Origin of the sequence: uncultured Piscinibacter sp., from assembly GCF_937952055.1 — a bacterium.
Classification (GTDB): domain Bacteria; phylum Pseudomonadota; class Gammaproteobacteria; order Burkholderiales; family Burkholderiaceae_C; genus Piscinibacter.
Window position 1 is genome coordinate 110,387 of sequence record NZ_CALFYO010000019.1, and the last position, 55,895, is coordinate 166,281.

General features: G+C 71.8%; 47 protein-coding genes, 1 pseudogene and 1 riboswitch (2 of these 49 running past the window's edge). Of the genes and pseudogenes, 24 read left to right on the forward strand and 24 right to left on the reverse strand.

All coding sequences use genetic code 11. The features are described 5' to 3' along the window. From Q0599_RS07985 to Q0599_RS08005, 5 genes are all read right to left on the reverse strand, one after another. Window positions 1-279: the 5' end (the start) of an efflux transporter outer membrane subunit gene (locus tag Q0599_RS07985; protein ID WP_298828072.1), read on the reverse strand. Its footprint begins 1,170 nt before the window's first position; the window shows 279 of its 1,449 coding nt (coding positions 1-279); the start codon lies at window positions 277-279; the stop codon falls past the left edge of the window. 12 nt (window positions 280-291) lie between these two features. Continuing rightward, window positions 292-3,447 (reverse strand): efflux RND transporter permease subunit, encoded by a 3,156-nt coding sequence (locus tag Q0599_RS07990; protein WP_298828073.1) that lies wholly within the window; start codon window positions 3,445-3,447, stop codon window positions 292-294. Between the two features lie 10 nt (window positions 3,448-3,457). Then, window positions 3,458-4,663 (reverse strand): efflux RND transporter periplasmic adaptor subunit, encoded by a 1,206-nt coding sequence (locus Q0599_RS07995; protein WP_298828074.1) that lies wholly within the window; start codon window positions 4,661-4,663, stop codon window positions 3,458-3,460. Between the two features lie 177 nt (window positions 4,664-4,840). Next, complete coding sequence (locus Q0599_RS08000) at window positions 4,841-5,587, reverse strand: hypothetical protein (protein WP_298828075.1); 747 nt, start codon at window positions 5,585-5,587, stop codon at window positions 4,841-4,843. Between the two features lie 642 nt (window positions 5,588-6,229). Continuing rightward, complete coding sequence (locus Q0599_RS08005; protein WP_298828077.1) at window positions 6,230-6,544, reverse strand: hypothetical protein; 315 nt, start codon at window positions 6,542-6,544, stop codon at window positions 6,230-6,232. A gap of 239 nt (window positions 6,545-6,783) precedes the next feature. Here Q0599_RS08005 and Q0599_RS08010 point away from each other — a divergent pair, with 239 nt between their 5' ends. Further along, the gene (locus Q0599_RS08010) at window positions 6,784-7,665 is read left to right on the forward strand and encodes a TIR domain-containing protein (RefSeq protein ID WP_298828080.1); all 882 of its coding nucleotides are present in this window, start codon (window positions 6,784-6,786) and stop codon (window positions 7,663-7,665) included. 22 nt (window positions 7,666-7,687) lie between these two features. On the opposite strand, the gene Q0599_RS08015 is transcribed toward Q0599_RS08010, so the two are convergent. Then, window positions 7,688-8,965 carry a serine hydrolase gene (locus Q0599_RS08015; protein ID WP_298828083.1) on the reverse strand — a complete coding sequence of 426 codons (1,278 nt, stop codon included), beginning with the start codon at window positions 8,963-8,965 and terminating at the stop codon, window positions 7,688-7,690. A gap of 198 nt (window positions 8,966-9,163) precedes the next feature. On the opposite strand from Q0599_RS08015, the gene Q0599_RS08020 reads away from it, so the two are divergent. Further along, window positions 9,164-10,672, forward strand: coding sequence for a YdiU family protein (locus Q0599_RS08020; RefSeq protein WP_298828085.1), 1,509 nt, complete (start codon window positions 9,164-9,166; stop codon window positions 10,670-10,672). A 67-nt stretch (window positions 10,673-10,739) separates the two neighbouring features. Beyond that, window positions 10,740-11,315, forward strand: coding sequence for a hypothetical protein (locus tag Q0599_RS08025; RefSeq protein ID WP_298828087.1), 576 nt, complete (start codon window positions 10,740-10,742; stop codon window positions 11,313-11,315). Between the two features lie 30 nt (window positions 11,316-11,345). On the opposite strand, the gene Q0599_RS08030 is transcribed toward Q0599_RS08025, so the two are convergent. Then, a complete protein-coding gene (locus Q0599_RS08030; RefSeq protein WP_298828089.1) occupies window positions 11,346-11,846 on the reverse strand; it encodes a heme-binding protein in 501 nt (166 codons plus the stop codon). Window positions 11,847-12,018: 172 nt separating this feature from the next. Between Q0599_RS08030 and Q0599_RS08035 the strand changes: the two genes are divergently transcribed. Continuing rightward, window positions 12,019-12,294, forward strand: a complete 276-nt coding sequence (locus Q0599_RS08035; RefSeq protein WP_298828091.1) for a DUF4124 domain-containing protein — start codon at window positions 12,019-12,021, stop codon at window positions 12,292-12,294. A gap of 43 nt (window positions 12,295-12,337) precedes the next feature. Here the strand turns inward: Q0599_RS08035 and Q0599_RS08040 are convergent, their stop codons facing one another. Together Q0599_RS08040 and Q0599_RS08045 are read right to left on the reverse strand one after the other, a co-directional pair. Then, window positions 12,338-13,627 carry an FGGY-family carbohydrate kinase gene (locus tag Q0599_RS08040; RefSeq protein WP_298828093.1) on the reverse strand — a complete coding sequence of 430 codons (1,290 nt, stop codon included), beginning with the start codon at window positions 13,625-13,627 and terminating at the stop codon, window positions 12,338-12,340. A gap of 20 nt (window positions 13,628-13,647) precedes the next feature. Then, a complete protein-coding gene (locus Q0599_RS08045; RefSeq protein WP_298828095.1) occupies window positions 13,648-14,307 on the reverse strand; it encodes a carbonic anhydrase in 660 nt (219 codons plus the stop codon). 303 nt (window positions 14,308-14,610) lie between these two features. Here Q0599_RS08045 and Q0599_RS08050 point away from each other — a divergent pair, with 303 nt between their 5' ends. Then, a complete protein-coding gene (locus Q0599_RS08050) occupies window positions 14,611-17,772 on the forward strand; it encodes a P-loop NTPase fold protein (protein WP_298828097.1) in 3,162 nt (1,053 codons plus the stop codon). 127 nt (window positions 17,773-17,899) lie between these two features. Here the strand turns inward: Q0599_RS08050 and Q0599_RS08055 are convergent, their stop codons facing one another. Next, window positions 17,900-19,276 (reverse strand): MFS transporter, encoded by a 1,377-nt coding sequence (locus Q0599_RS08055; RefSeq protein WP_298828099.1) that lies wholly within the window; start codon window positions 19,274-19,276, stop codon window positions 17,900-17,902. A 65-nt stretch (window positions 19,277-19,341) separates the two neighbouring features. On the opposite strand from Q0599_RS08055, the gene soxR reads away from it, so the two are divergent. Continuing rightward, window positions 19,342-19,794 (forward strand): redox-sensitive transcriptional activator SoxR, encoded by a 453-nt coding sequence (soxR, locus tag Q0599_RS08060; protein WP_298828102.1) that lies wholly within the window; start codon window positions 19,342-19,344, stop codon window positions 19,792-19,794. A 92-nt stretch (window positions 19,795-19,886) separates the two neighbouring features. Continuing rightward, entirely contained in the window at window positions 19,887-20,111 is a 225-nt protein-coding gene (locus Q0599_RS08065) for a (2Fe-2S)-binding protein (protein WP_298828104.1), read from the forward strand. Window positions 20,112-20,139: 28 nt separating this feature from the next. On the opposite strand, the gene Q0599_RS08070 is transcribed toward Q0599_RS08065, so the two are convergent. Next, complete coding sequence (locus Q0599_RS08070) at window positions 20,140-20,418, reverse strand: hypothetical protein (protein WP_298828106.1); 279 nt, start codon at window positions 20,416-20,418, stop codon at window positions 20,140-20,142. Window positions 20,419-20,455: 37 nt separating this feature from the next. Continuing rightward, complete coding sequence (locus tag Q0599_RS08075; RefSeq protein WP_298828109.1) at window positions 20,456-22,675, reverse strand: heavy metal translocating P-type ATPase; 2,220 nt, start codon at window positions 22,673-22,675, stop codon at window positions 20,456-20,458. Window positions 22,676-22,783: 108 nt separating this feature from the next. Between Q0599_RS08075 and cadR the strand changes: the two genes are divergently transcribed. After that, a complete protein-coding gene (gene cadR, locus Q0599_RS08080; protein ID WP_298828112.1) occupies window positions 22,784-23,224 on the forward strand; it encodes a Cd(II)/Pb(II)-responsive transcriptional regulator in 441 nt (146 codons plus the stop codon). A gap of 11 nt (window positions 23,225-23,235) precedes the next feature. Next, window positions 23,236-24,426: a CoA transferase gene (locus tag Q0599_RS08085; protein WP_298828115.1), complete on the forward strand. Its 1,191-nt coding sequence runs from the start codon at window positions 23,236-23,238 to the stop codon at window positions 24,424-24,426. Window positions 24,427-24,447: 21 nt separating this feature from the next. Here Q0599_RS08085 and Q0599_RS08090 read toward each other — a convergent pair whose 3' ends face one another. Then, window positions 24,448-27,237 carry an EAL domain-containing protein gene (locus tag Q0599_RS08090; protein ID WP_298828118.1) on the reverse strand — a complete coding sequence of 930 codons (2,790 nt, stop codon included), beginning with the start codon at window positions 27,235-27,237 and terminating at the stop codon, window positions 24,448-24,450. A gap of 189 nt (window positions 27,238-27,426) precedes the next feature. Here Q0599_RS08090 and Q0599_RS08095 point away from each other — a divergent pair, with 189 nt between their 5' ends. Next, entirely contained in the window at window positions 27,427-27,951 is a 525-nt protein-coding gene (locus Q0599_RS08095) for a DUF2478 domain-containing protein (protein ID WP_298828121.1), read from the forward strand. Here Q0599_RS08095 and Q0599_RS08100 read toward each other — a convergent pair. After that, window positions 27,948-28,988: a Gfo/Idh/MocA family oxidoreductase gene (locus tag Q0599_RS08100; RefSeq protein ID WP_298828124.1), complete on the reverse strand. Its 1,041-nt coding sequence runs from the start codon at window positions 28,986-28,988 to the stop codon at window positions 27,948-27,950. The two genes, Q0599_RS08095 and Q0599_RS08100, sit on opposite strands and share 4 nt — an antisense overlap. Window positions 28,989-29,048: 60 nt before the next feature. Between Q0599_RS08100 and Q0599_RS08105 the strand changes: the two genes are divergently transcribed. Further along, window positions 29,049-29,660: a LysE family transporter gene (locus tag Q0599_RS08105; protein ID WP_298828127.1), complete on the forward strand. Its 612-nt coding sequence runs from the start codon at window positions 29,049-29,051 to the stop codon at window positions 29,658-29,660. Between the two features lie 78 nt (window positions 29,661-29,738). On the opposite strand, the gene Q0599_RS08110 is transcribed toward Q0599_RS08105, so the two are convergent. Together Q0599_RS08110 and Q0599_RS08115 are read right to left on the reverse strand one after the other, a co-directional pair. Next, the gene (locus Q0599_RS08110; RefSeq protein WP_298828130.1) at window positions 29,739-32,777 is read right to left on the reverse strand and encodes an AAA family ATPase; all 3,039 of its coding nucleotides are present in this window, start codon (window positions 32,775-32,777) and stop codon (window positions 29,739-29,741) included. A gap of 37 nt (window positions 32,778-32,814) precedes the next feature. Then, a complete protein-coding gene (locus Q0599_RS08115) occupies window positions 32,815-33,060 on the reverse strand; it encodes a nickel-binding protein (RefSeq protein WP_298828133.1) in 246 nt (81 codons plus the stop codon). Window positions 33,061-33,191: 131 nt separating this feature from the next. On the opposite strand from Q0599_RS08115, the gene Q0599_RS08120 reads away from it, so the two are divergent. The 5 genes from Q0599_RS08120 to Q0599_RS08140 all read left to right on the forward strand — a co-directional run bounded on the left by Q0599_RS08120 (window position 33,192) and on the right by Q0599_RS08140 (window position 36,803). Continuing rightward, the gene (locus Q0599_RS08120; RefSeq protein ID WP_298828136.1) at window positions 33,192-33,818 is read left to right on the forward strand and encodes a hypothetical protein; all 627 of its coding nucleotides are present in this window, start codon (window positions 33,192-33,194) and stop codon (window positions 33,816-33,818) included. A 41-nt stretch (window positions 33,819-33,859) separates the two neighbouring features. Next, complete coding sequence (locus tag Q0599_RS08125; RefSeq protein ID WP_298828139.1) at window positions 33,860-34,225, forward strand: DsrE family protein; 366 nt, start codon at window positions 33,860-33,862, stop codon at window positions 34,223-34,225. Between the two features lie 35 nt (window positions 34,226-34,260). Then, window positions 34,261-34,632 (forward strand): DsrE family protein, encoded by a 372-nt coding sequence (locus tag Q0599_RS08130; protein WP_298828142.1) that lies wholly within the window; start codon window positions 34,261-34,263, stop codon window positions 34,630-34,632. A gap of 48 nt (window positions 34,633-34,680) precedes the next feature. Beyond that, a complete protein-coding gene (locus Q0599_RS08135) occupies window positions 34,681-35,052 on the forward strand; it encodes a rhodanese-like domain-containing protein (RefSeq protein WP_298828145.1) in 372 nt (123 codons plus the stop codon). Between the two features lie 347 nt (window positions 35,053-35,399). After that, a complete protein-coding gene (locus Q0599_RS08140) occupies window positions 35,400-36,803 on the forward strand; it encodes a multicopper oxidase family protein (RefSeq protein WP_298828148.1) in 1,404 nt (467 codons plus the stop codon). Between the two features lie 93 nt (window positions 36,804-36,896). Here Q0599_RS08140 and Q0599_RS08145 read toward each other — a convergent pair whose 3' ends face one another. Further along, window positions 36,897-37,799: a LysR family transcriptional regulator gene (locus Q0599_RS08145; protein WP_298828150.1), complete on the reverse strand. Its 903-nt coding sequence runs from the start codon at window positions 37,797-37,799 to the stop codon at window positions 36,897-36,899. Between the two features lie 136 nt (window positions 37,800-37,935). Between Q0599_RS08145 and Q0599_RS08150 the strand changes: the two genes are divergently transcribed. From Q0599_RS08150 to Q0599_RS08160, 3 genes are all read left to right on the forward strand, one after another. Beyond that, complete coding sequence (locus tag Q0599_RS08150) at window positions 37,936-38,922, forward strand: tripartite tricarboxylate transporter substrate binding protein (protein ID WP_298828152.1); 987 nt, start codon at window positions 37,936-37,938, stop codon at window positions 38,920-38,922. A 13-nt stretch (window positions 38,923-38,935) separates the two neighbouring features. Next, a complete protein-coding gene (locus tag Q0599_RS08155; RefSeq protein ID WP_298828154.1) occupies window positions 38,936-40,126 on the forward strand; it encodes a M20 aminoacylase family protein in 1,191 nt (396 codons plus the stop codon). Window positions 40,127-40,216: 90 nt separating this feature from the next. Further along, window positions 40,217-40,314: riboswitch (glycine riboswitch) on the forward strand. Between the two features lie 51 nt (window positions 40,315-40,365). Further along, complete coding sequence (locus Q0599_RS08160) at window positions 40,366-41,622, forward strand: D-amino acid dehydrogenase (protein WP_298828156.1); 1,257 nt, start codon at window positions 40,366-40,368, stop codon at window positions 41,620-41,622. A gap of 78 nt (window positions 41,623-41,700) precedes the next feature. Here the strand turns inward: Q0599_RS08160 and Q0599_RS08165 are convergent, their stop codons facing one another. Next, window positions 41,701-42,441 (reverse strand): LysR substrate-binding domain-containing protein, encoded by a 741-nt coding sequence (locus tag Q0599_RS08165; protein WP_298828158.1) that lies wholly within the window; start codon window positions 42,439-42,441, stop codon window positions 41,701-41,703. A gap of 212 nt (window positions 42,442-42,653) precedes the next feature. Here Q0599_RS08165 and Q0599_RS08170 point away from each other — a divergent pair. Next, a pseudogene (locus tag Q0599_RS08170) lies at window positions 42,654-43,139 on the forward strand (transketolase C-terminal domain-containing protein); the annotation flags it as partial. An 11-nt stretch (window positions 43,140-43,150) separates the two neighbouring features. Here Q0599_RS08170 and Q0599_RS08175 read toward each other — a convergent pair. The 3 genes from Q0599_RS08175 to Q0599_RS08185 all read right to left on the reverse strand — a co-directional run bounded on the left by Q0599_RS08175 (window position 43,151) and on the right by Q0599_RS08185 (window position 46,496). Further along, window positions 43,151-43,939: an EamA family transporter gene (locus Q0599_RS08175; RefSeq protein WP_298828161.1), complete on the reverse strand. Its 789-nt coding sequence runs from the start codon at window positions 43,937-43,939 to the stop codon at window positions 43,151-43,153. Next, complete coding sequence (locus Q0599_RS08180; RefSeq protein WP_298828163.1) at window positions 43,936-45,270, reverse strand: vanadium-dependent haloperoxidase; 1,335 nt, start codon at window positions 45,268-45,270, stop codon at window positions 43,936-43,938. The genes Q0599_RS08175 and Q0599_RS08180 overlap by 4 nt, the downstream gene beginning before the upstream one ends. A gap of 158 nt (window positions 45,271-45,428) precedes the next feature. Continuing rightward, entirely contained in the window at window positions 45,429-46,496 is a 1,068-nt protein-coding gene (locus Q0599_RS08185) for a class I SAM-dependent methyltransferase (RefSeq protein WP_298828165.1), read from the reverse strand. A 148-nt stretch (window positions 46,497-46,644) separates the two neighbouring features. On the opposite strand from Q0599_RS08185, the gene Q0599_RS08190 reads away from it, so the two are divergent. The 3 genes from Q0599_RS08190 (at window position 46,645) to Q0599_RS08200 (ending at window position 51,230) form a co-directional block, all read left to right on the forward strand. Next, window positions 46,645-47,667, forward strand: coding sequence for a GlxA family transcriptional regulator (locus tag Q0599_RS08190; RefSeq protein WP_298828167.1), 1,023 nt, complete (start codon window positions 46,645-46,647; stop codon window positions 47,665-47,667). A 147-nt stretch (window positions 47,668-47,814) separates the two neighbouring features. Then, window positions 47,815-50,652: an AMP-binding protein gene (locus Q0599_RS08195; protein ID WP_298828169.1), complete on the forward strand. Its 2,838-nt coding sequence runs from the start codon at window positions 47,815-47,817 to the stop codon at window positions 50,650-50,652. A gap of 80 nt (window positions 50,653-50,732) precedes the next feature. Beyond that, window positions 50,733-51,230 (forward strand): hypothetical protein, encoded by a 498-nt coding sequence (locus tag Q0599_RS08200; protein WP_298828171.1) that lies wholly within the window; start codon window positions 50,733-50,735, stop codon window positions 51,228-51,230. 65 nt (window positions 51,231-51,295) lie between these two features. Here Q0599_RS08200 and Q0599_RS08205 read toward each other — a convergent pair whose 3' ends face one another. The 3 genes from Q0599_RS08205 to Q0599_RS08215 all read right to left on the reverse strand — a co-directional run bounded on the left by Q0599_RS08205 (window position 51,296) and on the right by Q0599_RS08215 (window position 53,818). Then, on the reverse strand, window positions 51,296-51,880 hold the full coding sequence (locus tag Q0599_RS08205) for a PAS domain-containing protein (protein WP_298828173.1): 585 nt from the start codon (window positions 51,878-51,880) through the stop codon (window positions 51,296-51,298). A 166-nt stretch (window positions 51,881-52,046) separates the two neighbouring features. After that, window positions 52,047-53,264 carry a patatin-like phospholipase family protein gene (locus Q0599_RS08210; protein ID WP_298828175.1) on the reverse strand — a complete coding sequence of 406 codons (1,218 nt, stop codon included), beginning with the start codon at window positions 53,262-53,264 and terminating at the stop codon, window positions 52,047-52,049. Between the two features lie 86 nt (window positions 53,265-53,350). Next, window positions 53,351-53,818, reverse strand: a complete 468-nt coding sequence (locus Q0599_RS08215; RefSeq protein ID WP_298828177.1) for an Lrp/AsnC family transcriptional regulator — start codon at window positions 53,816-53,818, stop codon at window positions 53,351-53,353. Window positions 53,819-53,935: 117 nt separating this feature from the next. On the opposite strand from Q0599_RS08215, the gene mdeB reads away from it, so the two are divergent. Then, window positions 53,936-55,895, forward strand: partial view of an alpha-ketoglutarate dehydrogenase gene (gene mdeB / locus Q0599_RS08220; protein WP_298828179.1) — the 5' portion only. It continues 740 nt past the right edge of the window; only the first 1,960 of its 2,700 coding nucleotides appear in the window; it begins with the start codon at window positions 53,936-53,938; its stop codon lies off the right edge, out of view.

A 55,895-nucleotide genomic window follows, 5' to 3' on the forward strand; every position in this document is an offset into this window, starting at 1 on the left:
CCGTCCGGCCGCGAGCGCGCGCGAGCGCTGCACGCGCTGCGCGGCCTGCTGCAGGTCGAGGTTCGCGGACAACCCCTGTGCCACCAGCGCGTCCAGCGCCGGATCGCCGAAGACAGTCCACCAGTCGGGCTGTGCGCGCTGCCCGGTCTCGACACCGTGGGCCTGCGCGAAGCGCACCGGTGTGTCGGGCGCAGGCACCGGCTCGGCCGGCAGGCTGCCGCAGGCGGCGAGCAAGGCCGCCGCGGCCAGCGCCGTGAGGCGCATCGAAGTGATGTTCATGGTCGGTTCCTTTCAGGCCGTCTCGGCGGGGGCCGCGGCGGCAGAGGTCGTGCCCGCCGCGGCGGCACGGCGGCGGCCCTGCAGCAACACGAAGAGCGCAGGGGTGAAGAGCAGTCCGGCGACGGTGACGGCCAGCATCCCGGCGAACACCGCGATGCCCACCGCGTGGCGCATCTCGGCGCCCGCGCCGCTGGCGAAGACCAGCGGCAGCACGCCCATCACGAAGGCCAGCGACGTCATCACGATCGGGCGCAGGCGCAGCCGCGCCGCCTCCACCACCGCCTCGACCGCCGATGCGCCCTGCTGCTGGCGGCGGCGCGCGAACTCGACGATCAGGATCGCGTTCTTCGACGCCAAGCCGACCAGCACCACCAGGCCGATCTGCGTGAACAGGTTGTTGTCGCCGCCGGCGAGCCACACGCCGCCGAGCGCGCCCAGCAGCACCATCGGCACGATGGCCAGCACCGCCAGCGGCAGCGACCAGCTGCCGTAGGTGGCCGCGAGGATCAGGAACGCGAGCGCCACCGCGAGCGGGAACACCCACAGCCCGCCCGAGCCCTCGCGGATCTGCTGGTAGGTGAGGTCGGTCCACTCGTGGGCGAAGCCTTCGGGCAGCGCCCGCGCCAGGATTTCCTCCATCGCCGCCACCGCCTCGCCCGAGCTGACGCCCGGCGCGGGCATGCCGGACAGGTCGGCCGAGGCGAAGCCGTTGTAGCGGCTCACCGGGTCGGGGCCGGTGGTCGGCCGGCTCGTCACCAGCGCCGACAGCGGCACCATGCGCCCTTCGCCGTTGCGCGTCCACAGCCGGCCGACGGCCTCGGCGTCGGCGCGGAACGGCGCGTCGGCCTGCACGTTGACCTGCCAGGCACGGCCGAGGAAGTTGAAGTCGTTCACGTAGAGCGAGCCGAGGTAGACCTGCAGCGCCTGGTAGACCGCCTCCAGCGGCACGCCCATGGCGAGCGCCTTCTCGCGGTCGACGTCCAGCGCGAGCTGCGGCACGCCGACCTGGTAGCCGGAGAACAGGCCGACCAGGCGCGTGTCCTTGGCCGCCTCGGCCATCACCGCGCCGAGCGCGGCGTTGAGGGCCTCGTGGCCCTGCTGGCGGCGGTCCTGGATCTGCAGCTTGAAGCCGCCGGCCTGGCCGAGGCCGGGCACCGGGGGCGGCGGAAACATCGCGATGAAGGCTTCGTCGATGGCGCCGAGCTTGCCGTTCAGCGCCCCGGCGATCGCGCCGGCGGCCAGCGAGGCGTCGCGGCGCTGCTCGAAGGGGTCGAGCATGGTGAAGATCACCGCCGTGTTCGGGCTGTTGACGAAGCCGTTGATCGAGATGCCCGGGAAAGCGACCACGCTCTCCACGCCCGGCTGGGCCAGCGCGATGCGCGTGATCTCCTTCGTCACCGCCTCGGTGCGGTCGAGCGAGGCGCCGGGCGGCAGCTGCACGATGCCGACGAGGTAGTACTTGTCCTGCGCGGGCACGAAGCCGGCGGGCACGCTGCGGAAGCTCCACAGGGCCGCCGAGGCGAGTACCGCGTACAGCAGCATCAGGCGCAGGCTGCGCTTCACGCCCGCGCGGGTCAGCACCGCGTAGCGTTCGGCGGCGCGCTCGAAGGCGCGGTTGAAGCCGCCGAAGAAGCGCTGCAGCGCACCCGTGCCGCCGGCCGCGTGAGGCCGCAGCCACATCGCCGAGAGCGCCGGGCTGAGCGTCAGCGAGTTGAGTGCCGACAGCACCGTCGAGATGGCGATGGTCATCGCGAACTGGCGGTAGAACTGCCCCGACAGGCCGCCCATGAAGGCGGTGGGGATGAACACCGCGGCAAGCACGGCGGTGATGGCCAGGATCGGCCCGGTCACCTCCTTCATCGCCGCCAGCGCGGCTTCGCGCGGCGCCAGGCCGCGCGCCAGGTGGCGCTCGACGTTCTCCACCACCACGATGGCGTCGTCGACGACGATGCCGATGGACAGCACGAGGCCGAACAGGCTCAGCGTGTTGAGCGTGAAGCCGGCCACGTGCATCACCGCCAGCGTGCCGATCAGCGACACCGGCACGGCGGCGATCGGGATCAGCGACGCACGCCAGCTCTGCAGGAACAGCAGCACGACGAGCACCACCAGCACCATCGCCTCGACGAGCGTCTGCACGACGTTGCCGATCGAGGCCTTCACGAACAGCGTGGGGTCGTAGGCGATGCGGTGCGCGATGTCCTGCGGGAACGATGCCTGCAGCTTCGCCATCTCGGCGCGCACGGCGGCGGCCACCTCGACGGCGCTGGAGGCCGGGTCCTGCACGATCTGGATGCCGACCGCGGGCTGACCGTCGAGCAGGCTGCGCAGCGAGTACGAGCTGGCGCCGAGCTCGACGCGCGCCACGTCCTTCAGGCGCAGCTGCTCGCCGCTCGCGCCGCTTCGCAGCACGATCTCGCCGAAGGCCTCGGGCGAGGCAAGGCGGCCGGCCACGGTCAGCGGCAGCTGGTGCGCGCTGCGCGCATCGGGCTGCTGGCCCACTGAGCCAGCGGCCACCTGCAGGTTCTGCGCGCGGATGGCGTCGACCACGTCGCCAGCCGCGAGGCCGCGCGCCGCCATGCGATCGGGGTCGAGCCAGACGCGCAGGCTGTAGTCGCCCGCGCCCCACACCACCACCTTGCTGACGCCGGGCACGCGCAGCAGCGCGTCGCGCACGTTCAGCTGCGCGAAGTTCGACAGGTGCAGCAGGTCGTAGCGAGCGTTCGGCGAGGTGAGGTGCACCACCATCAGCATGTCGGGGGCCACCGTTTCGCTGACCACGCCGAGCTTCTGCACCTCGGCGGGCAGGCGCGGCAGCGCACGCGCGACGCGGTTCTGTGCGTCGGTCTCGGCGCGCGCCGGGTCGGTGTCGGCGCCGAAGGTCAGCGTGAGCAGGTAGCGCCCGTCGCCGGAGGCGTTGGAGCTCATGTACTGCAGCCCCGGCAGGCCGGTCAGCTCGGTCTCCAGCGGCGTGGCCACGGTGTCGGCGATGACCTGCGGGTTGGCGCCGGGGTAGGCCGCCCGCACCTGCACCGTGGTGGGCATCACGTTCGGGTATTCGGTCAGCGGCAGCTTGCCCATGGCCAGCGCGCCGGCCAGCAGCAGCATGAGCGACAGCACGATCGCGACGATCGGCCGGTCGACGAAGAGTCTCGCGAGGCGGTTCATGGCATGCCCCTCACGAGCGCGCCGGCGCGGACGCCTGCGCCTGCGACGGGTCGGCCCCATGCTGCGCGCGCACCGTCATGCCGGGTCGCACGCGCATCAGGCCGGAGACGATTACCAGCTCGCCCTCGCGCAACCCGCCCGTCACCAGGCGATGATCGGCATGCGCCTCGCCGACCGTGACGGCGCGGTACTCCACCACGCCATCGGCGCCCACCACCAGCACGTAGCGCTGGCCCTGGTCGGTGCCGACCGCCTTGTCCGGCACCATCAGCGCCGGCTGGGTCTGGCCGGTGACCAGCTGCACGCGCACGTACTGGCCCGGGATCAGCGAGGGCTGCGGCGCGTCGACGCGCGCGCGCAGCCGCAGCGTGCCGGTGGCGGCGTCGATGGAGTGGTCCGCGAAGTCGATCGGCGCCTGCAGCATCTCGCGTGGGCCGTCGCCGTCGAGGATGCGCGCCTTCCAGCCGCGCGCCGCGCCAGGGGTGCCCAGGCGGTGCAGCACGGCACGATCGGACACGTCGAAATGCACGTGCAGCGGCGCGGTGGACACCAGCGTGGCCAGCGCCGGCGCGCCGGGGCCGGCGGCGACGACGTTGCCTGCCGTGACCAGCGCACGGCCGACGCGCCCGCCGATGGGTGCGCGCACCAGCGTGAACTCGCGTTCCAGCTGCGCCGTCTGCAGCGCGGCCTCGGCCGCCGCGCGGCGCGCCTGCGCTTCTGCCTGCGCGGCGTCGCGGCGCTCGCGCTCCTCGGCGGCGATCGCCTGCTCTTCCTGCAGCTGTCGGGCGCGCTCGGCTTCCGAGGCCGCGAGCGCCTCGCGTGCACGGGCGAGCTGAAGCTCGGCACGTGCCCGAGACAGTGCCGCGTCGAAGGGGCGAGGATCGATCTGGAACAGCGGCTGACCGGCGCGAACGACGTCGCCCTCGCGGAACAGCACGGCCTCGATCGGGCCGGCCACGCGTGGGCGGATCTCGACGCGCTCGGCGGCCTCGACGCGCGCCACCTGCACGGGGCCGCGCTCGATGTCGCTGCGCATCACACGCGCCACCGGCACGCCCGGGGGTTCGGCCGTCGCGGGGGCGGCTAACGCTTCGGGCACGGCCGGCTGGCACGCAACGAGAAAGGCCGCCGCGGCGGCGGCCACGGCAGCGACTGCCAGCGTGCGCGGCAGGGCCTGGCGCCGCGTGGCAGGAGTGGGGTTCGGCAAAGGCTTCATGGACGGTTCCTCCAGGGATGTGCCGCCATGCTCGTCTTTGACGCCGTGGCAAGGTCAAGCGGGCGCCGCCGCCGCCGCTGCTGTTGCGTCAACGCGGATCGTTGCCGCGCTCGATGTCGACCGTCTCGATCCAGCGGCTCCGTCGATCGAAGTGATCCGCGCCCTCGGGCGCGCAGGTCAACGCAAGCTGTCGGCCAGCGCACGCGCGAGGTCGACGATCATCGTGTCGAGCGCACGCCGCGCCTCGAATGCGTCGTCGGCCTGCCACGCCGCCAGCGCGTGCGCAGCCTCGCTTCGAACCAGGCGCTGCTGCGTGAACAGCGGTTCGCCAGCCCCCGGGCGCCGCAGTCGTATCTCTCCTTCGGCCGACAGCCGGAACGGATCATCGACGCCCCTGCCGGTCGTCGCGACCCGCCGCAGGATGACCTCGATCCGCCAGTCGGTGTCGGCGGGTGCGGCCGGCGCCTCGTTCACGACCGTGCCCAGTTGCGCGGCCACGGCCTCGGCGAGGCGGCGGCTGCCATCGGCGCCGTCCAGCCCGGCGCGCAGCATGGCGCGCTTGCGCTCGACGACGTCGTCGCTGTCCGCCATGACGGCCATCGCCACGCCTGTGCCCACGGCCGTGGCCAAGGTCGTGGCCGGCACGATCACCGCGAAGCACAGCGGCGCCAGTGGCCCCGCGCCCAGGCAGGCGAGCCCGCCGGACACGGCGCCCACGCCCGCGCCTCCAGCCGCGCCGGCCAGCGCGGCCTCGCCCTTGCCCGATGGCGTGGTCGCGACCGGGTCGACATCGGCCGACGGTGCCAGCACGGACAGCTGCCGCCGGTCGAACTCCGCGGGCAAGGGGGAGGTCGACGCGCAACCGGCCAGCAGCACCAGCACCATGACCGCCGCTCGCGGGCCTCTCCCCGTGGATTCGCTCATGTGCATCGTCGAGCTTCGGATGGGTAGGCGGGCAGTGTCAGGCGATCTGGCGCGGCACAGGGGCGGGAAAACTCGGGCGCCGGCCCCCGGACGCGATGTGCGTGGAGTCCCGACGTCGAGATGCGCAGCCCTCGATGCTGGCCCCGGCGCCGATGCAGAGGGGGCCCGATCAGACCTCCGACTGTTCAGCGATCTCCGGGGCATCATCGGCCTCGAATCCGACCCCCCACCGTCGGCTCGAGCCCGACGGGCCCGCGCGGCAACCGGACGGCGCGAAGGGTCCCGTCGCGGCCGTCCACCGTCCCGACGTGGACGCCGGCACGCCGGGATGCAGGGCAACGGTCCAGCAGCACCCCCTGTCGCGAGGGCCGCTGCTGCGGCAGCTTCGGCGCTCCGAAACCACCGCTTCGCCTGGCGGGCCGATCGGCATCACCATGTCCGGCGGCACCCCGGCCGCCGTCACCTCCCGAAAGTGCTCCTCACCCGCGCGGGACTGCTCGCCGATGCCGCAGGGCGAGCCTCGGAATCCCGGGCCTCTTGGATCGCCACCCGCAACCACGGACGGGCCTGCCCGAGGTATTTTTCGTCGCAGACCGCCGCCGGCCCGCAGATGTCGCACCGGGTCGGCGGCCAGGCCGGAGGTCACTTGTCCCGTTCGAAGATCGCGCCGAGCGCGTGCTCCAGCTGCAGCCCGACGGACTCCAGCAAGCCCTTCAGACCTTCGCCCCGCTTGACGATGTCCGAGCCTTCGCCACGGGGCAGGCGTTGAATCTCCTCCAATTCCCGCGCGAGCTTGTTGCGATCGGCTTCGATCTGCCGCAGCAGCGCCTCGGTCTCGGTGGCCGCCTCCTTCTTCACGGGGGCGGCGCGCGCCCGAGCCATCAATTCATCGATGTGCCGCAGGCGCGACTCCGATTCGAGGATGTGTTGTTCAGCCAGCTCGATCATCTTGTTCATGAGGCATTTCCCCAGGTCTTCCGAAGGCGGTGGACTAGTCTGGCGCGCAGCCCGTGCTCATGTCCACTCGCACGGGTAGGCCTCGTTGAGGACGATCAATGGAGCTCGACCGCTCGATGGCGAAGTGGCTGCGCCGCGGACAGGTCGCCGGCCACGCCTTCTCTTTCGTGGCGCGGTCCTTGAGCCCTTGGCGAACAGGGGGCCGATCACGGCAACGGGATTAGACTGCCCGTGCAGCCATGAGCGACATCTTCATCAGCTATGCCCGCGAGGACGAGTCGCGGATCAAGCCTCTGGTCGCGGCCTTCGAAGCGGAGGGCTGGAGCGTCTTCTGGGACCGTCGCATCCCCGCCGGCAGCACCTGGCGCAGCCACATCGGCACGGCGTTGCAGCAGGCACGCTGCGTCGTGGTGGCTTGGTCGGCCCATTCCGTGGAGTCGCAGTGGGTGGCCGAGGAAGCCGACGACGGCAAGGCACGCCAGGTGCTCGTGCCGGTGTCGCTCGACCCGGTGATGCCCCCGCGCGGCTTCCGCGAGATCCAGGCCGCCGACCTGACGGACTGGATGCCGGGACAGGCGTCGGAGAAGCTGACGCAACTGCTGGGCGACATGCGGCGCCTGCTCGGAAAGTCGCCCGCAGGGCCGCCGCCGGCGGCACCGGCGGTGTCGTCCGCTGCGCCCATGATGCCGGCTGCCGTCGCCGTTCCCGCGGGTCATGGCTGGCGCAACGGCATCATCGCCATGGCGGCGGTGGCGCTGGCCGCGATCGTCGGCTACCTGGCGTTTGGCCCCGACCCGACACCGCCGGCGGCGACCCGCGCGTCGACCGATGCCACGCCGCGCCGGCCGCCGCCGGTGGTGAAGGACTCGCCGGCCGGTGAATGGTTCGTCGTGGCCGGCTCCTTCGCGCGCAGCGAGCGGCGCAACGCCGACCGTCGGCTGATGGCGCTGGCGGAGGCCGGCTTCGAGGCACGCGTCATCGACTCGTCCGACTACCCGCTGCTGACGCCCAACCTGTGGGTGGTCGTGCTCGGCCCCTTCGACAGCCGCGAGACCGCCAACGCAGCGCTCGAGCGACTCAAGCCGAGGGTGTCCGACGTCTACCTGAAGAAGGCGCGATGACGGGCCCCGGCACGGCACAGGATCAGTCCTCGATCGCCTGGTAGGCCGAGGTCCAGAAGTCGAGCACGACCGGCGGCATGCGCAACGCGCCGGGCCGGCATTGCGCCATGAGCACGCCGACCATGTCCTCGCGCGGGTCCACATACATCGACGTGCTGAAGGCGCCGTCCCAGCCGAAGCGCCCGGGCACGCTGGCGACGTCGTCGCGCCGGGTCACGATCGACAGCCCCAGACCCCAGCCGCGCGAGTCCCAGAAGTGCTCGAAGAACGGCGAGACGGCCTTCTGCTCGGCCGTCAGCTGGTCCGTCGTCATCAGCTCCACCGTGGGCCGCGACAGGATGCGCGCCTTCCCGTGCACGCCTCGGTTCAGCATCATGCGGCCGAACGCGAGCAGGTCGTCCGCCGTGGACAGCAGCTGGTCGCCGGCGCCCGACTCGAAGCGGCATGGCTGCACGAGCCGGTCGTTGCGAGCGTCCGGCAGCATCAGGACCTCGCCGCTCGAGAAGTCGGTCTGGTAGCAGGTCGCGACCCGATCGAGATGCGCCTGCGGCACGCTGAAGCCGGTGTCCTTCATGCCCAGCGGCTCGAAGATCCGCTCGCGCATGAAGGCCGATAGCGGCATGGCGGAGGCGCGCGCGATCAGCACCCCCAGAATCTCGGCGCTCATGTGATAGAGCCAGCGTTCGCCCGGCTGATGCGCGAGCGGCAGCTTGCCGAGGCGCTGCATGAACTCGTCGGCCGTTCCTTCGAACATCCAGGCGCTCAGCGGCAGGCCCGCGTCGATCAGCGCCCGTTGCAGCGGGCAGGTGGGGCAGAGGAATGCCACCTCGCCATAGCCCGAGCGAAACGTCAGCAGGTCGCGCAGCGTGATCGGGCGCTTCGCGGGCACCGTGTCGTCGAGCTCGCTGTCGATCGTCCGCAGCACTCTGCGGTCGGCCAGTTCCGGCAGGAACGCATCGACCGGGTCGTCCAGCCGGAGCCGGCATTCCTCGACGAGGATCATCGCCGCCACCGCCGTGATCGGCTTCGTCACCGAGGCCAGGCGGAAGATCGTGTCGCGCCGCATCGGCGCCTCGCTGTCGAACGCCAGGGTGCCGATCATGTCGGCGTGCACGTCGCCGCGGCGGCTGACGAGTGCGACCAGTCCCGGCAGCCGGCGGGCCGCCACGTGGCGCCGCAGCGCATCGTGCATCCTCGCCAGGCCGCTGGCGGACCACGCGCGGCGGCGGGGCGCGCCCCGCGCGTCGGACGCGTCTGCCGTGCCTGGCATCGCCCCAGGGTCGAGTGCGTGCGGCTCCATGCGTTGCTCCTCTCACGGCCCATTCTGCCGATGCGTGGACCTGCCGCTCCGATTCTCGTCCTGAAGGTGCACAGCGGCCATCGGCGCCGTGCAAGGGCGCGGTGCGCCCTCCGAGCAACCCGTGGAGGCACAACCCGTGCGCCGGCAGGGCCAGCCGATGCACGCCACACTGGAGGCCCGCCCACCCGCCCGCGCCCCATGCTCCGCTTCGCCTTCGACAATACCTACGCCCGGGAACTGCCGGGCTTCTACGTGGCATGGAAGCCCGCCACGGTGCCGGCGCCGCGGCTGCTCTACCTCAACGACGTGCTCGCGGCCGAACTGTGCCTCGATGCCGAAGCGCTGCGCGGTGTCGAAGGCGCGGCCCTGTTCGCCGGCAACGTGCTGCCCGACGGCGCGGAGCCGATTGCGCAGGCCTATGCCGGCCACCAGTTCGGCGGCTTCTCGCCACAGCTCGGTGATGGCCGCGCGCTGCTGCTCGGCGAGGTGATCGACGGCAAGGGCAGGCGGCGCGACATCGCCTTCAAGGGCTCGGGGCGCACGCCGTTCTCGCGTGGCGGTGACGGCAAGGCCGCCGTCGCCCCGATGCTGCGCGAGGTGCTGATCGGCGAGGCGATGCACGCGCTGGGCATCCCAACCACGCGGGCGCTGGCCGTGGCGGCGACCGGCGAGACGGTCCACCGCGAGGTGTCTCGGCCCGGCGCGGTGCTCACGCGCGTGGCCGCCAGCCACCTGCGCGTGGGCACTTTCCAGTACTTCCTGGCCAGGGGCGACATCGACAAGCTGCACCGGCTGGCCGAATACAGCATCGCGCGCCACGATCCGGCGCTGGCCGGCACGCCGCAGCGTCACCTCGCGCTGCTGCGGTCGGTGGCGCAGCGCCAGGCGGCACTGATCGCGCAGTGGATGAACGTGGGCTTCATCCACGGCGTGATGAACACCGACAACATGACGATCTCCGGCGAGACGATCGACTACGGCCCCTGTGCCTTCCTGGAGGCCTACGACCCGCAGACGGTGTTCAGCAGCATCGACCATGGCGGACGCTACGCCTACGGCAACCAGCCGCACATCGCGCGCTGGAACCTCGCGCGCCTGGCCGAAGCGCTGCTGCCGCTGATGGCCGCCGCCGACGACGAGGCCGCCATCCAGCATGCGGTGGCGCAGGTGACGGAAGTGATCGATGCCTTCCCCGGTCTGTACGCCGCGGCGCTGCTGCGCGGCCAGCGCGCCAAGCTCGGGCTGTTCGCGGCCGGCGCCGACGACGACGAGACCGACATGGCGCTGGTGAGCGATTGGCTGGCCCTGCTGCACGCGCAGTCGGTCGACTTCACGCTCGCCTGGCGGCGCCTGGCCGATGCGGCCGAGGGTCGCGAGGCGCCGCTGCGCGACCTGTTCGTCGATCGCGCGGCCGTGGACGCCTGGCTGGCGCGCTGGCGCAGGCGCTGCGCCCGCGACGACGCGGCCGGCGCGCCGGGCGCCAGCGCGCGCGTCGCGCACATGCGGCGCGCGAACCCGTGGATCATCCCGCGCAACCACCGCGTCGAGGAGGCGCTGGCCGCTGCCACCGACGACGACTTCGCGCCGTTCGAGCGCCTGCTGGCCGCGCTGCGCCGGCCGCACGAGGAAGCCGAGGAACTCGCACCCTACGCGGAGCCGGCGCCGGTGGAGGTCACGGCGGGCTACCAGACCTTCTGCGGTACCTAGCCTCGAGACCCCGACCGGTTCGGGTTCGAGCGCGCAGGGCGGCGCCGCGAACCGGCGCCTGCAAGATTTGAAACGGCATCGCCTTGCGGCGCCGTCGAGCCTGCGCATCCGACAACAAACGAAGCAGGATGCCGGCCGCCGTGCAACGCCCTTGATACATCGGCGCGCCACGATGCCTCCACCGGCGATCGAGGAGACCGCGTCCGGCCGACCGATCGACCCGGAACCCAGGAGATCGAACATGTTTGCCACACTGAATTCCTCTGCATGCTCCGCTGCCGTCGCGATCGCCCTGGCGCTTGCCGCTGCGCCCGGCTGGGCCGCCGATGCGGTGCGCGACAGCTTCGACCGGATGCTCTCGCACGAGAGCGCTGCAGCCGCGCCGGCGGTTGCCGATCGGGAACCGGCCGATCCGCTGACCGCCACCATGGTCGTGCCGCTGCGTGATGGCGTGTGGCCCGCGCGCCGCACCGATGCCGTCGCCGAGAGCTTCGCGCGCATGCTCAACCACGAGCCCGGCCGGTTCATGCCGACGTCTGCGGCCGACGAAGAAGCCGATCCGCTCATCGCCGCCATCGTGAGGCCGCTGCTGCGTGCGAACCTGATCACCGCGGCCGGCCTGGCGACGCGACCGGCTTTCTGAGGCCGGCGCCGCCGGGCGCCTTGGTCCGTGTCAGAGCTCGAGTTCGTCGCGGATCGCCGCGATGCCCGCCTTCGCACAGGCATCGTCGGCGTCTCCCGTGGGGGCGCCGGAGATGCCGACGGCCCCGATGATCGAGCCGCCGGCCTCGATCAGCACGCCGCCGCCCACGCCCACGAAGCGCGGGATCTGGCGGATGCCCGAACTGGGCTGGCCGGGCTGCGTGGCGCGCGCGAGATCGCCGGTGTTGCTGCGGAAGCTCACCGCGGTCCAGGCCTTGTTGATCGCCGTGTCGGAGGTGTGCGGGCCGGCGAAGCGATCGCGCACCATCGCCTGCGCCACGCCGAAGCGGTCGACGACCGCTGCCGCCACCTGGTAGCCCTGCTGGCGGCACGATGCCAGCGCCGCCTGGGTGGCCTTGCTGGCGGCTTCGGGGGTGAGCACGCGCACCGTGTGCGTGGCGCTTTGCGCGACGGCTGCCGCGACGCCGAGGCACAGCGCCGCGGCCAGTGTGGGGTGGGTGATCCGCTTCATGATGACCTTCGCCTGTTACCGGAAGCCGCATCCTCAACCGTGCCGCGCTGCTCGACATTGCGCGGCGTCACGACGCCTGCGCCCCCTCGTTCGCGGGGCGCTTTCCGGAGTTCGCCGCTGGTCGTGATACAAGATCGAAGCTCAAGCCCGCTGCTGCAGTGATCCGACAGCCATGATGCGCACGATCCGTTGCCTGCTTCTCGTTCCGGTGCTGTCGGCGCTGGTCACGGCGCCCCAGGCGCAGACCAAGATGTACAAGTGCGTGAGCGGCGGGCACACGGTGTACCAGCAGACGGCGTGTCCGGTCACGGCGACCGCCGGCGAGGCCAAGGCATCGACGCCGGCTGCGTCGGCGTCGCGCGCGGCGCCGGCCCGCGTGTCGGCCAAGGCGGAGCGGGTGTCGGCACCGGGAGCCGCCGCCGGTCCGGCATCGCCGGCGTCGCGCTGAGCCCTGCCGGCGCCAGCCGCGCCCCTGCCGCGCCGGGCCACGCTCAGCCGCCCAGCGTCGCGGCACGCCGGGCGAGCATGGCCGCACCGCACGCGGCCTCCTCGTGCCGCGGCACGGCCAGCGGCACGCCGAGATGCCGCTCGCGGATGCGTGACCAGGCCGGGTTGCGTGCGCCGCCGCCGACGCTGAACACGCGCGTCGCCAGCCCCGCGCCCAGAGCGGCGAGGCGCGCGTAGGCCTGCCGCTCGATGGAGGCCATGCCCTCGAGCAGGCCCTGCAGAAACAGCGCGTCGTCGGCGGGCCGGGGTTCGAGGCGCGGCGACAGCGTCGCGTCCGCGACCGGGAAGCGTTCGCCGCGCGCCGGCAGCGGGTAGTAGTCGAGGCCGCTGTCGCGTGCCGCGTCGAGCCGCAGCGAAAGCGCCTCGATCTGCGGCACGTCGAAGAAGCGCAGCAGCACCGAGCCGCCGCTGTTCGAGGCACCGCCGGCCAGCCATTGCTCGCCCAGCCGATGGCTGTAAACGCCGTAGGTCGGCGCGAACACCGGCCGCTCGCTCAGCAGCTTGACGACCAGCGTGCTGCCCAGCGAGGTCACCGCATCGCCGGGTGAGGACGCACCGGTGGCGAGGAAGGCGGCGACACCGTCGGTCGTGCCCGCCGCGACCACGACGCCGTCGTGCAGTCCCCAGCGACGTGCCAGCGCCGACGAGAGCGCGCCGACCGGCGTGCCGGGCACGACGACCTCGGGCAGCAGTGCGCGGCGCACACCGAGCCCGTCCAGCCACGCGGGCCAGCACCGCTCGCGGACGTCGTAGCCGAGCTTCAGCACGTTGTTCTCGTCGGCGACGCCGAAGCGGCCGCTGAGCATGGCGGTGATCCAGTCCGCCTGATGCAGTGCATGGCGCGCCTGCGGCACACGAGGCTGCAGGTGCAGCAGCCTCGCCAGCGGCGAGGCGACGCCGCGGGCGGGGCTGTCGGCAGGCGCGACGGCGGCGACGCGTGCCGCCTCGTCGGCGCAGCTCGCCTCGTGGTACAGCCAGCCGTCGCTCAGCGGCTCGCCCCTGGCATCGGTCAGCAGCAGCGTGCCGGACGTGCCGTCCACCGCGATCGCGGCGATGCGCCGCGCGTCGAGGGCGGCGGCCGCCTGCTCGATCGCCGCCTCGGTCGCGGCCCACCACAGCCGGGGGTCCTGCGTGATGCGCCGGCCGTCGACGCTTGGCGGCGGCAGCGGCCGCCGGGCCATCGAGAGCACCGTGCCGTCCGCATCGAGCGCGACGCAGCGCACCGCCGACGTGCCGACGTCCAGGCCCAGCACGACGGCGGCGTCCGGCGCCATGTCGCTCGCGCGCCGGGTGGTCAGCCGATCGATCCCATCGGCCCCGGGTAGCTCACTTCCTCCAGCTTGCCGGTGTCGACGTCGTAGATGAAACCGCGCACCGTCACCGCATCCGGTCCGCCGGTCGGGATCCACGGATGGTTCAGGATCGAGGACATGCCGCGGCGGACGTCCCAGGCCAGCCGTTCCATGTTCTTTTCGTCGCGCGGCGCATCGAGGGGCTCGATCTGGCCGCGAAAGGCATGGAAGGCCGAGGGCGTCGAGGCACACCGGCCGCAGTTCACGAAGGCCCGCCCGGTCGCCTGGCCGAGCAGTTTCTCCGCCGCCGGGTCGCCTTCGAGGCCGGCCTTGAGCAGGTCGTCGGTGAAGGCCAGCATGCCGCAGCGCGTGTGGTGGATCAGGACGATCTCGTTGGTGTCGAGAAGATGGTGGGAGATGATGAGGCACCGTATGGCGTCGTCGGTCACCACGCCTCCCGCATTGCGGATGATGTGCGCCTCCCCGGTCTGCAGCCCGAGCAGGTCTTCCACGTCGAGCCGTGCGTCCATGCACGCCACGACTGCCAGGCGCCTGGCCGGTTGGATGGGCTGTTTGCCGGGGTAGGCAGGCCTGTGAACGGCTTGCCCCTTCGCGTAGTTCTGGTTGTTGGCCAGACACTGTTCGGTGATCGACTTCGCCATGTCGCTGTCTCCTCATGAGTGGACTCGACGCGTGCTGGAGGTCGCAACCCACCAGGCCGGCCGAGGCGTCGGGTCGACCGGCGCAACGATGCTACGCGCATGTCCGAGGGCCAGCCAGGCATCGTGGCCGGCCGACGGCCCGTGCCGCAGGGATGGTCACCCCCCCGAGGACACGATTGATCATCGGCCGAGGGGTTTCCTGCGTAAGATGAGCGTGGCCAGTGCCCGCGGCCGCTGTCGAGGCCATCGATCGTCGCCGTCGGGCGGGTCCGCGAGCACCTTGCGCGCAGAGGGGGTGACGCCATGAAACCACCTGACCCAGCACCCCCGGCCGACGTCGCCGATCCGCGCGACATCGTCTACGTGCCGCCGTCGATGGACGTGCCCGAGTCGGTGCTGCCGCAGCAGGAGTGGATCACCGTCCTCGACCAGGGCGAGTCCTCGGCCAGCGTCGGCTTCGCACTGGCCGCCGTGCTCAACTACCTGCGCGCCGAGCGCGGTGTCCGCGATCCCGTCAGCCCGTTCTTCCTCTACGAGAACGCGCAGCGCCTCGACGAGTGGGCGTCCACGCCGCACGAGGGGACGAGCCTGCGCGGCGCGCTGAAGGGACTGAGCCGCTACGGCGCCGCGCTCGTTCGCGATGCGCCGACCTCGCAGCGTCCGATGGCCGGGCAGAAGCGCGCGCCGCAGCCCGGGTCTGCGGCGGAGGGCGCTGCCGCGCTGTCCGCCGAGGCCAGCGAACGCGCGCTGGCGAACCGGCCGGCGTCGTATGAACGGGTCGAGCTCAACATCGAGCACCTGAAGGCGGCCGTGGCCGACCAGCACGCGGTGCTGGTCGGCGCCATGATCGATGAGCGCTGGATGAAGCCGATCGACGGCGAGATCCCCTATCGGCCCGCCACCAGGGCGCGCGGTGCGACGGAGACCTCGCAGATCGGGCTGGCGGTGCTCGGCTACACACCGCGTGGCTTCATCGTGCAGAACTCCTGGGGCCCGCAGTGGGGCGGGGTGGTGGCGGACGGCCGGACCCTGCCCGGCTGCGCGATCTGGACCTACCCCGATGCCGCCGAGAACCTGACGGGCGCCTGGGTCGTCCGCCTGTCGACCGCGGTGGCGTCCGCCAAGGTGCTCGCCGGCTACGCGACCGACAGTGTCGGCGGACCCGACCTGCTGGAAGTGCGACGCGACGCGCAGGCGTTCAGCCTGGTGCTTGCCTCGCGCGAGGTGGATCCGCCGCTGGCGATCGGCCTGTTCGGCGACTGGGGGGGCGGCAAGTCGTTCTTCATGGAGTTGATGCAGGAGGAGATCGACGGCGCGGTGCGGCGCGCGGCGAGCACGCCGCAGACCTCGCCGTTCCTGACCAATGTCGTCTCGATCCGCTTCAATGCCTGGCACTACCTCGACGCCGACCTGTGGGCGAGCATCGTCACCGAGATCTTCGACCGCCTGTTCGAGCGCATTGCGCCCAAGGCCGATCTCGCCGAGGGCCTGAGCATCAAGCTTCTCGAAGCGCAGGGCCTGTACCAGCAGGCACGCTTGCAGCTGAAGGAGGCCGCCGCGGCGCGCGAGCACGCGGACACCGCGCTGAAGAATGCGATCGAGGCGCGCGAGAAGCAGGAGAAGTCGCTCGCCACCCAGCTCGACGACATCGCCAGTCTGCTCGCCGGCGATCCGGCGGTGAAGGACAGGCTCGACGAACTGGCGCGGGCGCTCGGGGCCGACACACTCGGGACTTCGTTCGAGGCGTTGTCGGAGAAGGCGAAGGAGCTGAAGACCTTCGGCGGGCGCTCCAGCCTGCTGCTTCAGTCCACGCTCGGATCGCCCGCCGGCTACCTGCGCCTCGTCGCGCTCGCCGGCGTGCTGCTGCTGCCGGTGGCCCTGGCCTTCGGCATCGAGTGGCTGCAGGCGACGCGCGGTGCCGAGATCAGCGACGTGCGTTCGCTGGCGATGCAGCTGTCCACGCTGTTCGCCGGCATCACTGCCTGGCTCGGCGTGCAGTTGAAGCAGGGCCGTGCGTTCATCGCCACGCTGGAGCAGGCGCACCGCAAGCTGGAGGAGCGCCGCGCGGAGCGCCTGCGCACCGGCTCCGCCGAGCAGGCGCGGGCGTTGCAGGCGGCGCAGGAGCGCGAGGACGCGGCGCGCACCGCGCTGCGCGAGGCCGAGCTGCGCGTGCAGTCCATCGAGCGCGAGCTTGCCGAGCAGAAGCCGGGCCGGCTGATCTACCGCTTCATCGAGGAGCGCGCGAAGTCCGCCGAGTACCGTTCGCGTCTGGGCATCGTCAGCCTCGTGCGGCGCGACTTCGAGCAGCTGAGCAACCTGTTCGAGCAGGGCAAGAGGGACAGCGCGATCCGCGAACTGATGCCGGTCGAGCGGATCATCCTCTACATCGACGACCTGGACCGCTGCAAGCCCGATCGCGTGATCGAGGTGCTGGAAGCGGTGCACCTGCTGCTGGCGTTCCGGCTGTTCATGGTGGTGGTTGCCGTCGACCCGCGCTGGCTGCGGCGCTGCCTGGAGAAACACTACCCGGACCTGCTGGCGCTGCGTTCGGAGCAGGTGCGCGTGCTCGGCGACGTGCTGCCGTCGCGGCCGGCCACCGCGCAGGACTACCTGGAGAAGATCTTCCAGGTGCCGTTCACCTTGCAGCCGCTGGGCCGCGAGGGCTATCGGAAGCTGGTGCGCGGCCTCGCGGCGCCGAAGGTGGCGAGTGCCACGACGGCGCCGGCGTCGGCCGCGCCGCCTGCGGCGCCGTCACAGCGGCCCGCCGACAACGCCACGCCCGGCGCGGCCGCGCCGCTGCCCGCAGCCGACGGGCCGGCGCCGACCGCGTCGGCGACGCCTGCGGCACCGGCGCCGCCGACCGAGGCCGAGTCGATCGAGCGGCTGAGCATCAGCGCGTGGGAGCAGCAGGACATCCAGCGCCTGGCGACGCTGTTCCGCACGCCGCGCACGGTGAAGCGCTTCCTGAACACCTATCGCTTCCTGCGCGCGAGCCTGCCGCCCGCGGAGCGCACGACGTTCGTGGGTTCGGCCGAAGACCCGGGCGAGTATCGCGTGGTGCTCGTCCTGCTGGCCATCGTCGTGAGCTTCTCGAACATCGCGCCGCTGTTCCTGCAACGCCTGCTGGACTACGGCGACGGCGGGCGCCATCGCACCTGGCGCGCGTTCATCGCCTCGGTGCAGCCCGGCCGCGACAAGCGTCGCCGTGCCCCGAGGGCGGCGACGGCCATGCCCGCCTCGACCCGCGTGACCGCTCGGGAGGGCGGCACGGCCGACGGCCTCCCGCCGAGCTGGGAGGAAGCCGAGTGGCGTCACCTGTGCGCGGCGCTCGCCGGACTGGGCGGCGACGACCCGGCAGACGGCGGCGCGTTTCCACCGCCTGCGCTCGATGACTACATTCGATGGATTCCGCGCGTGGCACGCTACTCGTTCTCGCTGTCTGCCTTGCTGACCCTGCACCGCTAGAAGGGCGCTGCTGCGCGACCCGCCACCGCGACGCCGAGGGCACGCCGCGCAGGGTCGAGGCATCGCCGGGGACTCTTGGCTGGACTTGCGCTACGTCCAGCGCGAGACGGTGCCCGCGGACGGTGAACTAGGGCCGTTCAGCAGGCCAGGCCCGTCGAGCGAGCAGTGCACCCGTCAGGGCCAGCGAGAAGGCCACGGCCAGCACCATCAGGTAGCCAGGCACGCCCGCGCCACCGGCGCCGATGAACAGTGCGCCGGCCACTGCCAGGGCGATGCTGCTGCCCAGCGCGTCGCTCAACTGCAGGGCCGAGGCATTGCGGCCCTGGGCCGCAGGCGCCGACAGGCTGAGCGTGAGCACCGAGAGCATCGGAAAGCTCAGCCCGATGCCGAAGCCGGCGACGGCCCAGCCCGCCACCATCCAGCGCGCCTGCTGGCCGGCAATCATCGGCAGGGCGACACCCGCGATGCCGGCGGCCACCAGCAGGAAGCCGAGCTGCAGTCCGCGGCGTCGGCTGCGCGCGTCGACGAGGCGTGCCTGCAGAGCGCTGCCACCGCTCCACGTCACCGCGCCGACGCTCAGCGCCAGGCCCGCCTCGGCCAGGCTCCAGCCGGCCTCCCGGTTCAGGTACAGCGGCACGAAGACTTCAGCGCTGGTGAAGGCGGCGGCCAGCAGCCCGCGCAGGGCGATCACGCTGGGCAGCCCCGGCGCGCCCGACAGGCTGCCCGGCGGCAGCAGCCGGAGCGCGGCGGCGACCGCCGCGAGCAGGCCGAGGACGAGCGACACCGCCCGCAGCGCCGGCGTTTCGCCGTGGCCGGCGCCGTGCAGCAGCAGCGCCCCGAGCGCGCCCAGCGCCGCCCAGCCGATGCGGTCGAGCGGCGCGGCCACCGCGCGCGGGCCGGCATCCGGCACCGGCAGCCGGCCGAACGCCGGCAGCAGCAGGGCAGTGGCGAGCGGCACGGCCAGGGCGACGACGAGGAACACCGAGCGCCAGCCGAACTGTCCGGCCAGCCAGGCGGCGACGGGCGGGCCCACCAGGCCGGGCAACACCCAGGCGGCGGCGAGCAGCGCGAACAGGCGCGGGTGCAGCGCCGGCGGCACCAGCTGACCCATGCCGACGTAGAGCGCCACTCCGAGCATGCCGCCGCCCAGGCCCTGCACGATGCGCCCGGCCACGACGCCGGCCATGTCGACGGCGAAGCCGGCGAGCAGCAGCCCGAGGGTGAACAGGGCGAGGCCCAGCGCGGTGGCGCGGTGCGCGCCTTGGCGGTCGCAGGTGCGGCCGGCCAGCACCATGCCCAGCACCGACGTGGCGAGCATGCCGCCGAAGGCGAGGGCGTAGAGGGACAGCCCGTCCAGCGCGCCGGCGATGGCCGGCATCGCCGCGGCCACCGCCATCGCCTCGAAGGCCAGCAGCGACACGAGGGCGATGGCGCCGATGCACCCGCCGAGCCTCTCGCGGCTGAACAGCGGCGGGGTCTCGACGGGAAGAGCGGCGGAGGTCATGGGCAGAGAACAGGCGTGACGAGCTGCGCGCAGAATAGGACCTCAAGTGAACTTGAGGTCAAGCGATGGCGGACGCGAATGTGATGCTGACGGTGGGCGAACTGGCCACGCGCAGCGGCGTGGCCGTGTCCGCCCTGCACTACTACGAGTCGCGCGGGCTCATCCGCGCCGAGCGCAGCGCCGGCAACCAGCGCCGCTACCCGCGTGCGACGCTGCGCCGCGTCGCCTTCGTGAGGGCCGCGCAACAGCTCGGCATCGGCCTGGCGGAGATCGCCGCGGCGCTGGCGCAGCTGCCGCAGCAGCGCACGCCGACCAAGGCCGACTGGGCGCGCCTGTCCTCGCGTTGGCGCGAGCGGCTGGATGCGCGCATCGCCGCGCTGCAGGCGCTGCGCGACCGCCTCGACGGCTGCATCGGCTGCGGCTGCCTGTCGCTGCGTGCCTGTGCGCTGTACAACCCCGACGACGCCTGCGCGCTGCGTGGCGCAGGGGCGCAGCGGCTGCCTGCGGTGGAGGGCTGATCGGCCGGACGCGCCGGGGGAGTCCCCCGACGTCGAGGGGTCTGGAGGCGCTCGTGCTTGATAATAGTAATGATTCGCATTAAAGTTGCGCCATGATCGTCTGTGTCTGCCACCGTGTCAGCGACCGCGACATCGCCCGCGAGGCGCGCTCCGGCTGCGCCGACTTCGAGTCGCTGCAGGACGAGCTGCGCATCGGCACCGCCTGCGGCGCCTGCCTCGAGCAGGCGCAGGAGGCGTTCGCGGCGCACGCGGGCGACTGTCCGAGCTGCCCCGGTGCGCGGCGCTGCGGCAGCGTGCCGCTCGCGGCCGCCGCCTGACCCCCTGCGCCGCACCGGCGCCGCCGGCTCAGCGCTGCTTCGACGGCTCCAGCACGAACACCATGCCGAACGCACCGATCGAGACGGTGCGCTCGTTGACGGTGGTGTAGGAGGCCACGCCCAGCGCGTGGTAAGAGGAGGTGAAGGCGGTCAGTGCGCCGATGCCCAGCGCGCCGGCCAGCGGGCTGCGCTCGGCGATCGCGGTGGCGATCTTCTCGCGGTGCTGTTCGGGCGAGGGGTTGAGCAGGAAGGCCGCGGCGGTGACGGCGGCAGCGACGACGGCGGAGAGGAGTGCAGTGTTGGCCATGCGCGAGTGTCGCGCGAAACCGCGGGCCGCAGCCGTTTCAATCCGTGCCTCCGCCGCGCAACAGCCGCAAACCGTTGAATACCACCAGCAGGCTAGCGCCCATGTCGGCGAACACGGCCATCCACATCGTCGCGTCGTCGAACAGCGCCAGCGCCAGGAACACCGCCTTGATGCCCAGCGCCAGCGCGATGTTCTGCCACAGCACCGCGTGCGTGCGGCGCGACAGGCGGATCGTCTCGGGCACGCGCCGGAGGTCGTCGTTCATCACCACCACGTCGGCGGCTTCCATCGCCGTGTCGGTGCCGACGCCCCCCATCGCGAAGCCGATGCCGGACGCGGCCAGTGCGGGCGCGTCGTTGATGCCGTCGCCCACCATGGCCACGCGCCGGCCGCCGGCGGCCAGGGTGTGGATCGCATCGAGCTTGTCCTGCGGAAGCAGTTGTGCGCGAACGTCGTCGATGCCGGCCTGCTCGGCGATGACGCGCGCCGTGGCGGCGTTGTCGCCGGTGAGCATCACCGTCGCCACGCCCAGGCGCCGCAGCTCGGCCACGGCCTCGCGGGCGCTCGTCCGCGTGGCGTCGGCCACGGCGAACAGGGCGAGCACCTGCTGGTCGTCGGCGAGCACGGTGACGGTGTGCCCCTGCCGTTCGTGGGCCTGCATCAGCGCCTCGAACTCGGGCGCACATTGCCCGCGCTCCTCGATCCAGCGGTGGTTGCCGAAGGCATAGTCGCGGCCGTCGATGCGGCCGTGCACGCCGCGCCCGATCTCGGCACGAAAGCGCTCGACCGGCAGGGGCTCGCCATCGAGCCCCGTGGCCACCGCCTGCGACACCGGATGGTCCGAACGCGCGGCGAGGCTGTGCGCGATGCGCAGCACCTGGGCCTCGGGCAGCGCCTCGCTCAGCGCCTGCCGCGCCACCAGCCGCGGCCGGCCCTCGGTGAGCGTGCCGGTCTTGTCCAGTGCCACCACGGCGATGCGGCGCGCCTCTTCCAGGTAGACGCCGCCCTTGATGAGGATGCCGCGCCGCGCCGCCGCGGCCAGGCCGCTGACCACGGTGACCGGCGTCGAAATCACCAGGGCGCAGGGGCAGGCGATGACGAGCAGGACCAGAGCCTTGTAGACGGCCGTCATCGTGTCCCAGCCGGCCCACCAGGGCGCGGCCAGCGCCACGCCGAGCGCGAGCACGAAGACCGCCGGCGTGTAGACCGCGGCGAAGCGGTCGACGAAGCGCTGGATCGGCGCACGCCGTCCCTGTGCCGCCTCGACGGCGTGGATGATGCGGGCGAGCACGGTGTCGCCGGCCGGCTGCGTGACCTCGAACTCCAGCGAGCCGGCCTGGTTGACCGTGCCGGCGAAGACGTCGTCGCCCGGGCCCTTCTCCACCGGCACGCTCTCGCCGGTCACCGGCGACTGGTCCACCGTGCCGTGGCCGCTGCGCACGCGACCGTCGAGGGCGAAACGCTCGCCGGGTCGCACGCGCACCCGCGCACCCACGGACACCTCGCGCGCCGGCACGGCGGCCCAGCGGCCGTCGGCCTGCATCACCTCGGCCTGTGCCGGAGACAGGGCGAGCAGCCCGGTGATGGCGTGGCGTGCCCGCTCGACGGCGCGGGCCTCGATCAGCTCGGCCAGCGCATACAGCGCCATCACCATCGCCGCTTCGGGCCACTCGCCGATCAGGAATGCGCCGCTCACCGCCACCGTCATCAGCGCATTGATGTTCAGCCGCCCGGCGATCAGCGCCGCCAAGCCCTTGCGGAACACCGAGCTGCCGGCCAGCGCGATGGCCAGCGCTGCGGCGGCCATGCCGGCGGAGCGCCAGGCGAGCGTGTCGGGGGCGACGAAGTGCACGAGTTCGGCGGCCAGCGCCACCGCCAGGGCTGCGGCCAGGCGCGCGAATTCGCGGCGCTGCGCCCGCGCCGCCTCGTCACCGGCGACCGGCGCGGACAGCGTCCGCGACTCGAAGCCGGCGCCGCGCAGCGCGGCGACGATGGCCTGCAGGGTATCGTCCGGCGCATCGATCGCCAGCGTGCGCCGCGGCAGGTCGAAGCGCAGGCTGCGGACCGCGTCGAAGCGCTCGAGCGCCGTGCGGATCTGTGCCTCCTCGGCGGCGCAGTCCATCGCCGGAATGCGCAGCAGCAGCGCGCCGGCGGACACCGTGCTGGCGGCCGGCGCATCGGGCAGGGGCAGCGGCGTGCCGCAGGCCGCCGCGTGGCCACAATGGCAGGAATGCTCGGGGTAGGCAGGCTCGGACATGGCGTTGACGGGGGTGTTCGATGGCATTGGAATCCCTGAAGCCACTCCAGAGTCAAGCCCTCCTGGCGCGGCCTACACTGTCGGCCCGATGAACACCCGGAGCGGCGCATGAAGATCGGCGACCTGGCGGCCGAGTCGCACACCCCCGTCGAGACGATCCGCTATTACGAACGCGAGGGCCTGCTGCCTGCGCCGGCGCGCACGGCAGGCAACTTCCGCGTCTACGAGGAAGGCCATCTGCAGCGGCTGCGCTTCATCCGCCATTGCCGCGGCCTGGACATGTCGCTCGACGAGGTGCGCACGCTGCTGCGCCATCGTGACCGCCCCGACGACAGCTGTGGCGACGTCAATGCGCTGCTCGACGAGCACATCGTCCATGTCAGCCGCCGCATCCGCGAGCTGCGCGCACTGGAGCGCGAGTTGCGGCAGCTGCGCCAGCGCTGCGGCGAGGTTCGGCCCGCCGAGCGGTGCGGCATCCTCGCCGGGCTGGTGGATGCGGCGGCCGGCGACACGCGGCCGCGCCGGCCGCGCAGCGGCCGGACTCATTGACGGGAATCGCGATGGAGGCACTGAAAGGGCTGAAGGTGCTGGAGCTCGGCCAGCTCATCGCCGGGCCGTTCGCCGGCAAGACGCTGGCCGATTTCGGTGCCGATGTCATCAAGATCGAGCCGCTCGAGGGCGGCGATCCGTTGCGACGCTGGCGGCTGCTGCGCGAGGGCACCTCGGTGTGGTGGGAGGTGCAGTCGCGCAACAAGCGCTCGGTGACGCTGGACCTGCGCAGCGCCGAGGGGCAGGCCGCGGTGCGCCGGCTTGCCGCCGAGGCCGACGTGCTGATCGAGAATTTCAAGCCCGGCACGATGGAGGGCTGGGGACTCGGCTGGGAAGCACTGCACGCGCTCAACCCGAAGCTGATCATGCTGCGCGTCTCGGGCTACGGCCAGACCGGGCCCTACCGCGACAAACCGGGCTTCGGCGTGCTCGGTGAGGCGATGGGCGGCCTGCGCCACCTCACCGGCGAGCCCGGGCGCGTGCCGGTGCGCACCGGCGTGTCGATCGGCGACACGCTGGCCGCGCTGCATGGCGTCATCGGCGTGCTGCTGGCGCTGCGCCACCGCGAGGTGAACGGCGGGCAGGGCCAGGTGGTCGACGTCGCGCTCTACGAGAGCGTGTTCAACGTGATGGAGAGCCTGCTGCCCGAGTACGACGCCTTCGGTGCGGTGCGTGGCGCCGCCGGTTCGGCGCTGCCAGGCATCGCGCCGAGCAATGCCTACCGTTGCGGCGATGGCGCCTACGTGCTCATCGGCGGCAATGGCGACGGCATCTTCAGGCGGCTGATGCACGCCATCGGCCGTGACGACCTGGCCGACGACCCCGCGCTGGCGCACAACGACGGTCGCGTCGCGCGTGTTGCCGAGATCGATGGCGCGATCGGGGCGTGGACGGGCCAGCGACCGATCGAGCAGGTGATTGCCGCCCTGGAGACTGCCCACGTTCCGGTGGGCCGCATCTACACCGTGGCCGACATCGCCGCCGACCCGCAGTACCGCGAGCGCGACATGATCCTGCAAACGCACGATGCCGACGGCCGGCCGTTGAAGGTGCCGGGCATCGTGCCGAAGTTGTCCGACACGCCGGGCCGGCTGCGCACGCCGGCGCCGCGGCTGGGCGAGCACAGCGGCAGCGTGCTCGGGGCCGACGGCTGGCCGACGCTGCCGGCAGACTGCGCCGGTCCGGCCGCTGGGCGGACCTGAGCGGAGCAGCCGCCGCGCCGCTCAGTCTTCGAACTCGATGCGGTGGGCGACGATGGTCCGGCCGTCTTCGGCCAGGCTGCCGCGGACCTCGACCTTGCGGTCCACCACGAGGTCGGCGACCGTGCCGCCGACGAACTCCACCGTGCCGGCAAAGCTCACCGTGACGCCATGCACCACGAAGATGGACTGCGTCGGGTCGACGCTGGCCACGTGCCCCTCGATTTCGAACCCTTCCTGCTCGTCATGATCGTCGGACTCGATCTCGACTTTGCGGGCGAGCAGCACGCCGTCGACGACGGCGCCCTTCACCTCGACGCGCACGCCCACGTCGAGGCCCTGCGTACCGTCCTCGAAGGTCGCCTGGCTGGCGTCGACCGGCAGGCCGTCGACGCTGAAGGACTGCGCCGACGTGAAGTCGGTGATGGTGCCCTCCACCTCGACGTACTCGACGTCGTGCGGGCGCAGGCTGCCGGACTTCAGGTCCGTCGCGACCCAGATGCCGGGCACCGCCTGCGTCGTCTGCAGCTTGACGCGCACCAGGTCGCCGACCTGCGGTGCCACGGCCAGCGCCAGGCCCGACACGTCGATCACCGCGTCGCCGATGGTCAGCAGCTTCTGTGCATCGTCGTAGCCGGCGACCACGCCGCGCAGGCGGTACGAGCTCGATGCCGACTTCAGGTCGATGCGCGTGGCCGTGTAGGTGCCGGTGGCGGCGTCCAGCGTGCCGTAGACCTTGACCACCGCGCCCGCGGTGAGCGAGCCCATGGCGTCGGGAAGGGCGTCGTCGAACACCGTGGCGGCGTTCACCTGCACTGTCTGGCCCAGCACGACCACGCTGTCGGTGCCCACGCTCTCGACCGGGCCGCGCATCAGGCTGCGCAGGGTGATCGACTCGGCCTTCGCCGAGTTCCTGCCGTCGCGGCTGCCGTAATCGGAGGCTTCGACTTCGACGACCATGCCCAGCTCGAGCGTGTCGTCGTCGGGCGAGTCCTCGTCATCGTCCGTGACGGCGGCCGAGGTCTCGTCGTAATGGACGCCGTTGACCACGATCGAGCCGAAGCCGGAGATCCGGCCGACGGCGTAGCTGGCGCTGTACTGGACGTCACCGGAGCCGGAACCGCCGCCGCCGCAGGCAATCAGCAGGGCGGAGGCGACGGCGGCGACGAGGCCGGCAGCGATGCGGGAGAAGCGGAAGTCGGTTCGAGCAGCCATGGCGGCCCTCCTTGCTTGTCGATTGGCGTGGGAAAGTATCCCATGCAGCTTAGCGAACTCGGCGGCGAGCGTGCCGGGTCCTGGCTTCAACATTGTTTCAAGGTGTTTGCGCGCGACCTGTCCCACGGCGCGGCCGTCCATGGGCAGGGTGTCCTTGAAGGCGGTCGACTGGAAGGTCTGCGCCAGCGTCGCGGCGGCATCGGCGGCCCAGATCGCAACGGCACGCGCGCTCATCGGCTTGGCGAACAGGGGGCCCTGCAGTTCGTCGCAGCCCATCTGCATGACCAGGCTGCGCTGCGCCTCCGTCTCGATGCCCTGGGCGACCACGCGCAGTTTCAGCAGGCGGACGCCCTGCAGCGCCCTGGCGGCGGCGAGCCGGGTCTCGACATGTTGCGCCATCGCCGCCACCAGTGCGCGATCGAGCTTCACCTCGTGCGCGGGCACGCCACCGAGGGCCTGGATGGCGGCCGCACTGGCACCGAAGTCGTCGATCGACACGCCGACGCCCAGCCTGTGCAGCTTCGCGAAGGCCTGCCGCGTGGCCTCGGTGCCCTCGATCGCCGCCGATTCGGCGATTTCGCAGACGATGGCGTCGGGCGGGAGGCCGTGCGACTTGAGCGAGCGTTCCAGCTTCGCGGCGAAGTCGTCCTTGCGGAACTGCCGGCCCGACACGTTCACCGCCACGCGCAGGCGCAGTCCTGCGGCACGCCAGGCGCCGGCCTGCTTGAGCGCGGCGTCGAGTGCCCAGCCGCCGATCGAGTCGATCAGCCCGTGCCGCTCGGCAATCGGGATGAAGCGTGCCGGACTGACCAGGCCGAGCGTGGGATGGCGCCAGCGCAGCAGCGCTTCCACCGCAGTCACGGTCAGGCGCGAGGCGTCGAGCCGCGGCTGGAAGAAGAGCTCCAGCTGCCGCTTGACCACGGCTTGCTGCAGTTCGCGGGCGATCATCGCCTCCTCGCCGTGTTCGGCCTCGATGCGCGGGTCGAACACCGCATGGCCGCCCCCGCCGCTGCGCTTGACGGCGTGCATCGCGGCAGCGGCCTTGTGCAGCAGCCGCAGGTTGCTGCCGTGCTCGGGCGCGACGGCCAGGCCTGCCGACAACCCGATCGACAACTCGTGTCCGTTCAGGGCCAGCGGCGTGGCGAAGGCCTCGCACAGGCGATGAGCGAGCTTCTCGCCGGCCTCGCGCGGCGCGTTCAGCCAGACCGCGAAGGTGTCGCCGTCGAGGCGGGACAGCGGCGTCGACGGCCCGCACAGTTCGCGCAGCCAGGCGGCGACCGCGACGAGCAGTCGGTCGCCGAAGTCGCTGCCGTGGCGATCGTTGACGAGTCGCATGCCATCCACGCCGGCGACCAGCACGCAGCTGTCGCTGCCGTCCTTCTCGCTGGCGGTCAGGCCGTCGTCGAGCATGGCCTCGAAGCGGGCACGGGTGGGCAGGCCGGTCAACGCGTCGCGCTGGGAGTCGGGTGCGCCGGCCGCCGCAGCGCCCGGACGGTCGTGGCGGCGGCGCGAGCGCCAGGCGATGGCGCCTGCGCCGGCGGCGCACAGCACGGCGGCGGCAATCCCGCCCAGCGTGCCCAAGCTCAGTTCAGCGGCCATCGATCTCTCCTTCCAGCCCGAGGCGTTGCGCACGACCGGGCGCCATGCACGATGACTGCATATCGGCCAGCGCGCCCGAAACCTGAGGCCTTCCCGCCGGCGCTGCTTGACCTGCCTCAGGGATCGGCGACTGCGGCGGGAAGGCCGCGCCCCGCAGCGCGGGGACGGCGCGCTATAGTGAAAGCTGCCATGGACGAACTTCGCGCCGCCGCCATCCGCCACGACGGAACTTGCGATGTCGATGCGCTGCTCGCTGCAGTCGTCGACGAGCAGCGCCGCCGCGGCCGTCGCGTGATGGGCCTGCTGATGGCGCCCTCCGAGCAGAAGGGCGACTGCCTGGCCGAGATGGTGCTGGTCGACATCGACAAGCGCGACGGCTATCTTGTCTCGCAGTCGCTGGGCAGCGCGTCCAAGGCCTGCCGCGCCGACCCGCAAGGCTTTGCGCGCGCCAGCGAGGTGCTGCGCCATGCGTTGGCGAGCGCCCCCGACCTGATCGTCTGCAACCGCTTCGGCCGGCTGGAGTCGGAGGGTGCCGGCTTCTCCGCCGAGTTGCTGGAGATCATGTCGCGCGACATCCCGTTCCTCACGGTGGTGTCGCGCCACCACGTCGAGGACTGGCAGCGCTTCACCGGTGGCGCCGCCGCGCTGCTGCCGCCGTCACGCCCGGCGATCGACGCCTGGCTGGAGCGCACGCTGGCGCCGGCCAGCGTCTAGCGCGCGGCGTCCGGCTCGAAAGGAAAGCGCACGCCGAGATCGCGGCGCATGCGATCGACGAGGCGCAACGTCGCCACCGTGTCGGCATGTGGCACCGCCGGGCTCTCGACGCGGTGCTCGGCCACGCAGCGCAGCGCCTCCTCGATCTCGTACTCGAAGCCGTTGATGCGCAGGGGCTGCTGCCAGCGCTGCACCGGCTCGCCGGGGCGTGACAGGCTGGCCTGCGTGCACTCCCAGAATGGGCCGTGCAGCGTGATGTGGCCATGTTCTCCCAGCAGCACCATGTCGTTCGGTGCGCTGCCGTCGAAGCCGCAGACGAACTGGCCGACGGCACCGCCCGGCCAGACCAGCATCATCGCCACGCGCTCGTCGACGCCGCTCGCGCCGACGCGGCCGGCGACCTGCAGGGTCGGCACGCCGCGCTCGCCCTGCACCGCCAGCAGGTCCCGCGCCATGCCCAGCGGGTACACGCCGATGTCGAGCAGCACACCACCGGCCTGCGCCGGGTCGAAGTGGCGGCGCTGCGGGTCGAAGGGCAGGGGGAAGCAGAAGCTCGCCTGGAGGGTCTGCACACGGCCGATGCGGCCGCCGGCGAGCCACTCGCGCACCGCCGGCATCACGGGCAGCAGGCGGCTCCAGAAGGCCTCCATCAGCAGCCGGCCTTGCGTGCGAGCGAGCGCGGCGAGCTGCTCGGCCTCGAGGGCATTCGTCACCAGCGGCTTCTCGCACAGCACGTGCCGCCCGGCCTCGAGCGCGGCGCGCACCGCCTGGCCATGCGCAGCATGCGGCGTGGCGATGTACACCGCATCGATCTGCACGTCGGTGGAGAGCGCCTCCAGCGTGAGGTGCACGCGCGCCGGCCGGTCGGGGTCCGACCAGCGCGCGGCGAAGGCCTGCGCGCGCAGCGCGTCGCGGCCGATGACCGCCGACAGCTGCTGCCGCGGCACACCCGCGAGCGCCTGCGCGAACCGGTTCGCGATCGCGCCGGGGCCGACGACGGCCCAGCGCAGGGCGGGCAGGGCGCGCGCGCGGCTCATGGTGGCATGCAGTATGCCGCCGGCTTGACCGCGCCGCGCGCGACGCAGAGGATCGCCGCCATGGACTTCGACACCTGGCTCGTCTATCTGATCGCCGCTCTCGGCCTGTCACTCTCGCCCGGGCCCAACGGCCTGCTCGCGCTGACGCATGGCGCGCTGCATGGACGGCGCAGGACGCTGTTCACCATCTTCGGCGGCTCGGTCGGCTTCATCGTCATCATCGCGCTGTCGATGTTCGGCATCGGCGCGCTGCTGAAGACTTCGCTGGTCTGGCTCGCGGTGCTGAAGTGGCTGGGCGGCGCCTACCTCGTCTGGCTCGGCCTGCAGGTGTGGCGCGCGCCGGCGATCGGCGTGGAACTGCAGGACGCTGCCGCGCCGCGGCAGGGCTGGTCGCTGTTCCGTCAGGGCGCGCTGTCGGCGATGACCAACCCGAAGGGCATCCTCTTCTTCGCTGCATTCCTGCCGCAGTTCATCGATCCGGCTCGCGGTCTGTTCGTCCAGTTCGTCGTCATGGCGGGCACTTTCGCAGCCATCGAGGTGCTCACCGAGTTCGTCATCGCCAGCACGGCGCATCGCATCCGTCCGTGGCTGAAGCGTGTGGGGCGTCGCTTCAACCAGGTCTGCGGTGGCATCTTCGTCGCCATTGGCGCGGCGCTGCCTCTGCGCGGCTGAGCCGTCGGTGCGCCGCGCGCACACGGCCGAAGGGCAGAAGGCCGGTGCGAGGGCGCCGTGCTGCACCGGCGCGCGAACTCAGCGGCCGGGGCCGTCGCCCGCCGCCAACGATGCCACGCGCCGCCGACTGCGCGCCGAGAGGTCGTTCGCCTCCAGCGACTTGAGCAGGGCCCGTTGCCGCCGGCTTTCGGCTGGCCGCCGTGCACGCTGCGCCACGGCGGCTAGCGTCACCAGCGCGTGCGCCTGCTCGGAGCAGCGGCCAATCGCCTGCGCGACCTCCAGCGCCTGCGTCGCGATGTCCCGGCTCGTGTCCAGCCGGCCCGCCGCGAGCTCGTGCTCGGCCCAGCGCGTCAGCAAGTACGACAGTTCGTACTTGGCATCGGCCTGCCGCACGGCCTCGACCGCCTGCGCCAGTTCGCTGTCGTCAGGCACGATGCCGCCGTGCAGCCGCGCGAGTGCAAGCAGGGCCCGTCCGGCATGCAGTTCCGCGCCGGGACGCACGCGGCATCCCAGGTCGGCGAGGTCCGCAGCCAGCACCATGGCGTAGGCATGGTTGCCGTCATCGAGCTCGAGCATCACGTGATGCTCGAGCGCGCCGAACTCCGCCAGGTGCTCGCCTTGCTGGCGCGCCAGTTGGCGGGCCTCGACGAAGGCCTCGACCGCGCCCGCCGTGTCGCCGCGGTGAGCCGCCAGCATCCCGAGTGCAAACGACACGGCGGCGCTGGTCTTGCCGTCGCGCCGTCGCACCGCGTCGGCCTCCAACGCGAATGCCTCCGCCTGCGGCAGGTTGCGCTCCAGCAGCACCAGGCAGCGGGCGGCCTGCGCCAGCGCGACCGCCCGCTCGCCCGGTTCGGCCAGACGGCTCACGCGCTCGGCCTGCAGGATGTTGGCGTGGGCGTCGGCCATGGAGCTGTGTTCCCAGCGCAGGTACGACACCATCTGGAAACCCTGGCGTGCGGCACGCGTGAGGCCGAAATCGAGCGCGCGCTCGGCCAGGCCGCGCAGCCGCTCCGCCGCCTGCTCACCATCGGGGGTCCGCGCGGTGTACAGCACCTGCAGAAGGTCCAGGGTGCTTTCGATGCGGCGCGGCTCATCGACTTCCTCGACCAGCCGCAGCCCGCGGCGGGCCAGTGCCTCCGCGTCCTCGTTGGCAAACACGCGCAGCGCGTGGTGTCCCGCCACGATGCACGCGCGCACACCGAGCTCGGCCTCACCGGCGAGGCCGGCGTGATGGGCCAGCTCGGCCGCCACGGCCGGGTCGGCCGCCTGCGGCTCGAGACACCGCGCCACCTTGCGGTGCATCAGGCGCCGCCGCGGGAGCGACAGTTCCCCGTACACCGCCTCGCGGATCAGCTCATGGCTGAAGGCATAGCGATCGCTCGTCCGCGTCGTGTCGATGCGCAGCAGCGATGACTGTTCCAGCCGCTCCAGAGCGTCCACCAGTTCCTCCGCTGCCAGCGCGGTCAGCTCCTCCAGCCGCGCCGGCTGAATTGCACGTCCGAGCACGGCGCTCCAGCGCAGCACGTCGGCGGCGCGCTCCGGCAGCTTGGCGATGCGGTCGCGCACGAGTTGCATCAAGGTGGCGGGCGGCCCCGCCAGCCCCTCGCGCTGCGCGCGGACGAACTCGAGGGCGTAGAGAGGATTTCCCGCCGACACTTCGTGCACGTGGCGGCCGTCGACACCTGCCTCCCGCCCCACGAGTGCCTCGATCTCCTCGCGTGTGAGCGGCTCCAGTTCGATGTGCTGCACGGCGTACTCGCGCCGAAGGCTGCGCAGCAGCCGCACCGCCGCTTCGTTGTCGGGCAGCTCCCCGCCGCGCGCGAGCATCAGCACGAGCCCGGTGCGGCCGGGGCCTGTGCGCACGAGGTAGTGCAAGAGTTCGGTCGAGTTGCGGTCGAACCACTGCAGGTCGTCCAGCAACAGCATCGAGGCCCGCCCTTTCGCCACGCGCGTCTCGAGCCGCGCCCGAAGCATCTCGAACAGGCTTTCGCGGCTCGACGGATGGGCCTCGGTCACTTCCTGCTGGACGTTGAGCTCGAGCGCGTCGGCCCAGGGCCCGAAGGGCCGCGAGCTTTCGGCCTCGAAGGCGCGGCCGGCCACGACCACGAAACCGAGCGCGTCCGCCGCCGCACACAACTGTTCGGCGAGCCGGCTCTTGCCGACGCCGGGTTCGCCGGTCACGAGCACGAGTCGGGTCTCTCCGTCCTGTCGCACGTCGTCCAGCATCGCCTTGAGCCGGGCCAGCGTCGCTTGCCGGCCCACGAAGGCCGGCACGCCGGCGCCGGGCAGGGACGCCGAATCGAACTGCGGCTCGGCGCGCACCGATGCCGGCGTCGCGCTCGCGGCGGGCGCCTCGGCGGTGGCCGAACGCAGCGCGCGCCAGGCCTGGTCGAAGGCAATGGCGTCGGCCGCGGAAACCTGCCGGAACAGCCGCTGCGCGTGCTCGAAGCGTTGCTGCGCCTCGGCGACGTGGCCGAGTTTCAGCAGCAGGTTCAAGAGCGCCCGGTGCGCCTCGAGATCGAACACCTCGACCTGCACGCGCTGGCGCGCGAACTGCAGCGCCCGTGCGGGCGCCTCGCGATGTCGGGCGACCAGCTCCGTCAGCAGCGCGGCATGGCAGCGCCGCGCCTGCTCGCGCTGCTCGATGCACCAGGCACTGAAGTCCAGGAAGTCGGGCAGCTCCAGCCCCTCGAGGAACTCGCCCCGATACCAGGCCACCGCCCGCTCGAGCGTCGCGGTGTCCGACGTGGCGAAATCACTGCGCTGCAGGCGGGCGAGGGCACTCGCATCGATGGCCATCCCTTCGGCACGCCATGCGACCTCGTCGCGCCCGGCGACGATGCGCTGCGCTTCGGCGCCCAGCACCTGCCGAAGCCGCGACAGGCTCCAGCGCAGCGCACCGCGCGGGTCGTCGGTCACGTCCCACAACAGGGCACACAGTCGATCGCGGCGGTGCGCTCGCTCGTTCAGCGCCAGGTAGGCGAGCAGCGCCCGCGTCTTCTTCGACCGCGGCAACGGCAGGCTGCGCCCGGCGACGACGAGTTCCATGGGGCCGAGCAGCCTCAGCGCCAGGTGCGCCGAGTCGAGATCGGCCGGGTCGACGTCGTCGGCGTGCATCGGTCCTGCTCGGCGCGGCCGGGATCCGGCCCCCAGCCTAGAACGAGTTCGCCGGCCAGAGGCGCTCGTACGCCATGCCCGCCGATTCGAGCGCGCGACGCGCGGTCTCGAGGTCACGGGCCTCCATCACGCAGACGAAGCGCCGGCGATCGGCGGAGGCGTAAGTGACCTTGCGGGTCATGTCGTTGATCTCGAAGCAGACCTCGGTGGCCCGGCGCATCTTCTCGACGAGTTCGTCGGTCGCCGGCTCGGAAAAGGTCTTCTCCATCACGAACAGTGCCATGCCGCGCAGGGTAGCAAATTTCCACGGTCATGCACACGGGTCTGTCCACGGCGGCTTCCTAACCTGCGTCCCGTGGTGAACGAGAAGCACGGCCACCCCAGACGGAAAGACGAGAGATGAAAGGAACCGCGATGAACGACACACATGCAGCCGACACCGCCCGGGCCTTCGGCCAGGCGCTCGGCACACGAGACCACCCCAGGCTCGCCGCACTGCTGGCGCCGGAAGCGACCTTCGACGCGATCCTGCCGGGCCGTCACCTGGCGGCGCGCGGGCGCGATCGCATCGCCGCGCTCTGGGTCGACTGGCTCGACTGGGCCACGGCCGTGGAGCCCGAGGCGTTGCGCGTCAGCGAGGTCGGCGACCGCACCAGCCTCAGCTGGCGGGGCGTGCTCCGCACGGACGACCGCGCCATCGGCGATCGACTCATCGAGCAGCACATGGTGCTCGACGTCGGCAACGACGGCATCGAGCGCATCGAACTGGTCTGCACCGGCATGCGCCCGGTTCCGCCGGCGCCCGAGGTGACCGTGCACGACTTCGACGCCGGGGCACTCGGCTGCACCGACGGCTTTCCGGCCGAGTTTCGCCGTCGGCTGCGGGCGATCGACGTCGGCCACCGGCTGCGCGTCCTGGCCCGCGATCCGTCCGCCCGCGCTGACCTGCCGTCCATGACCCGCCTGATGGGCCAGCAGCTCGTCGGCGTCCGCGACCTCGGTGACGGGCGCACGGAATTCGTTGTCGCCCGCACCCACTGATGCCCACCCCACCGATCCAACCAACGAAGGAGTCCATGACCATGTCCAACAAGCTGATCTTTCACTGCACCTACGGCCGCCACGACGCCGAGCGGGCCACGATGCCTTTCATCGCCGCGAACGTCGCCGCGACGGCCGGTCTGGAGGCCATCGTGCTCTGCACGGTCGATGGCGTCTGGCTCGGTACCGACGGCGGCGTCGACGGTGTCACCGCCCACGGCCTGCCGCCGCTGGCCCAGCTCTATCGCGATTTCGTCGACAACGGTGGCCAGGTGTGGCTGTGCGGTGCGTGCACCAAACCGCGCGGCATCAACGAGGAACACCTGTCCGTCGGCGCCTCGATCGTCGGCGCCGCGAAGGTCATCGAGGAAATTGCCGCCGGCGCCAAGACGGCCGCTTTCGCCTGAACCAGGCCCACCACCCCAACCGAAAGGAGAACCCCATGAACACCCAACCCGAAAAGCTCGTCATCGTCGCCTCTCGCGGCCACGACGACGAACGTGCAACCGTCTGCTGGACCATCGCCAACGGTGGCCTCAATGCCGGCTTGCAGGTCACCATGTTCCTCGTCGCCTCGGCGCTCGACACGGTGCGCAAGGGCGCGATCGACCACGTCCGCATGAACCCCTTCGACCCGCCGATGAAGGAGCTCATCGAAGGCTTCCTGGCGCGCGGCGGAAAGATCCTCGCGTGCCCGCCCTGCGCGAAGGTCCGCGGCTACGCCCAGGAGCACCTGATCGACGGCGTGACCATCGTCGGCTCCGCGGCGTTGCATGCGCTGATCAAGGAAGGCGCAGCCACGCTGTCCATCTGAACGCGCCCCAGCCTCCACTTCCCACCCCACATCCTTCAGGAGAACACCATGGAAAAGTCCTTCAGCGAACGCGTTGCCGAGGCCAAGGCGGCCGTCCCCAGCCTCAGCGCACTCGAGGCGGCCGCGCTGCGCGACGGTTGCGAGCAGGTCGTCTTCATCGACCCGCGTCCGGCCGAGGCGATCACCGCATCGACCGGCCTCATCCCGGGTGCCTACAACGTCGCGCTCGGCGACATCGCAGCGGGCCGGCTGCCGCCGGAACTCAGCGACAAGTGGACGCGCGTGGTCACCGCCTGCCAGGGCGGTGCGATGGGCGCCGTCGCGGCGCACGAGTTGAAGCAGCGCGGCTACGCTCGCGTGAGCTTCATCGACGGCGGCACGCAGGCCTGGCTCGATGCCGGTCTGTCGACGCTGCGTTGACGGGCCCGTCGCCGCCGAGGCCGGTGTGGGGCGAGCCCGACAGCCGCCCTGCGCCTGCGCGCAGGACCCCATGGGACGGCGGCAGGGGCCGAGACTCCCGCCGTCGTTGCAGGACCCGCTGCTGCGGCGGCGCACGCTGGCTTCCGTCACCCGATGGCGCCAAGCTCTGCCGGGGATCGAGTCGTTGCCGGCGCGCGCCGGCTCGCCATGACCGCATCGCCGGCGAGCCCCGCCGCGGCAATGAATGAGCCGCCGCGCTGCGGTCGCGCCGTATCTCCCGCGCTCGACGTGTCGCGCTATAGTGAGTGCGCTAGGCCAGACCAACGATTGCTGCCGGGGGCCCGTCCATGTCCTTGAACCGCCGCGGTTTCCTTCAGTCCGCTGCAGCGCTGACGCTTCCCGTCGCGGCCGTCGCTGCGCCGGCCCGTCGCGAGCTGACGCTCGACATCTTCAAGCAGCGCGTGCGCGCCTCGGGTCCGCCCACCGAGGTCTGGGGGTTCAATCGCTCCGTGCCGGGCCCGCTGTTGCGCTACGCGCAGGGCGCCACGGTCGACCTGAAAGTCGTGAACCGGCTGCGCCAGGCCACCACGGTGCACTGGCACGGCCTGCGCGTGCCGAACTCGATGGACGGCGTGCCGATCGTCACGCAGCCCCCCATCGAACCCGGTGCCACGTTCGACTATCGCTTCACCGCGGACGACGCAGGCACCTACTGGTATCACCCGCACCAGTCCAGCTTCGAGCAGGTGCCGCGCGGGCTGTACGGCGCCTTCATCGTCGACGAGGCGCGCCCGCTGGAAGTGGATCGCGAGGTGCTGTGGGTGCTGTCGGACCTGAAGCTGGACGAGCGCAATGCGCAGGTCGAGGACTACGGCCGGGTGCAGGACTTCGGCAACCGCGGGCGCCACGGCAACACCCTGCTGATCAACGGCCGGCCGGCCGGTCCCGGTCAGCGCCTGACCCTGCGTCCGAACGAGCGTGTGCGTCTGCGCCTCATCAACGCGGCCTCGGCACGGATCTACCGGCTCGAGTTCGCGGGCCATGCGCCCTGGGTGGTGTCGCACGATGGCCAGGGCGTGCCGCCGCACGCCCTGGCCGACAGCCTGTTGTTCCTCGGGCCGGGGCAGCGCACCGACCTCGTGCTGGACGGCACGGCCGGCAAGGGCCGGTTCGCGATCACCGACCGGCGCGACGTGCACACCGAACTGGCGCAGATCCACTACGCCGGCGCGCCGCTGCGCGCGCGTCCGCTGCCCGCACCGCGCGCGCTGGCCAGCAACCGCCACACCGAGCCCGACCTGAACAAGGCGACGCAGCACTTCCTGGTCTTCGAGGGGGGCGAGGCGGGCGCTCCGGCGATCGCCGCGGTGGACGGCAAGCCGATGAAGGTGGAGGACATCCGCCAGCAGCACGGCCTGACGTGGAGCATGAACTACTCCGCCCAGCACGAGCACGCGATGATGCACGAACCGCTGTTCTACCTGCGGCAGGGCGAGCACGTGGTGCTGAAGATGATCAACAACACCCTGTTCGAGCACCCCATGCACCTGCACGGGCATTTCTTCCGCGTGCTTGCGCACAATGACAAGCCCAATCCGCTGCGCGAGTGGCGTGACACGGTGATGCTCGGCCCGCAGGGCTCCTGCGACATCGCGTTCGTGGCCGAGAACCCGGGCGAGTGGATGTTCCACTGCCACATCCTCGACCACGCCGCCGGCGGCATGATGGGCACGGTGGTCGTGTTCGACTGATGCCCGAAGCGGCGGGCCGCGCTCGTCCGACCCCGGCGCCTGCGGCCGGGGCCCGGCGCCGAAGCGTCGCGTGCCGGCCGACCCCCGGGATGCTCAGCGAGTCGGCAGCGGGTCGTCGCGCAGCATCCTCTCCATGAGTGTGCGCACGGCCGCCAGTGCAGGCGGCTCGGTCCGTCGCGCCAACGTCACCAGTCCGAATCGCGCCGTCGCGGTGAGCGCCGGCTGCATCTTCAACTCGACCAAGTCGGGGGCGGCCGCCCGGATCGCCAGCAGGACGGCGTCACTGCGCCGCACGACCTCGACGAGGCTCGGGATCTCCTCGCATCGCAGCGTGACGCAGACACTCGGGTGGGCGCGCGGCCCGTATCGCTCGACCAGCATCCGGGCGACCTCGTCCGACAGCGGCGTCGAGGCAAGGGGGTAGCGCAGGAGGTCGTCGAAGCTCGTTGCGCCCCGCCGCCTCGACAGTGGATGACCGCGGCGCACCATGAAGGCGCCCGTCATCTCGTGCAGGAACCGTGCCTTCAGGTCGGGGGCGGGGCGCAGCGAACGCGCGTCCACGACCAGCGCGTCCAGCACACGCTCGCGCAGTGCCTGCACCAGCAGGTCGGTGCCGGCGCGAGCGATCTCGAAGTGCAAGCGCGGCCGTTCCTGCGCCATCGTCAGCAGCAGCGGCGTCATCAGCATCGCGCCGGGGCCGGAGCCCAAGCCGATGCGCAGCACACCCTGCTGGCCGTCGCCCGCGAGACGGCCGCTGTCGCGCAGGTCATCTGCGGCGAGCACGAGTTCGCGTGCCCGCTCGACTGCCTCGCGCCCGAACGGTGTCAATTCGCTGTGGCGGCCGATCCGGTCGAACAGCGGCTGACCGAACTCGGCTTCGAGCGCGCGGATGCTCCGGCTCAGCGCGGGCTGCGTCAGGAACAGCGCGGCTGCGGACTTGCTGAACGACCCCGTCTGGGCCAGTGAAAGCAGGTGACGGAGCTGGACGAGGGTCATGGACGTGCGTCGACGTGACTGTGAGTAAAACTCATGCTAATTGAAAAAACAATGCATTGGACTTTGAGTATGACGACTTCTACATTGGCCTTGCCTTCCAGTCCTGGCCGCCCGTCGTGCCCTTCAAGGAGTTCCCATGTCCCGATTCAATCTCCTCCGGTCCCTGGCCTTGGTGGCCGGTATGTTGCTCGGCGCCGGTACGGCTGTCGGGCAGGGTTACCCGGCCAAGCCGGTCAACCTCATGGTGCCCTACCCGGCGGGTGGTCCGTCGGATGCGATTGCCCGCATCTTCAACAACGCGCTCGGCAAGGAACTGGGCCAGCAGGTGCTGGTGGAAAACCTGGGTGGCGTCAGCGGCGCGCTCGCCGCGCAGAAGGTGCTGGGTTCTCCGGCCGACGGGTACTACATCTTCCAGGGTTCACCCAACGAGGTGATCCTGTCGCCGCTGGCCAATGCCGCGGTGAAGCTCAAGACCGAGGACTTTCGCCTGGTGCATCCAGTGGCCGATGCGGTGATGGTGTTCGTCACGCGCAAGGACCTGCCGGTCAACAGTGTCGATGAGCTGATTGCCCTGGCGCGCAAGTCGGCCGACAAGCCGCTGACCTATGGCAGCGTGGGCATCGGCTCGCTCTATCACCTGATCCTGGAGAACGTGCAGGCGTCGACCGGCATCAAGCTGGCGCACGTGCCGTACAAGGGCAACGCGCCGCTGCTGCAGGACCTGGGTGGCGGGCAGGTCGACTTCGCGGTGCTCGTGTACAGCGCCGCGATGGGCGCGCTGGCCGAGCAGGGGCGCCTGAAGGTGATCGGCCAGCTCGGTGCTCAGCGCTCGGACCTGCTGAAGAACGTGCCGACGGCCAGCGAGAGCCAGTCGCTGAAGAACTTCTCGTACAAGATCTGGACAGGCTTCATGGTGCCGAAGTCCACGCCCGAGGATGTGGTGGTGAAGCTGCACGCCGCGATCGGCAAGACGCTGCAGGATCCCGGCGTCCGGGCACAGCTCGCGGCGCAGACCCAGCACCCGTCGGCGCCGATGACGCTGGCCGAGTCGGCCAGGTTCTTCGAGGGCGAGACCGCGCGCTACCGCGCCATCGCCAAGCAGATCAACCTGCAGCCGCAGTGAGCGCGGGGCCGACATGACCTACTTGCTCGACGCTCTGCAGGCCCGGGTCGGCGAGTTCGTCAGCCTGCGGCGCGACATCCACCGCCAGCCCGAGCTGGCTTTCGAGGAGCACCGTACCGCGGCGCTGGTGGCCGACAAGCTCGCCACCTGGGGCTACACGGTCGAGCGAGGCCTGGGCGGCACCGGCGTGGTCGGCACCCTGGTGCGCGGCCACTCGTCACGCCGACTCGGGCTGCGCGCCGACATGGACGCGCTGCCGATCTCGGAGGCGTCCGGTGTCGAATGGTCCAGCCAGCGCCCTGGCCTGATGCACGCCTGCGGCCACGACGGCCACACGGCGATGCTGCTGGCGGCCGCGCGACACCTCGCCGAGGCAGGCCGCTTCGACGGCACGCTGAACCTGATCTTCCAGCCGGCCGAAGAAGGCGGCGGCGGCGCGCTGCGCATGATCGCCGACGGCCTCTTCGACAGGCACCCCTGCGACGCGATCTTCGCCATGCACAACATGCCCGGCATCCCGCAGGGCCGGCTGGTGCTGCGCGAGGGCGCGGCGATGGCCTCGTCGGACTACGCGACGATCACGCTGACCGGCATCGGCGGCCATGGCGCGCTGCCGCAGCACACGGCCGACCCGGTGGTGGCCGCAGCCAGCCTGGTGATGGCGCTGCAGACGGTGGTGTCGCGCAATGTCGACCCGCTGCAGGCAGCGGTGATCACGGTGGGCGCGCTGCACGCCGGCCGCGCCAACAATGTCATCCCGGCCGCGGCGACGCTGGAGATCAGCGTGCGAGCGCTGGACCGCGACGTGCGGGCCTTGCTCGAGCGGCGCATCAAGGCGCTGGCGGCCACGCACGCGGAAAGCTTCGGGGTCAGCGCGCAGGTCGACTGGCGCAGCGGCTACGCCGTGCTGGTCAACACGCCCGAAGAGACCGCCTTCGCGCGCGATGTGGCGCTCGAACTGGTGGGGCCGGAGCGCGTGACCCTGCAGGGCCCGCCGCTGACCGGCAGCGAGGACTTCGCCTTCATGCTCGAGCGCGTGCCGGGCTCGTACCTGTTCATCGGCAACGGCGATGGTCCGGGCAACTGCATGGTCCACCACCCCGGCTACGACTTCAACGACGCCAACATCGCCATCGGCAGCGCGTACTGGGTGCGGCTGGCCGAACGTTTTCTCAGCGCGGAGGGCATGACCGCCCGCACCTAGAATCACGATCCGGCAGGAGAGCGTCGGGCAACGGCCCGACCCCCGAAGGCGCAAACTCCCATGAACGCTCAGGGTCCGTACTGCACATCACCATCGCCGTCTGGAGAGCCGTCACACGCGTGGCGCACCGAAGGAGCAAAGCCCGCATCGGGCTGAATCTCTCAGGTACCGAGGACAGGGGGAGCGGCAAGCGCACGACGCAAATCGTGCGTCCAACCAGTCCTTTGGGAGTCTTTGCCATGAACGTGGTGGTACTCGGCGCCGGCCTGCTCGGCGTCACCTCGGCCTATTTCCTTCGTCAGCAAGGTCACGACGTGACCGTGATCGACCGCCAGGCTTCGGCCGCGGCGGAGACCAGCTTCGCCAATGGCGGGCAGATCTCGGTGAGCCACGCCGAGCCGTGGGCCAACCCCAGCGCGCCGCTGAAGCTGCTCAAGTGGCTGGGCAAGGAGGACGCGCCGCTGCTCTTCCGCCTGCGCGCCGACATGCGCCAGTGGCTGTGGGGCCTGCAGTTCCTGCGCGAGTGCACGCCGGAACGAACACGCCGCAACATCGCGCAGATCGTCCGGCTGGGCACCTACAGCCGCGAGACGCTGCAGCAACTGCGCCGCGAGCGGTCCATCGCCTACGACGAGCGCACGCAGGGCATCCTGCACTTCTACACCAGCGAGAAGGAGTTCGACGGCGCCGAGGCACCGGCCGCGCAGATGCGCGAACTCGGCTGCGACCGCCGCGTGATCTCCGCCGACGAGGCCGTGCGCCTGGAGCCGGCGCTGCGCCACATCCGGGCGCAGCTGGCCGGCGCCACCTACACCGCCGAGGACGAGTCGGGCGACGCGAACCGCTTCGCGCGCGAGCTGGTGACGCGTTGCGAGGAGGACGGCGTGCAATTCCGCATGAGCCACACCGTCACCGCGCTGCGCGCGTCCGGCGGCGAGATCGACCATGTCGAGGCCACCGATGGCGAGGGCCGCTTCCAGCAGATCCGTGCCGACGCGTACGTGCTGGCGATGGGCAGCCTGTCGCCGCAGTACGCCCGCTCGCTGGGCATCGCGCTGCCGATCTACCCGGCCAAGGGCTACTCGGTGACCATGCCGGTGAAGGACGCCTCGATGGCCCACCAGGTCTCGCTCACCGACGACGAGTACAAGCTGGTCTTCTCGCGCCTGGGCGACCGCCTGCGCATTGCCGGCACGGCAGAGCTGAACGGCTACGACCGCGACCTGAACCGCGTGCGCTGCGAGGCCATCGTCAAGCGCGTGGAGCAGATCTTCCCCGGCGCCGGCGACGCCAGCCGCGCGCAGTTCTGGACCGGCCTGCGGCCCGCCACGCCGAGCAACGTGCCGATCATCGGCCGCTCGAAGCTGCGCAACCTGTTTCTCAACACCGGGCACGGCACGCTGGGCTGGACGCATTCCTGCGGCTCCGGCAAGAGCATCGCGCGCATCGTCAGCGGCCAGAAGCCCGAGGTGGACTTCGCGTTCGTGGGCGTCTGAGGCAGACACCGCGTGGCACGGCGCCGGCGTCGACGCAGCCGCCCGGGGGTGATGGATCGCCGGCGTCGGCGGCGACCGTCAGCGCGTGCCTGCCGACGCTCGCCCATGTCGCCTCGCATACCGGTCCGGCCGCTCGGGTGCGGACCGTGAGCCGATGAGCATCTTGCACTGCGCCTCGATGTCGCCCAGCAGCCGGCCCAGAAAGGCGACGAATTCCTGGGTCGCGGCGTCGCGTCGGGCATCCGGCCTGACCAGTGCATTGAACGGCGGCGAATCGGGGCTGTCCCAGTCCAGCAGCACCGGCTGCAGGTGACCCTCGCGGACGTAGCGCCACACCGAGAGGTCGGCGAACCGGCTCACACCGTGCCCGTGCAGCACGGCGTGCAGCGCGTCATCGCGGCTTTCGCAGGTCAGCCAGCCGCGCACGGCCACCTCCTCCACCTCCGGCCCCTGGATGTGCCGCCAGAGATCGAGCACGGTGCCTTCGGGCGAGCGCACGATCACGCAGGCGTGGTGCGCCAGGTCCACCGGCCGTCGCGGCATCGCATGGCGTTTCCAGTACGCCGGGTTCGCACAGACGATCAGGCGACTCTGGGCCAGCGGTCGCTTGACCATGTCCGGGGTGCCGGGCCACCCGAGCGCCACCACGACGTCGATGCCGCGGGCCGCGGCGTCGGTGACGGTCAGCTGGTCCACCGTGCGCAGGTCGATCTGCACATGATTCACCTCACCGAAAAGCCGGAGCCGCCCATGGAACCCAGCGCTGCCCGAGCGGAACGGTCGCCGGACGAGCCGCACGATCGTGGCCCGCGCCTTCACCACGCTCCTGTGCGGCACCTCCGGCACCCCCGCAACGCCCTTGCCGCGAACCGGAGGAAGCCATGCGCCACCTGATGACGATTGCCCTTGCCGCTGCATTGCTGCAACTTCCAGCCGCCGCGCAGGCGCAGGCTACTGCTCCCGAGTCCTTCCCCACCAAGGCACTGCGTCTGGTGGTGCCGCTGCCGGCTGGCGGCCCGAGCGACTTCATCGCCCGCCAGGCGCTGCCCCATCTCCGCCCAATGCACACCGGTGCCAACCTGTCGCGGCGCGGTGCCTGCGTGCTGGCGGAAGCCGACGGCGCGCCGCGTGAAGCGACGCTGCTGGCGACCGGCTCCGAGGTCGCCATCGCGATGGCGGCGCGCGGTGCCCTGCAGGCGAGCGGCACGCCGACGGCGGTGGTGTCGATGCCGAGCTGGGAGCTCTTCGAGGCCCAGGACGGCGCCTACCGCTCGAGCATGCTCGGCTCGGGCACGGTGCGCGTCGGCTGCGAGGCCGCGATGAGTTTCGGTTGGGAGCGCTGGCTCGGGGAGCGGGGAGCCTTCGTCGGCATGTCCGGCTTCGGCGCGTCGGGTCCGGCTGAGCAGTTGTACCGGCACTTCGGCATCACGCCCGAGGCTGTCGCCGCGCAGGCGCGCCGCCTGCTGCGTAGCTCGGGGCACGTTGCCGGCGCAAGGCACTCCCTGGCGTCACCGTGATCTCCGGGCGGTCATTCGGCTCGCCGCTCGTCGAGCCGCGGCCCGGGCCGGCTGAGCCCGTGGTACAGGACGAAGCCGAGCGCCGATGCAGCGACTCCCAGACCGAGCACGCGTCCCCAGCCGGCAGCCTGCGGGGCGACGTCGGGCCACAGCCATGCTGCCGGCAGCAGCAACGTGAGCGCCGAGCCGCCCTGGGCGGCGATGGCGAGCACGATCGGGTCGGTGGCCGCGAACCGTCGCCGTCCGGTCGGCCTGCCCGGCATGCTGCACAGCGCCGCGAACGAAGCCGCGGCCAGCGCGAGCGTGGTCGGCGCCAGGACGGCTGCGGATGCCGCAGCGGTGGCTTCGCTCGGAAGCCCCGCGGCGAGCCACTGCCACGACAGCAGGGCCGCGCCGCCCAGGCCGACGACGAAGCCGGCAAAGGGCCGGCCGCCGACCCTTTCGCCGAGCCAGACCGCGCCGGCCAGCGTGACGGCCAGCGGCAGGCTGGCGTGCGCGACCGCCAGCGGGCCCGATCCGACGCGCGCTGCCGTGCACGCCCACAGCGCGAAGGGCAGGGTGCAACTCAGCAGCGACAACCCGACGAGCCGGCAGGCCTGCTGCTTGAGCGCCCTGCGGCGTGACGCGTCGCGCAGCCACGGCCCCAGGAACCCCGCCGCTGCGGCAGCCTGGACGATCAGGAGGGCGATCACGCCGAAGTCGCCGGCGAAGCACCTCATGACGAGCAGCGACGCTCCGCAGGTCGCGGCCAGCATGGCGATGCCGGCGGCGCCCGTGCTGCGCCAGGGGAGTGCGTTCATGGTGAAGGCTCCTGCGTCGTCACCCGTTGCCGCGGCACGAGCTGCTCGGCCAGCGCCTGCCTGCCGATCTGCTGCCCCAGGCGCAACCCTGCCGTGGTCGCGAAGCGGAAGTGCAGGCCGGCGCGCACGCGCGAATCGGCGTTCTCGGCGGCGGCCTCGGAGAAGCTCGCGAAGGTGCGTGCCGGCGTCCCGGCCGCAGCGCTGGTCGATGCCATCGTGAAGCGCATGCGGTCGCTGCCGAAGGTGCCGGCCAGCACCACCGCGGCAGCGGCGCCCAGGGCGCTGTGCGTGGACGGGTGGTCCTGGATCGGCGGGGTGGGCAGCAGCGGCGTCCAGCGCGGGTCGGCCGCGGTGGCGGCATTGCCGTCGCGATCGGCCTCGCGGATCGCGGTGACCGGGCGCCAGAAGTTGTGGTGCATCTTGCTGTCCCAGCCGGCGATGTAGGCGTCGGCCATGACGGCGTTGAGCAGCGCGAAGGTGCGCGCGCGCTGCCACAGGTCCTGCGGCCGCTGGCGTGCCACGACGCGCGCGATGCGGTTCCAGCCGATGTCCGAGAACTCGTACCAGTAGGCGGCGTACTGCGTCTGGTCCGCGCTGCGCCGGGCATCGGCGGCCTGGCTGCCGGTGGCCTTCACCTCGCGGAAGTCGGCGGCGTAGGCCGCACTCGTCAGCGCCGGCGGCGCGCCGACGCGGAACTGCTCGGGTGCGCGCAGCGTGAAGGGCTTGACCGCGCGCCAGTGCGGCGCGGCGATGAACTCGAAGCCCGGTGTGAACTGCCAGTCGCCGGCTCGCGCGCCGGGCCTGTAGCTCTCGTCGGCCCGGCTGCCGTCGTCGCTGCGCGTCGCCAGCATCGCCGCGGCGGCGGTTGCGCCGATCGTCCTGCCCTGTTCGACCGCCGAGCCGAGGCCGGCGTCGAGCAGCGTGGCGTCGAGCATGGGCCGCACGAGGTCCTTCTGCTCGGGGTACAGCGCCGCCAGCACGTCGTGCGCCGCCACGGCGGCAGCGACCGCGGCGTCGACGCTGCCTCGCCGGACGGCGCCGCCCACAGGCCGGTAGGTGTGCGCGCGGTAGCGCGGATCGGCGGCATTGACGGCATCGTGCATCGCCAGATGCACCATCGCCAGCACGCGCGAGGCCGCCATCGGATTGGCGTAGCCGTCGGCGGACTTGATGACCTGGTGCGTCTGCAGGTTCCAGTCGAGAACGATCTGGTCGCAGCGGTCGGCGCACCAGGCGCTGCCGGCGGTGCCTGCCGCCTGCGATGACGAGGTGATGGCGGCGAGGGCGACTGCAGCCAGCGCGGTGCGGCGATGGCGGGTGGGTGTGCACATGTCGAGTTCCTTGGCGATGGGATGGAGTGGATCGGGGTGACGACGAGAACCCGCAGGCGCACGCGCTCCGCCGCGCGGGCGCGTCCGAGCGCGCCCTCGGCTGACGAGGCGTGGGATGGCCGGCCGCGGCGCGGGTCGAACCGCAGCCCGCGAAGGCGCTAGCGGCGCACTTCGAAGATCAGGTTGAAGGGCGTTTCCGCGGCGCGCCGGAAGTGCGTGAAGCCGGCCTTGCGGAAGACCTCGGCGAGCCGCTTGGGCCCGGCCTGCGCGCCGAGCACGAGCTTGCCGCCCTCGGAGATCGCGTGCGCGCAGCAGATCAAGGTCGAGCCGCCGTAGTACAGCCGCCCCACCGGGTTTAGGTTGTCCTCCACGCGGTCGTGCGCGAACGGCTCGACCAGCAGCACGGTGCCGCCGGGCGCGAGCACCTCGGCGGCGTGGCGCGCCGCGGCCACCGGATCACCGAGGTCGTGCAGCGTGTCGAAGAAGCACACCAGGCCAAAGCCGTGCGGGCCGTACTCGCGCGCGTTCGCGATCTCGAACGTGACACGGTCGGCGACGCCCGCTTCCTGCGCGTGCTGCCGCGCCGCGGCGATCGACGCCTCGTGCGTGTCGAAGCCGTAGAAGCGCGAGTTCGGGAACGCCTGGGCCATCAGCAGCGTCGCGTGGCCGTGGCCGCAGCCGATGTCCGCCACCGTGGTGCCGGCTTCGAGCTGCGCCACCACGCCGTCGAGCGCCGGCAGCCACTGCGGCACGAGGCTGGCCTTGTAGCCGTTGCGGTAGAACGCGGCCACACCGCAGGCCATGCGCGTGTCGTGCTCCCCCCAGGCCACGCCGCGACCGGTGCGGAACGCGTCGAGCGCCTTCGGTTCGTCGAACCACATCGCGGCCGGCACCTCCCACGCGGGCGGCAGGTAGAAGGGGCTGTCCTCGTCCGCCAGCACCGCGGCCTGTTCGGGCGCGAGTTCGTAGGTATCGCTCGCGGCGTGGTAGCCGACGTAGCCGCCGGCCGCCTGTGCGTTGAGCCACTCGTGCACGTAGCGCTCGGCGCATCCGGCCCGCCGCGCGAGTTCCCTGGCGCTCAGCGGGCCCGCACCGGCCATCGCCCGGTAAAGACCGAGCTTGCTGCCGAGGCTCACCATCACGCCGACGTAGGCGGCAGTCACATCGCCGAAAGCGTGGCTGACGAAGGCTTCGAGCTTGGCTTGATCGATTGCGAAAGTGTCCATCGGATGTCTCTCGGGTGGTGTGGATGAGGGTGTCATCGTCGTCGCGCGAGCCCACGACGGGCAGAGCCGAAATCGCCCGAGATCGGTCCGTTCGTGCCACGGATGCGATCAAGCGGGCCCGCTAGACTGCGCCGTCGAAGGAATCGGAATGAGCACGTCCCCTTTGCACGTGGCGCTGCTGGCGCTGCCCGAGGCTGCGGTGTCGACGCTGGCCGGGCTGTTCGACGTCATGAAGGCGCCCGGCCACCTGGCCCGGCTGGCAGGAGAGGCGCGCCGCTGCGCGCCGACACCGTTCCATGTCGAGGTGGTCGGTGACGCAAAGGGCCCGCTGGAGCTGGCCAGCGGCGTGCCCTTTCCGGTGCAGCGCGCCGTCGGTGAGATCGAGTCGTGCGACATCGTCATCGTGCCGTCGGTGTTCGTGGGCAGCGCCGGCTGGACGAAGGGCCGTTACCCGCGTCTCGTGGAGTGGCTGCGGCAGATGCATGAGCGCGGTGCACTGTTGTGCTCGGCCTGCTCGGGCATCTTCCTGCTGGCCGAGACGGGCCTCTTCGACGACAAGGACGCGACCGTGCACTTCGCCTACGCGCGCGAGTTCGCGGCCGCGCATCCGGCGGTGCACATTCATCCGGATCGCGTGCTGGTGATCTCGGGAACGCGCGAGGAGCTCGTCAGCTCCGGCGCCTCCAACACCTGGCACGACCTGGCGCTCTACCTGATCGCGCGCCATGCCGGGGCCACCGAGGCGCAGGAGGTGGCACGGCGCTACGCGCTGCAATGGCACCAGGACGGCCTCGCCCCCTACATCACCTTCGAAGGCCGCAGCGACCATGGCGACGCGGAGATCGCGGCCGCGCAGCGCTGGCTGGCCGGGCACTTCTCGGTGGCGAACCCGGTCGAGGCGATGATCCAGCGCTCGAGGCTGGCCGAACGCACCTTCAAGCGGCGCTTCACCGCGGCCACGGGCCTGACGCCCATCGACTACGTGCAGCGGCTGCGCGTGGAAGATGCCAAACGCCGGCTCGAGCGCACCGACGCGCCGGTGGACGAGGTCAGCTGGCGCGTGGGCTACGAGGATGCGGCCTTCTTCCGCCGTCTCTTCAAGCGCACCACCGGCATGGCGCCGGGCGCGTATCGAAAGCGCTTCAGCATTCCCGAGTTCGCACGGCGCTAGCGCCTGGGCGGCACCGCGCTGCGCCGCGCTCCGGCAGGGGCCGAGCCCTTCAGAGGCCGGCAGATCGCATCGGCCGTGCGCCGGGACTGACACGCATCAATGCCGCCGCCGCCCAATCCGGCCTGCCGGCGCCATGATGCGACTGCCATGGACAGCCGCCACCGACCCACCACGGGCCTGCCCGCTTTCAGCGAGGCCGACCTGTGCGAGCTGGTCGGCGCCACGGTGCGCGACCTGCAGCGCGGCATGCCGGCGCCCGCCGGCGTCACGCTGGACAGCACGCTCGACCGCGACCTGGGCCTGGACAGCCTGGGTCGCGTCGAACTGCTGCTGCGCGTCGAGCGTGCTGCCGGCGTGGCGCTCCCGGAGGACACGCTGCAGCTTGCCGAGACGGTCGCCGACCTGTGGCGCGCGGTGCAGCGCGGCCGCCCGCAGGAGGCCGTCGCGCCCCCGGGCGCCGCCCATGCGGGTCCCGAGCCGGCGGCGCCGCGCGAGGCCGCGAACGGGCACGCCGCCGAGGAGGCGCAGACGCTGCTGCAGGTGCTCGATGCCCACCTGCGCGCGCAGCCCGGGCGCACGCAGGCCATCGTGCTTGGCGACGCCGGCGAGACGCGCATCGACCATCGGCGACTCGCCGATGCGTCGGCGGCGATCGCCGCGGGCCTGCAGCGCGCCGGGCTGAAGCCGCGGCAGACGGTGGCGATCATGCTGCCGACCTCGCCCGACTACTTCTTCACCTACTTCGGCATCCTGCGCGCGGGGGGCATCCCGGTGCCGATCTACCCGCCGGCACGCGCGTCGCAGCTCGAGGACCACGTGCGGCGGCACACCGGCATCCTCGCCAATGCGCAGGCGGTCCTCCTCGTCAGCGTGCCCGAGGCGATGCGCGTGGCGCGCCTGCTGCAGGCGCGCGTCAGCGGCCTGCGCGAAGTGCTGACGCCGGAGCAGCTCGCCGCCACCGGCGACGCCCCGCGGGAGGTGCCGGTGCGTGGCGACGACGTCGCGTTCATCCAGTACACCTCCGGCAGCACGGGCGCGCCCAAGGGCGTGGCGCTGACCCATGCCAACCTGCTGGCCAACATCCGCGCGATGGCGCAGGCGATAGCCGCGCGGCCCGACGACGTGTTCGTCAGCTGGCTGCCGCTGTACCACGACATGGGGCTGATCGGTGCCTGGCTCGGCAGCCTCTATGTGGGCATGCCGCTGGTCGTGATGTCGCCGCTGGCCTTCCTCGCCCGACCGCAGCGCTGGCTGGAGGCGATCACGCGCTGGCGCGGCACGCTGTCGGCGGGACCGAACTTCGCGTACGAACTGTGCCTGGCGCGCGTGGACGACGCGGCGCTCGCCGGGCTCGACCTGTCGAGCTGGCGGCTGGCCTTCAACGGCGCCGAGGCGGTCAGCCCCGACACCGTGCTGCGCTTCCAGCAGCGTTTCGCCGCCTGCGGGCTGCGGCCCGAGGCGGTGGCACCGGTCTACGGGCTGGCCGAGGCGTCGGTCGGCCTGCTGTTCCCGCCGCTGGGTCGCGGGCCGCGCATCGACCGCGTCGTGCGCGACAGCTTCGTCCGCGAGCACCGCGCGCTGCCGGCGGCGCAGGGCGACGCCGGCGCGCTTCGTTTCGTCGCCAGCGGCAGCCCGCTGGCCGGCCACGAGGTGCGTATCGTCGACGACGAGGGGCGGGCGCTGCCCGAACGCGTCGAGGGCCGGCTCGAGTTCCGCGGCCCTTCGGCCACGCACGGCTACTGGCGCAATCCCGAGCAGACGGCGCGCCTGTTCGACCGCGGCTGGCTCGACAGCGGCGACCGCGCCTATGCCGCCGACGGCGACATCTACATCACGGGCCGGGTGAAGGACATCGTGATCCGCGGCGGACGCAACCTGTACCCGCAGGAGATCGAGGATGCGGTCGCCGCCGTCGAGGGCGTGCGCAAGGGCGGTGTCGCGGTGTTCGGCCGCCCCGATGCGCGCAGCGGCACCGAGCGGCTGGTCGTGCTGGCCGAGCGGCATCCGCGCCGCGCGTCCGACGACGCCGCGCTGCGCGAGGCCATCGCCCATGCGGTCGTCGACGCGATCGGCGAGCCGGCCGACGAGATCGTGCTCGCCCCGCCGCACACCGTGCTCAAGACTTCGAGCGGCAAGGTGCGGCGCTCGGCGTGCCGCGAGCTGGTCGAGCAGGGGGGTGTCGGTGCCGCGCCGGCCAGTGCCCGGCGGCAATGGCTGCGCCTGGCGCTGGGGGCCGCCGCGCTGCGGCTGCGTGCCGTCGTCGAGTTGCTGGCCGATGCGCTGTTCGGCCTGCGCGCGTTCGCGCTGTTCTGGCTGTTCGCGCCGCCGGTGTGGCTGCTCACCCTGTGCATGCCGACCCCCGCGGCCGCGTGGACCCTGTGCCGTGGCGCCGCGCGCGCGCTGCTGCGGCTGGCCGGCGCGCCGGTCGCCGTGCAGGGCCTCGAGCACTGGCCGCGCGAGCGTTCCTGCGTGCTGGTGTGCAACCACGGCAGCTACCTCGACGGCGTCGTGCTGGTCGCCGCGCTGCCGCGGCCCTGCGTCTTCGTTGCCAAGCACGAACTGGCCACGCAGCTCGTCGCGGGCCGCTTCCTGCGCCGCCTCGGCGCCGAGTTCGTCGAGAGGTTCGACGCCCAGCGCAGCGCCGACGATGCCCGGCGCCTGGTGCAGGCCGCGCAGGGGGCACGTGCGCTGCTGGTGTTTCCCGAGGGCACCTTCCGCGCCGGTGTGGAGCTGCTGCCGTTCCATCTCGGCGCGTTTCTCGCCGCGGCGCAGGCGCAGGCGCCGGTGCTGCCCCTCACCCTCAGCGGCACGCGCGAGCTGCTGCCTGACGGCCGCTGGTGGCCGCGCCGCGCCGCGCTCGCCGTGCACATCGGCGCGCCGATCGAGCCGGCCGCCGATCAGGAGCCGTTCGCGGCGGCGGTGCGGCTGCGCGATGCGGCGCAGTCGGCGATCGCGCGCCGGCTCGGCGCCTCGGCCGAGGCCTGAACGTGGCGACGCCGGCGAGGGCGGGGCGGCATCACGCTACAGTGCGGGCCACCGCGTTCGCGCATCAACCGGAGACACCCATGGCCACTCGCAGATCGAAGAATCCCGAACTGGCCGCCGCGGCCAACGAGCTCAGCGCCGCCGTGCGGCACATTCGCCAGGCCATCAACAACAAGTTCGACGAGATCGGCACGATCGCCTCGACCGAGCTGCACAAGGCGGTGCAAGCGGCGCAGACGAAGCGCGGGCGGGCCGAACGCCGGCTCGACGCGCTGTGGGGCAAGGTGCAGAAGCGGCTTTCCAAGGCGTCCGACGAGGCGAAGAAGTCGCTGCACCAGGCGGTGCGCCAGGCGGAGAAGCGGCTGGAGGAAACGAAGAAGTCGGCGCAGGCCAAGCTGGCCGATCTCGGGCCCGCCGGCACCGGCCTGGCGACGGCGAAGAAGAAGCCTGCGGCCAAGAAGGTGGCGGCCCGCAAGACGCCGGCGACGAAGGCCGCTGTGAAGAAGACGGCTGCGAAGAAGACCGCCGCCACGAAGGCGGCTGCGAAGAAGACCTCCTCCCGCAAGGCGACCGCCTGATGACGGTTCGGCGTCGCGACGACGCGGTCCGGCCGCGTCGTCGCGCGGCGGCGGTCACCCCCGCGTTACGGTGACGCGCTGGCGTCGCGAAGGGCCATCTCGAGCAGGTCGTCGACCCGTTCGATGAGGCGATCCGGCGCGTCGGCGGCGCCACAGGACGGGGCGGGCAGGCGCGCCGCGCCGAGGGCTGCGTGGAACGGCGTCCGCACGACCGCGATGGTCGGCGACGAATCCTCCGCGGCCAGGCCATGCGGTGCCGCCGCGACCGGCCGCCTGGTGAGGTCGACCATCGTGCCGACCATGCGCGTCGCGTCACCGCGATGATCGCGCGCCACGACGCGGCCGCGGGACAGCACCGTCCGGTAGCCCGAGCCGGTGCTGCGCAGCCGGAACTGCGCCTCGTAGCTCGGCGAATGACCGTCCAGGTGCGAGCGCAGCGCGCTCAGCATCGGACCGAAGTCATCGGGGTGGACCCGGCAGCGCCAGAACGCCGTGCTGTCGGGGGCATGGATGCGCGGAAAGCCAAGGCGAGCTTTCCATTGGGGCGAGTAGTGGACCGTCTCGAGGCGTGGGTCCAGGTCCCAGGCGCCGAAGATCGCCTTCTCGAGGGCCAGCAGCCAGCGTTCTTCTTCGACGGTTCGCTCCGACATGGTTGCCGAGGGCCTCATGGAGTGGGTTTCGATGCGACCCATTCTGGCCCAACGCCGTGTCCTCGACGGACGGATCGGGTTGCGCCCGCCGTGGCGTTTGCCACGTCAGAGGGCCCGGGACGGGCGCGAGGCGACGCCGACATCGCCTGCGCGCGCGGCGCACCGCTCAGGGGCGGGGTCCCGGCGCCGGGACGTCGATGCCCGGCGGCACCGTCCGCCACACCGCTCCGCTGGCCGCGCCCGATCGGCCGTAGTCGAACAGCGCCTGCACGTACTGCGGGTCGTACCAGAGCTCCCACGGCGCCACGAACTCGTCGCCGATCCAGGCTGCGCGGTACCGGGCACGGGCCCGCTGCGCCTGCACGTAGATCACGTACAGGTCGGCAACGCCCTGCGACTGCGCGAGCAGATGCAGCGCGTGCTCGCCGAGCGCGGCCAGTTCGGGGGGCATGACCATGTACTCCGACGTCGCCCGGCCGTTGCGTATGGCGTAGAACTCGGGCTCGCCGTGATGGCGATGCGCCCGCATCGCCTCGCCCCAGTCGAGGTCGGGCGCGGACACGAAGATCTGCCGTGTCATGCTGCCGTCCACATGCATCTCGTGGAAGCGCCGCCCGTTGGCTTCGACCTCGATGTAGACCGGCGGCAGCATGATGGGAATGGCGGCGGAGGCGAGCAGCACGCGCCGGATCAGATCGAGCGAATCGGGCTGGCCGCTGACCGCGATGGCGCCGATGTCCCAGGTCACCAGCCGGCCCGCGTACACGTGCGTGGTGCCGACGAACAGGCGCCGGCCGCGCTGGTGTTCACGTGCCACCGCGCCCATCAGTTCCATGTCGAAGTTCCGCTCGATCAACTGGCGCAGCGGCTCGGCCGAGGCGAGGGCGTCGTCGAAGATCGCCAGCAGCCGTGGCCGCGGCTTCATGATGTTGCGCGACGACAGGCCGGTGAAGAGCTCGCGCATGCGCACGTCGAAGCGCGGTCCGAGGAACGCATAGGGTGCCGCGAGGGCGCCGGCGCTCACGCCGGTGACGATGTGAAACTCCGGGCGCGTGCCGGACTCGCTCCAGCCGGCCAGCACGCCGGCGGCAAAGGCACCGTTCGAGCCGCCGCCGGAGATCGCCAGCACGCGCAGTGGTCCGCTCGCGGCGATCGCATCCGACTTGCCGAAGCTCGCATTCGGGCCGGTGCCCCACAGGTCGGCGGCGTCCCGACCCGACCGGTCGCCGAACTGGCGGACGTTCGGGTGACCCGGCACCTGTGCGGCGTCGACCAGTTCGGCCGGAATCGGCGGCCAGGCAGGCCGGCTCGCGCAGCCCGCGAACAGGGCCGCAGGCAGCGCGGCGGCAGTCGCCAGGGTCAGGGTGCGGCGAGTCAGGTCCATGCAGGTGCCTCCATGGCGCGGCGTCTTGCGGGCGGTCCCGCCGGGCGCGCTGCGCAACGGGCGCCACTGTAAGCCGCCGTGCTGCACTAGCGAAGCGCCAGCGGCAGTGCGGTCTTGTAGCGCACCTGCTTGAGTGCGAAGCTGGAGCGGATCTTCTCGACCTCCTCCATCGGCGAGAGCTGCTCGATGATGAAGCGCTCCAGCGCCGCCATGTCGGGCACCGCCACGCGGATCAGGTAGTCGGCGTCGCCGGTCATCAGGTAGCACTCCATCACCTCGTCGCGGGCGCAGACCTTGGCCTCGAAAGCCGCCAGCGCAGCGCGCGTCTGTTGCTTCAGGCTGATCGAGATGAAGACGTTGAGGTGCAGGCCGAGACGCTGCGCGTCGAGCAGCGCGACGACCTTGCGGATCACGCCGTCGCGCTCCAGCGCCTTCACACGCGCCAGGCAGGGCGAGGGCGAAAGGCCGACGCGCCGCGCCAGTTCCACGTTGGACAGGCCGGCATCGGCCTGCAGTTCGCGCAGGATGCGCAGGTCGGTCGCGTCGAGGTTCATCGTGCTGGATCGGAGAGGGTCCTCAGCATTTTCTGCCGAATATCCTGACTGGCACCAGCGCTTTCGGTCACCCATGCCGACCCCGCGCGCCTACAGTGTGCGCATCAGGAGAACCGCATGAGCGACACGTCCATCCAGCAGCAGCTCGCGCTGACGGCGCCTCTCACCGACAGCGACCCGCAGGAAAGCGCCGAATGGCGCGACGCACTCGTGTCGCTGCTCGACGCGGCCGGGCCGCAGCGCGTTCGCGAGGTCATGGACATGCTCGCCGCCATGGCGCGCGCACCCGAGGTCGGCTGGCAGCCGGCGCCGGGCACGCCCTATGTCAACACCATTCCCGCCGCGCGCCAGCCCGCCTTTCCCGGCGACCTCGCCATCGAGGAGCGGCTCGCCTCGCTGATGCGCTGGAATGCGCTGGCCATGGTGGTGCGTGCCAACCAGGCGCACGGCGAACTCGGCGGCCACATCGCCAGCTATGCCAGCGCCGCCGACCTGTTCGAGGTCGGCTTCAACCACTTCTTCCGCGGCGGCGAGGCGGGCGACCTGGTCTTCTACCAGCCGCATTCGGCGCCCGGCGTCTACGCCCGCGCCTTCCTCGAGGGCCGGCTGAGCGAGGACGACCTCGCCCACTATCGCCAGGAGATCAGCGCAAAGCAGCGCGGCGCGCGCGGCCTGTCCAGCTACCCGCACCCCTGGCTGATGCCGGACTTCTGGCAGTTTCCCACCGGCTCGATGGGCCTCGGGCCGATCAGCTCGATCTACCAGGCGCGCTTCATGCGCTACCTGCAGCACCGCGGCCTGCAGGACACGCGGCAGCGCAAGGTGTGGGGCGTGTTCGGCGACGGCGAGATGGACGAGCCGGAGAGCATGAGCGCGCTGACGCTGGCCGCGCGGGAGAAGCTCGACAACCTGATCTGGGTGGTCAACTGCAACCTGCAGCGCCTGGACGGCCCGGTGCGCGGCAACGGCCGCATCATCGACGAGCTGGAGGCGCTGTTCGCCGGGGCAGGCTGGCGCGTCGTCAAGCTGGTGTGGGGTTCCGACTGGGACGGCCTGTTCGCGCGCGACACCGAGGGCGCGCTGGCGCGTGCCTTCTCGCGCACGGTGGACGGCCAGTTCCAGACCTTTGCCGCCAAGGACGGCCGCTACAACCGCGACAATTTCTTCGGCCAGGACCCGGCGCTCGCCGCCCTGGCGCAGGGCCTCACCGACGAGCAGATCGACCGCCTCAAGCGCGGCGGCCACGACCTGGTGAAGATCCACGCCGCCTATCACGCGGCGCTGCACACGCGCGCGAAGCCGACGGTGATCCTCGCGCAGACCAAGAAGGGCTACGGCATGGGCGACGCCGGGCAGGGGCGCATGACCACGCACCAGCAGAAGAAGCTGGAGCGGGCGGACCTGATCGCGTTCCGCAACCGCTTCGACCTGCCGCTGACCGACGAGCAGGCGGCTTCGCTGCAGTTCTACAGGCCGGCCGACGACAGCCCGGAGATGCGCTACCTGCGCGAGCGCCGCGCGGCGCTCGGCGGCGTCGTGCCGGCGCGGCGCAGCGCGGCCGCCGCAGTCGCCGTCCCGCCGCTGGCGCGCTATGGCGAGTTCGCCGTGCAGGCCGGGGGCAAGGAGATGAGCACGACGATGGCCTTCGTGCGCATGCTCACCGGCTTGCTGAAGGATCCGCAGCTCGGTCCCCGCGTCGTGCCCATCGTCGCCGACGAGGCGCGCACCTTCGGCATGGCCAACCTCTTCAAGCAGGTCGGCATCTACTCCAGTGCGGGGCAGTGCTACGAGCCCGAGGACATCGGCTCGGTGCTGAGCTACCGCGAGGCCACCGACGGGCAGATCCTGGAAGAGGGCATCAGCGAGGCCGGCGCGATCAGCAGCTGGACCGCCGCGGCGACGAGCTACTCGGCGCATGGCCAGGCGATGCTGCCCTTCTACATCTACTACTCGATGTTCGGCTTCCAGCGCATCGGCGACCTGATCTGGGCGGCCGCCGACCAGCGCTCGCGCGGCTTCCTGCTCGGCGCCACCGCCGGCCGCACCACGCTGGGCGGCGAGGGCCTGCAGCACCAGG

What these genes read in the sequence shown, in the direction of transcription:
- Q0599_RS08100 (WP_298828124.1), bottom strand. Translation starts at nt 28,988, where the DNA reads ATGAGCCGCGCGCGCGCCCTGCCCGCCCTGCGCTGGGCCGTCGTCGGC.
- Q0599_RS08010 (WP_298828080.1), top strand. Translation starts at nt 6,784, where the DNA reads ATGAGCGACATCTTCATCAGCTATGCCCGCGAGGACGAGTCGCGGATC.
- Q0599_RS08050 (WP_298828097.1), top strand. Translation starts at nt 14,611, where the DNA reads ATGAAACCACCTGACCCAGCACCCCCGGCCGACGTCGCCGATCCGCGC.
- Q0599_RS08145 (WP_298828150.1), bottom strand. Translation starts at nt 37,799, where the DNA reads ATGACCCTCGTCCAGCTCCGTCACCTGCTTTCACTGGCCCAGACGGGG.
- Q0599_RS08110 (WP_298828130.1), bottom strand. Translation starts at nt 32,777, where the DNA reads ATGCACGCCGACGACGTCGACCCGGCCGATCTCGACTCGGCGCACCTG.
- Q0599_RS08000 (WP_298828075.1), bottom strand. Translation starts at nt 5,587, where the DNA reads ATGAGCGAATCCACGGGGAGAGGCCCGCGAGCGGCGGTCATGGTGCTG.
- cadR (WP_298828112.1), top strand. Translation starts at nt 22,784, where the DNA reads ATGAAGATCGGCGACCTGGCGGCCGAGTCGCACACCCCCGTCGAGACG.
- Q0599_RS08105 (WP_298828127.1), top strand. Translation starts at nt 29,049, where the DNA reads ATGGACTTCGACACCTGGCTCGTCTATCTGATCGCCGCTCTCGGCCTG.
- Q0599_RS08085 (WP_298828115.1), top strand. Translation starts at nt 23,236, where the DNA reads ATGGAGGCACTGAAAGGGCTGAAGGTGCTGGAGCTCGGCCAGCTCATC.
- Q0599_RS08120 (WP_298828136.1), top strand. Translation starts at nt 33,192, where the DNA reads ATGAACGACACACATGCAGCCGACACCGCCCGGGCCTTCGGCCAGGCG.
- Q0599_RS08190 (WP_298828167.1), top strand. Translation starts at nt 46,645, where the DNA reads ATGAGCACGTCCCCTTTGCACGTGGCGCTGCTGGCGCTGCCCGAGGCT.
- Q0599_RS08155 (WP_298828154.1), top strand. Translation starts at nt 38,936, where the DNA reads ATGACCTACTTGCTCGACGCTCTGCAGGCCCGGGTCGGCGAGTTCGTC.
- Q0599_RS08140 (WP_298828148.1), top strand. Translation starts at nt 35,400, where the DNA reads ATGTCCTTGAACCGCCGCGGTTTCCTTCAGTCCGCTGCAGCGCTGACG.
- Q0599_RS08200 (WP_298828171.1), top strand. Translation starts at nt 50,733, where the DNA reads ATGGCCACTCGCAGATCGAAGAATCCCGAACTGGCCGCCGCGGCCAAC.
- soxR (WP_298828102.1), top strand. Translation starts at nt 19,342, where the DNA reads ATGGCGGACGCGAATGTGATGCTGACGGTGGGCGAACTGGCCACGCGC.
- Q0599_RS08125 (WP_298828139.1), top strand. Translation starts at nt 33,860, where the DNA reads ATGTCCAACAAGCTGATCTTTCACTGCACCTACGGCCGCCACGACGCC.
- Q0599_RS07995 (WP_298828074.1), bottom strand. Translation starts at nt 4,663, where the DNA reads ATGAAGCCTTTGCCGAACCCCACTCCTGCCACGCGGCGCCAGGCCCTG.
- Q0599_RS08030 (WP_298828089.1), bottom strand. Translation starts at nt 11,846, where the DNA reads ATGAAGCGGATCACCCACCCCACACTGGCCGCGGCGCTGTGCCTCGGC.
- Q0599_RS08205 (WP_298828173.1), bottom strand. Translation starts at nt 51,880, where the DNA reads ATGTCGGAGCGAACCGTCGAAGAAGAACGCTGGCTGCTGGCCCTCGAG.
- Q0599_RS08070 (WP_298828106.1), bottom strand. Translation starts at nt 20,418, where the DNA reads ATGGCCAACACTGCACTCCTCTCCGCCGTCGTCGCTGCCGCCGTCACC.
- Q0599_RS08210 (WP_298828175.1), bottom strand. Translation starts at nt 53,264, where the DNA reads ATGGACCTGACTCGCCGCACCCTGACCCTGGCGACTGCCGCCGCGCTG.
- Q0599_RS08115 (WP_298828133.1), bottom strand. Translation starts at nt 33,060, where the DNA reads ATGGCACTGTTCGTGATGGAGAAGACCTTTTCCGAGCCGGCGACCGAC.
- Q0599_RS08075 (WP_298828109.1), bottom strand. Translation starts at nt 22,675, where the DNA reads ATGTCCGAGCCTGCCTACCCCGAGCATTCCTGCCATTGTGGCCACGCG.
- Q0599_RS07990 (WP_298828073.1), bottom strand. Translation starts at nt 3,447, where the DNA reads ATGAACCGCCTCGCGAGACTCTTCGTCGACCGGCCGATCGTCGCGATC.
- Q0599_RS08035 (WP_298828091.1), top strand. Translation starts at nt 12,019, where the DNA reads ATGATGCGCACGATCCGTTGCCTGCTTCTCGTTCCGGTGCTGTCGGCG.
- Q0599_RS08065 (WP_298828104.1), top strand. Translation starts at nt 19,887, where the DNA reads ATGATCGTCTGTGTCTGCCACCGTGTCAGCGACCGCGACATCGCCCGC.
- Q0599_RS08055 (WP_298828099.1), bottom strand. Translation starts at nt 19,276, where the DNA reads ATGACCTCCGCCGCTCTTCCCGTCGAGACCCCGCCGCTGTTCAGCCGC.
- Q0599_RS08135 (WP_298828145.1), top strand. Translation starts at nt 34,681, where the DNA reads ATGGAAAAGTCCTTCAGCGAACGCGTTGCCGAGGCCAAGGCGGCCGTC.
- Q0599_RS08195 (WP_298828169.1), top strand. Translation starts at nt 47,815, where the DNA reads ATGGACAGCCGCCACCGACCCACCACGGGCCTGCCCGCTTTCAGCGAG.
- Q0599_RS08020 (WP_298828085.1), top strand. Translation starts at nt 9,164, where the DNA reads ATGCTCCGCTTCGCCTTCGACAATACCTACGCCCGGGAACTGCCGGGC.
- Q0599_RS08095 (WP_298828121.1), top strand. Translation starts at nt 27,427, where the DNA reads ATGGACGAACTTCGCGCCGCCGCCATCCGCCACGACGGAACTTGCGAT.
- Q0599_RS08015 (WP_298828083.1), bottom strand. Translation starts at nt 8,965, where the DNA reads ATGGAGCCGCACGCACTCGACCCTGGGGCGATGCCAGGCACGGCAGAC.
- Q0599_RS08090 (WP_298828118.1), bottom strand. Translation starts at nt 27,237, where the DNA reads ATGGCCGCTGAACTGAGCTTGGGCACGCTGGGCGGGATTGCCGCCGCC.
- Q0599_RS08040 (WP_298828093.1), bottom strand. Translation starts at nt 13,627, where the DNA reads ATGGCGCCGGACGCCGCCGTCGTGCTGGGCCTGGACGTCGGCACGTCG.
- Q0599_RS08130 (WP_298828142.1), top strand. Translation starts at nt 34,261, where the DNA reads ATGAACACCCAACCCGAAAAGCTCGTCATCGTCGCCTCTCGCGGCCAC.
- Q0599_RS08005 (WP_298828077.1), bottom strand. Translation starts at nt 6,544, where the DNA reads ATGAACAAGATGATCGAGCTGGCTGAACAACACATCCTCGAATCGGAG.
- Q0599_RS08215 (WP_298828177.1), bottom strand. Translation starts at nt 53,818, where the DNA reads ATGAACCTCGACGCGACCGACCTGCGCATCCTGCGCGAACTGCAGGCC.
- Q0599_RS08175 (WP_298828161.1), bottom strand. Translation starts at nt 43,939, where the DNA reads ATGAACGCACTCCCCTGGCGCAGCACGGGCGCCGCCGGCATCGCCATG.
- Q0599_RS08180 (WP_298828163.1), bottom strand. Translation starts at nt 45,270, where the DNA reads ATGTGCACACCCACCCGCCATCGCCGCACCGCGCTGGCTGCAGTCGCC.
- Q0599_RS08160 (WP_298828156.1), top strand. Translation starts at nt 40,366, where the DNA reads ATGAACGTGGTGGTACTCGGCGCCGGCCTGCTCGGCGTCACCTCGGCC.
- Q0599_RS08045 (WP_298828095.1), bottom strand. Translation starts at nt 14,307, where the DNA reads ATGGCGAAGTCGATCACCGAACAGTGTCTGGCCAACAACCAGAACTAC.
- Q0599_RS08150 (WP_298828152.1), top strand. Translation starts at nt 37,936, where the DNA reads ATGTCCCGATTCAATCTCCTCCGGTCCCTGGCCTTGGTGGCCGGTATG.
- Q0599_RS08185 (WP_298828165.1), bottom strand. Translation starts at nt 46,496, where the DNA reads ATGGACACTTTCGCAATCGATCAAGCCAAGCTCGAAGCCTTCGTCAGC.